Annotated in this window: 54 protein-coding genes, 1 tRNA gene and 1 riboswitch (1 of these 56 running past the window's edge); of the genes, 25 read left to right on the top strand and 30 right to left on the bottom strand. The window is 67.9% G+C overall.

The genetic code is table 11. The features are described from left to right. On the bottom strand, nt 1-591 hold the beginning of the coding sequence (locus MFF07_RS00270; protein WP_147817360.1) for a homoserine dehydrogenase. Its footprint begins 780 nt before the window's first position; only the first 591 of its 1371 coding nucleotides appear in the window; the start codon lies at nt 589-591; the stop codon falls past the left edge of the window. A 306-nt stretch (nt 592-897) separates the two neighbouring features. Here MFF07_RS00270 and MFF07_RS00265 point away from each other — a divergent pair, with 306 nt between their 5' ends. Next, nucleotides 898-3528, top strand: coding sequence for an FtsK/SpoIIIE family DNA translocase (locus MFF07_RS00265; protein ID WP_147817334.1), 2631 nt, complete (start codon nt 898-900; stop codon nt 3526-3528). A 335-nt stretch (nt 3529-3863) separates the two neighbouring features. Next, nucleotides 3864-4163: a hypothetical protein gene (locus tag MFF07_RS00260; RefSeq protein WP_147817335.1), complete on the top strand. Its 300-nt coding sequence runs from the start codon at nt 3864-3866 to the stop codon at nt 4161-4163. A gap of 105 nt (nt 4164-4268) precedes the next feature. Here MFF07_RS00260 and MFF07_RS00255 read toward each other — a convergent pair whose 3' ends face one another. From MFF07_RS00255 to MFF07_RS00240, 4 genes are all read right to left on the bottom strand, one after another. After that, on the bottom strand, nt 4269-4601 hold the full coding sequence (locus MFF07_RS00255) for a hypothetical protein (RefSeq protein WP_147817336.1): 333 nt from the start codon (nt 4599-4601) through the stop codon (nt 4269-4271). Further along, nucleotides 4598-6907: an FdhF/YdeP family oxidoreductase gene (locus tag MFF07_RS00250; RefSeq protein WP_238230306.1), complete on the bottom strand. Its 2310-nt coding sequence runs from the start codon at nt 6905-6907 to the stop codon at nt 4598-4600. The genes MFF07_RS00255 and MFF07_RS00250 overlap by 4 nt, the downstream gene beginning before the upstream one ends. A 286-nt stretch (nt 6908-7193) precedes the next feature. Further along, nucleotides 7194-8273 carry a quinone-dependent dihydroorotate dehydrogenase gene (locus tag MFF07_RS00245; RefSeq protein ID WP_147817338.1) on the bottom strand — a complete coding sequence of 360 codons (1080 nt, stop codon included), beginning with the start codon at nt 8271-8273 and terminating at the stop codon, nt 7194-7196. Next, on the bottom strand, nt 8270-8626 hold the full coding sequence (locus MFF07_RS00240) for a DUF952 domain-containing protein (RefSeq protein ID WP_147817361.1): 357 nt from the start codon (nt 8624-8626) through the stop codon (nt 8270-8272). Before MFF07_RS00240 ends, MFF07_RS00245 begins: the two co-directional genes overlap by 4 nt. 220 nt (nt 8627-8846) lie before the next feature. Between MFF07_RS00240 and MFF07_RS00235 the strand changes: the two genes are divergently transcribed. The 5 genes from MFF07_RS00235 to MFF07_RS00215 all read left to right on the top strand — a co-directional run bounded on the left by MFF07_RS00235 (nt 8847) and on the right by MFF07_RS00215 (nt 13818). Beyond that, a complete protein-coding gene (locus MFF07_RS00235) occupies nt 8847-9479 on the top strand; it encodes a S24 family peptidase (RefSeq protein WP_147817339.1) in 633 nt (210 codons plus the stop codon). 122 nt (nt 9480-9601) lie between these two features. After that, nucleotides 9602-10729 carry an ATP-binding protein gene (locus tag MFF07_RS00230; protein ID WP_238230304.1) on the top strand — a complete coding sequence of 376 codons (1128 nt, stop codon included), beginning with the start codon at nt 9602-9604 and terminating at the stop codon, nt 10727-10729. A gap of 82 nt (nt 10730-10811) precedes the next feature. Further along, entirely contained in the window at nt 10812-11792 is a 981-nt protein-coding gene (locus MFF07_RS00225) for a TIM44-like domain-containing protein (RefSeq protein ID WP_147817341.1), read from the top strand. 281 nt (nt 11793-12073) lie between these two features. After that, nucleotides 12074-12784, top strand: coding sequence for an iron-containing redox enzyme family protein (locus tag MFF07_RS00220; protein WP_147817342.1), 711 nt, complete (start codon nt 12074-12076; stop codon nt 12782-12784). A gap of 206 nt (nt 12785-12990) precedes the next feature. After that, nucleotides 12991-13818, top strand: a complete 828-nt coding sequence (locus MFF07_RS00215; RefSeq protein ID WP_238230302.1) for a GNAT family N-acyltransferase — start codon at nt 12991-12993, stop codon at nt 13816-13818. 81 nt (nt 13819-13899) lie between these two features. Here the strand turns inward: MFF07_RS00215 and MFF07_RS00210 are convergent, their stop codons facing one another. The 5 genes from MFF07_RS00210 to xth form a co-directional block, all read right to left on the bottom strand. Beyond that, nucleotides 13900-14106: a Trm112 family protein gene (locus MFF07_RS00210; protein WP_147817344.1), complete on the bottom strand. Its 207-nt coding sequence runs from the start codon at nt 14104-14106 to the stop codon at nt 13900-13902. A 203-nt stretch (nt 14107-14309) separates the two neighbouring features. After that, nucleotides 14310-14975, bottom strand: coding sequence for an LON peptidase substrate-binding domain-containing protein (locus MFF07_RS00205; RefSeq protein ID WP_147817345.1), 666 nt, complete (start codon nt 14973-14975; stop codon nt 14310-14312). Between the two features lie 46 nt (nt 14976-15021). Then, the gene (locus MFF07_RS00200; protein ID WP_147817346.1) at nt 15022-15939 is read right to left on the bottom strand and encodes a thioredoxin family protein; all 918 of its coding nucleotides are present in this window, start codon (nt 15937-15939) and stop codon (nt 15022-15024) included. A 164-nt stretch (nt 15940-16103) separates the two neighbouring features. Continuing rightward, nucleotides 16104-16577, bottom strand: a complete 474-nt coding sequence (locus MFF07_RS00195) for a hypothetical protein (RefSeq protein ID WP_147817347.1) — start codon at nt 16575-16577, stop codon at nt 16104-16106. Nucleotides 16578-16638: 61 nt separating this feature from the next. Continuing rightward, complete coding sequence (gene xth, locus MFF07_RS00190) at nt 16639-17436, bottom strand: exodeoxyribonuclease III (protein ID WP_238230300.1); 798 nt, start codon at nt 17434-17436, stop codon at nt 16639-16641. Nucleotides 17437-17527: 91 nt separating this feature from the next. Between xth and MFF07_RS00185 the strand changes: the two genes are divergently transcribed. Further along, nucleotides 17528-18223, top strand: coding sequence for a ceramidase domain-containing protein (locus tag MFF07_RS00185; RefSeq protein WP_147817349.1), 696 nt, complete (start codon nt 17528-17530; stop codon nt 18221-18223). A gap of 1 nt (nt 18224) precedes the next feature. Here MFF07_RS00185 and MFF07_RS00180 read toward each other — a convergent pair whose 3' ends face one another. Beyond that, nucleotides 18225-19049: an alpha/beta hydrolase gene (locus MFF07_RS00180; protein ID WP_147817350.1), complete on the bottom strand. Its 825-nt coding sequence runs from the start codon at nt 19047-19049 to the stop codon at nt 18225-18227. Nucleotides 19050-19117: 68 nt separating this feature from the next. Here MFF07_RS00180 and MFF07_RS00175 point away from each other — a divergent pair, with 68 nt between their 5' ends. The 5 genes from MFF07_RS00175 (at nt 19118) to MFF07_RS00155 (ending at nt 23428) form a co-directional block, all read left to right on the top strand. Further along, nucleotides 19118-19972, top strand: coding sequence for a site-2 protease family protein (locus MFF07_RS00175; RefSeq protein ID WP_238230298.1), 855 nt, complete (start codon nt 19118-19120; stop codon nt 19970-19972). Nucleotides 19973-20051: 79 nt separating this feature from the next. Next, the gene (locus MFF07_RS00170) at nt 20052-20261 is read left to right on the top strand and encodes a hypothetical protein (RefSeq protein ID WP_147817351.1); all 210 of its coding nucleotides are present in this window, start codon (nt 20052-20054) and stop codon (nt 20259-20261) included. 98 nt (nt 20262-20359) lie between these two features. After that, nucleotides 20360-20704 (top strand): hypothetical protein, encoded by a 345-nt coding sequence (locus tag MFF07_RS00165; RefSeq protein ID WP_238230296.1) that lies wholly within the window; start codon nt 20360-20362, stop codon nt 20702-20704. 116 nt (nt 20705-20820) lie between these two features. Continuing rightward, nucleotides 20821-20926, top strand: a riboswitch (TPP riboswitch). A 77-nt stretch (nt 20927-21003) separates the two neighbouring features. After that, on the top strand, nt 21004-22896 hold the full coding sequence (gene thiC, locus MFF07_RS00160; protein ID WP_147817352.1) for a phosphomethylpyrimidine synthase ThiC: 1893 nt from the start codon (nt 21004-21006) through the stop codon (nt 22894-22896). Between the two features lie 187 nt (nt 22897-23083). Beyond that, a complete protein-coding gene (locus MFF07_RS00155; protein ID WP_147817353.1) occupies nt 23084-23428 on the top strand; it encodes a flagellar protein FlaG in 345 nt (114 codons plus the stop codon). Nucleotides 23429-23568: 140 nt separating this feature from the next. On the opposite strand, the gene flaF is transcribed toward MFF07_RS00155, so the two are convergent. Further along, nucleotides 23569-23946 (bottom strand): flagellar biosynthesis regulator FlaF, encoded by a 378-nt coding sequence (flaF, locus tag MFF07_RS00150; RefSeq protein ID WP_238230520.1) that lies wholly within the window; start codon nt 23944-23946, stop codon nt 23569-23571. A gap of 173 nt (nt 23947-24119) precedes the next feature. On the opposite strand from flaF, the gene MFF07_RS00145 reads away from it, so the two are divergent. Continuing rightward, on the top strand, nt 24120-24371 hold the full coding sequence (locus MFF07_RS00145; protein WP_147817355.1) for a hypothetical protein: 252 nt from the start codon (nt 24120-24122) through the stop codon (nt 24369-24371). 110 nt (nt 24372-24481) lie between these two features. On the opposite strand, the gene MFF07_RS22455 is transcribed toward MFF07_RS00145, so the two are convergent. The 8 genes from MFF07_RS22455 to MFF07_RS00110 all read right to left on the bottom strand — a co-directional run bounded on the left by MFF07_RS22455 (nt 24482) and on the right by MFF07_RS00110 (nt 29534). Next, complete coding sequence (locus MFF07_RS22455; protein ID WP_281407164.1) at nt 24482-24604, bottom strand: hypothetical protein; 123 nt, start codon at nt 24602-24604, stop codon at nt 24482-24484. A 125-nt stretch (nt 24605-24729) separates the two neighbouring features. Then, on the bottom strand, nt 24730-25044 hold the full coding sequence (locus tag MFF07_RS00140; protein WP_147817356.1) for a hypothetical protein: 315 nt from the start codon (nt 25042-25044) through the stop codon (nt 24730-24732). Between the two features lie 101 nt (nt 25045-25145). After that, nucleotides 25146-25682 (bottom strand): metallophosphoesterase family protein, encoded by a 537-nt coding sequence (locus tag MFF07_RS00135; RefSeq protein ID WP_238230294.1) that lies wholly within the window; start codon nt 25680-25682, stop codon nt 25146-25148. Between the two features lie 55 nt (nt 25683-25737). After that, the gene (locus MFF07_RS00130; protein ID WP_238230292.1) at nt 25738-26829 is read right to left on the bottom strand and encodes an energy transducer TonB family protein; all 1092 of its coding nucleotides are present in this window, start codon (nt 26827-26829) and stop codon (nt 25738-25740) included. A 4-nt stretch (nt 26830-26833) separates the two neighbouring features. Then, nucleotides 26834-27334, bottom strand: coding sequence for a protein TolR (tolR, locus tag MFF07_RS00125; protein WP_238230290.1), 501 nt, complete (start codon nt 27332-27334; stop codon nt 26834-26836). 138 nt (nt 27335-27472) lie between these two features. Then, nucleotides 27473-28165 carry a MotA/TolQ/ExbB proton channel family protein gene (locus MFF07_RS00120; RefSeq protein WP_147818024.1) on the bottom strand — a complete coding sequence of 231 codons (693 nt, stop codon included), beginning with the start codon at nt 28163-28165 and terminating at the stop codon, nt 27473-27475. Between the two features lie 106 nt (nt 28166-28271). After that, nucleotides 28272-28760, bottom strand: a complete 489-nt coding sequence (locus MFF07_RS00115; protein ID WP_373322206.1) for a Tat pathway signal protein — start codon at nt 28758-28760, stop codon at nt 28272-28274. A 697-nt stretch (nt 28761-29457) separates the two neighbouring features. Next, nucleotides 29458-29534: transfer RNA gene (locus MFF07_RS00110), tRNA-Pro, on the bottom strand. A 149-nt stretch (nt 29535-29683) separates the two neighbouring features. Between MFF07_RS00110 and MFF07_RS00105 the strand changes: the two genes are divergently transcribed. From MFF07_RS00105 to MFF07_RS00090, 4 genes are all read left to right on the top strand, one after another. Then, nucleotides 29684-30961 carry a glycosyltransferase family 4 protein gene (locus MFF07_RS00105; protein WP_238230288.1) on the top strand — a complete coding sequence of 426 codons (1278 nt, stop codon included), beginning with the start codon at nt 29684-29686 and terminating at the stop codon, nt 30959-30961. A 118-nt stretch (nt 30962-31079) separates the two neighbouring features. Then, the gene (locus MFF07_RS00100; protein WP_147818026.1) at nt 31080-31403 is read left to right on the top strand and encodes a rhodanese-like domain-containing protein; all 324 of its coding nucleotides are present in this window, start codon (nt 31080-31082) and stop codon (nt 31401-31403) included. 139 nt (nt 31404-31542) lie between these two features. Then, nucleotides 31543-32682, top strand: coding sequence for an efflux RND transporter periplasmic adaptor subunit (locus MFF07_RS00095; protein ID WP_147818027.1), 1140 nt, complete (start codon nt 31543-31545; stop codon nt 32680-32682). Between the two features lie 128 nt (nt 32683-32810). Beyond that, nucleotides 32811-36005, top strand: a complete 3195-nt coding sequence (locus MFF07_RS00090) for an efflux RND transporter permease subunit (RefSeq protein ID WP_147818028.1) — start codon at nt 32811-32813, stop codon at nt 36003-36005. A gap of 96 nt (nt 36006-36101) precedes the next feature. Here MFF07_RS00090 and MFF07_RS00085 read toward each other — a convergent pair whose 3' ends face one another. Then, nucleotides 36102-36407 carry a GCG_CRPN prefix-to-repeats domain-containing protein gene (locus MFF07_RS00085; protein ID WP_238230286.1) on the bottom strand — a complete coding sequence of 102 codons (306 nt, stop codon included), beginning with the start codon at nt 36405-36407 and terminating at the stop codon, nt 36102-36104. Between the two features lie 409 nt (nt 36408-36816). Here MFF07_RS00085 and MFF07_RS00080 point away from each other — a divergent pair, with 409 nt between their 5' ends. Both MFF07_RS00080 and nudC read left to right on the top strand, forming a co-directional pair. Beyond that, a complete protein-coding gene (locus tag MFF07_RS00080) occupies nt 36817-37233 on the top strand; it encodes an HIT domain-containing protein (RefSeq protein WP_147818030.1) in 417 nt (138 codons plus the stop codon). 2 nt (nt 37234-37235) lie between these two features. Continuing rightward, the gene (nudC, locus tag MFF07_RS00075) at nt 37236-38150 is read left to right on the top strand and encodes an NAD(+) diphosphatase (protein WP_147818031.1); all 915 of its coding nucleotides are present in this window, start codon (nt 37236-37238) and stop codon (nt 38148-38150) included. Nucleotides 38151-38170: 20 nt separating this feature from the next. Here the strand turns inward: nudC and modC are convergent, their stop codons facing one another. Next, on the bottom strand, nt 38171-39283 hold the full coding sequence (gene modC, locus MFF07_RS00070) for a molybdenum ABC transporter ATP-binding protein (RefSeq protein WP_147818032.1): 1113 nt from the start codon (nt 39281-39283) through the stop codon (nt 38171-38173). A gap of 53 nt (nt 39284-39336) precedes the next feature. Between modC and MFF07_RS00065 the strand changes: the two genes are divergently transcribed. Next, nucleotides 39337-39993, top strand: a complete 657-nt coding sequence (locus MFF07_RS00065) for a glutathione S-transferase family protein (RefSeq protein ID WP_238230284.1) — start codon at nt 39337-39339, stop codon at nt 39991-39993. A 5-nt stretch (nt 39994-39998) separates the two neighbouring features. Here the strand turns inward: MFF07_RS00065 and modB are convergent, their stop codons facing one another. Together modB and MFF07_RS00055 are read right to left on the bottom strand one after the other, a co-directional pair. Next, nucleotides 39999-40694: a molybdate ABC transporter permease subunit gene (gene modB / locus MFF07_RS00060; protein ID WP_238230282.1), complete on the bottom strand. Its 696-nt coding sequence runs from the start codon at nt 40692-40694 to the stop codon at nt 39999-40001. Between the two features lie 52 nt (nt 40695-40746). After that, a complete protein-coding gene (locus MFF07_RS00055) occupies nt 40747-42126 on the bottom strand; it encodes a TAXI family TRAP transporter solute-binding subunit (RefSeq protein WP_238230281.1) in 1380 nt (459 codons plus the stop codon). A gap of 182 nt (nt 42127-42308) precedes the next feature. Between MFF07_RS00055 and MFF07_RS00050 the strand changes: the two genes are divergently transcribed. Beyond that, complete coding sequence (locus tag MFF07_RS00050; protein ID WP_238230280.1) at nt 42309-42542, top strand: hypothetical protein; 234 nt, start codon at nt 42309-42311, stop codon at nt 42540-42542. Here MFF07_RS00050 and modA read toward each other — a convergent pair. Then, nucleotides 42539-43354: a molybdate ABC transporter substrate-binding protein gene (modA, locus tag MFF07_RS00045; RefSeq protein WP_373322204.1), complete on the bottom strand. Its 816-nt coding sequence runs from the start codon at nt 43352-43354 to the stop codon at nt 42539-42541. The genes MFF07_RS00050 and modA overlap by 4 nt on opposite strands. Nucleotides 43355-43538: 184 nt before the next feature. Next, nucleotides 43539-43697 (bottom strand): hypothetical protein, encoded by a 159-nt coding sequence (locus tag MFF07_RS00040; RefSeq protein ID WP_238230279.1) that lies wholly within the window; start codon nt 43695-43697, stop codon nt 43539-43541. Between the two features lie 218 nt (nt 43698-43915). On the opposite strand from MFF07_RS00040, the gene MFF07_RS00035 reads away from it, so the two are divergent. After that, a complete protein-coding gene (locus tag MFF07_RS00035; RefSeq protein ID WP_147818038.1) occupies nt 43916-44854 on the top strand; it encodes a 50S ribosomal protein L11 methyltransferase in 939 nt (312 codons plus the stop codon). A 10-nt stretch (nt 44855-44864) separates the two neighbouring features. Further along, nucleotides 44865-46691: an aminopeptidase P family protein gene (locus MFF07_RS00030; RefSeq protein WP_147818045.1), complete on the top strand. Its 1827-nt coding sequence runs from the start codon at nt 44865-44867 to the stop codon at nt 46689-46691. A 48-nt stretch (nt 46692-46739) separates the two neighbouring features. Here MFF07_RS00030 and MFF07_RS00025 read toward each other — a convergent pair whose 3' ends face one another. The 4 genes from MFF07_RS00025 to MFF07_RS00010 are packed head-to-tail and all read right to left on the bottom strand — an operon-like array spanning nt 46740 to nt 52390. Next, the gene (locus MFF07_RS00025) at nt 46740-47321 is read right to left on the bottom strand and encodes a DUF2147 domain-containing protein (protein ID WP_147818039.1); all 582 of its coding nucleotides are present in this window, start codon (nt 47319-47321) and stop codon (nt 46740-46742) included. A gap of 46 nt (nt 47322-47367) precedes the next feature. After that, complete coding sequence (locus MFF07_RS00020; RefSeq protein ID WP_238230278.1) at nt 47368-50475, bottom strand: efflux RND transporter permease subunit; 3108 nt, start codon at nt 50473-50475, stop codon at nt 47368-47370. A gap of 41 nt (nt 50476-50516) precedes the next feature. Further along, entirely contained in the window at nt 50517-51755 is a 1239-nt protein-coding gene (locus MFF07_RS00015) for an efflux RND transporter periplasmic adaptor subunit (protein ID WP_147818041.1), read from the bottom strand. Beyond that, nucleotides 51755-52390: a TetR/AcrR family transcriptional regulator gene (locus MFF07_RS00010; RefSeq protein WP_238230514.1), complete on the bottom strand. Its 636-nt coding sequence runs from the start codon at nt 52388-52390 to the stop codon at nt 51755-51757. Before MFF07_RS00010 ends, MFF07_RS00015 begins: the two co-directional genes overlap by 1 nt. Before the next feature lie 603 nt (nt 52391-52993). Between MFF07_RS00010 and MFF07_RS00005 the strand changes: the two genes are divergently transcribed. Then, nucleotides 52994-55309 (top strand): Tex family protein, encoded by a 2316-nt coding sequence (locus MFF07_RS00005; protein ID WP_147818042.1) that lies wholly within the window; start codon nt 52994-52996, stop codon nt 55307-55309. Nucleotides 55310-55712 lie beyond the last annotated feature (403 nt).

The raw sequence follows: 55712 nt of genomic DNA, 5'->3' as shown, positions 1-55712 counted from the left end.
ACAGGCTTCGAAGGTCAGGCCCTCGGCCTCCATCCGGCTGAGGATGTAATTGCAGGTGCCGTTCATGATCCCGTAGACGCGGCTCACGGCGTTGCCGGCGAGCCCCTCGCGGATCGCCTTGATCACCGGGATGCCGCCAGCCACCGACGCCTCGTAGGCCAGCGTCACGCCGCGCGTCTCGGCCATCTTGGCGAGCGCGTTGCCGTGATGGGCGAGCAGGGCCTTGTTGGCGGTGACGACGTGCTTGCCGGCGGCGAGCGCCGCCTCGACGATCTCCTTGGCCGCGCCCTCGGAACCGCCGACGAGTTCGACCACGCAATCAACCTCGGCGGAACGCGCGAGCGCCACCGGATCATCGAACCAGGTAAACCCGGACAGATCGATGCCGCGGTCGCGCTTGGCATCGCGGGCCGACACGGCGGTGACGCGGATGGTGGCGCCCGTCGCGGCCGACAGCGCCTCGGCGCGCCGCTCGATCATCCGCACGACGGAGGCGCCGACGGTACCGAGCCCGGCAATGCCGAGGCGAAGGGTCCGCGCACCGTCGCGCGAGGATCCGCGCGGCGAAAGGATGCGGTCGAGCAGGCTCATCATCAGGTTCCGAGTCGGGCGGATATCGCACGGTCGAGGGGATCACGCGCTGTAACGCGACCGGGACCGGTATGGAAAGCGGGCGACAGGCTAAGGCGCGTATAGAGCGCCCGACCGCAACGCTCTTGATCGGCTTCGTCACAGGACGTCCGCGGCACCGGCCCGTTTCGTATGATCATCGTCAACACCGATGCCTCGGCGTTTAACGCCTTGAAATCGCAGCGGGCGGGCCGGCGCGAGGCTTAAACGGCCGTTAACTGGGCCGGGCTAGCCTTAGCGAAACGTTTCTCTCTCCGTCGGTCTCGCATGCGCTCGCTCCGCCGTTCCGCATCGCCGTACGACACCTTCGTCGACAGCTTCCGCCCGTTCATGGCGAAGCGTCTGACGGAGTGCGGCGGCTTCATTCTGTTCGCCGGCGCCGTGGCCACGATCGTGGCGCTGGCGACGTGGTCGATCGACGACCCGAGCCTGAACCACGCCACCGAACGGGCCGCCCACAACGTGCTCGGTCGGCCGGGCGCCGTCGTCTCCGATCTCGCCATGCAGCTGCTCGGCCTTGGCGCACTGGCCTTCGCCCTGCCGCCGGTGCTGTGGGGCGTGCGGCTGATGCGGGAGCACGACCTGCCGCGCGGCGGGCTCCGGCTCGCGCTCTGGGTCATCGGATTCCTCGCCGCCAGCGCCGTGGCGAGCGCCCTGCCGCCGACGGCGAGCTGGCCGCTTCCCACGGGGCTCGGTGGCGTCGCCGGCGATGCACTCCTGTCGGTGGCGCGGCTCGTCGTCGGCGCGGTGGCCGGCCCGGCCGCCGCCCTCGTCGGATTTCTCTACGCGGCCGTCGCCATCCTCAGCCTGACCGGAGCCTGCCGCGCTGGAGCCGGGGACGACGAGGCCGAATACGACGAGCCGGTTCACGGCAACGAGCGCGGGCAGCGCCACGATGCCGACGAGCCCAGCCTCGGCATCCTGTCGCTCGGCGCCCTGGCGCAGGGCGTCATGAATGGACGCCGGGCCCTGCGCGCCCGTCTCGCCGGCTGGGCGGCCCGCCAGCAGCCCGACGACTTCGCCTATGCCGGTTCATCGCCCGGAGCGTTGGCGGCCCAGCGCGCCTTCGCCGACGATGCGCCCTGGGCGCCTCAGGCCCAGGAGCGTCTTGCCCGCGGATCGGATACGCGGCGCGAGCCGGTCTTCGAAGATGGCAGCGAAGATGCCGGAGACGACCACGCCGATCATCAGCTTGCGCCCGTCCAGCCGGACGCCGTCGCCCGCCGGACACCAGCGGCCGCGCCGATACCGGACGCCGACGACGTCGAGGCCATGCCGGCCCAGCGTGCCCGCGTGTCCGCCCCGCTGCCGCCCGCCACACCCGCGAGCCAGCGGCCGATGCCGCGCGGCGAGGCGAGCGAGTATCATCATCCCGCCCTCGAACTCCTGACGCAGCCGCGTCCTCCGGCCCCCGGCTCGGAGGTTTCCAGCGACGCCCTGGAGCAGAACGCCACCCTGCTCGAAGCCACGCTCTCGGATTTCGGCGTGCGCGGCGACATCCTGGCCGTTCGCCCCGGTCCGGTGGTGACGCTCTACGAGCTCGAACCGGCCCCCGGCACCAAGTCGAGCCGCGTGATCTCGCTGGCCGACGACATCGCCCGCTCGATGTCGGCAATCTCGGCCCGCGTTGCGGTCGTTCCCGGCCGCAACGCCATCGGCATCGAACTGCCGAACGTGAAGCGCGAGACCGTCTTCCTTCGGGAGCTGCTGGCCTCGAGCGACTTCGTCGAGACCAAGCACCGCCTCGCGCTGTGCCTCGGCAAGAACATCGGCGGCGAGCCGATCATCGCCGACCTCGCCCGCATGCCGCACCTGCTCGTCGCCGGCACCACCGGCTCGGGCAAGTCGGTCGCCATCAACACGATGATCCTGTCGCTGCTCTACCGGCTGAAGCCGGAGGAGTGCCGCTTGATCATGGTGGACCCCAAGATGCTGGAACTCTCCGTCTACGACGGCATCCCGCACCTGCTCTCGCCCGTCGTCACCGATCCCAAGAAGGCGGTGATCGCCCTCAAATGGGCCGTGCGCGAGATGGAGGAGCGCTACAAGAAGATGTCCAAGGTCGGTGTGCGCAACATCGACGGCTTCAACGCCCGCCTCACCGAGGCGCGCGACCGCGGCGAGACCATGACCCGAACCGTGCAGACGGGCTTCGACCGGCAGACCGGCGAGGCCGTCTACGAGGACGAGGTCATGGACCTCAACCCGTTGCCGTACATCGTGATCGTGGTCGACGAGATGGCCGACCTGATGATGGTCGCCGGAAAGGACATCGAAGGTGCGATCCAGCGTCTCGCCCAGATGGCGCGTGCCGCCGGCATCCACCTGATCATGGCGACGCAGCGCCCGTCCGTCGACGTCATCACCGGCACGATCAAGGCGAACTTCCCCACCCGGATGTCCTTCCAGGTGACCAGCAAGATCGATTCGCGCACGATTCTCGGCGAGATGGGCGCCGAGCAGCTGCTCGGTCAGGGCGACATGCTGTTCATGGCCGGCGGCGGCCGCACCACCCGCGTGCACGGCCCGTTCTGCTCGGATTCGGAAGTCGAGAGCGTGGTCGCGCATCTCAAGCGCCAGGGTCGCCCGTCCTACCTCGAAGCCGTCACGGCGGATGAAACCGAGATTCCTGCCGGCGCACCGGGTGCGGCGGAGGATGCCCCCGTGTTCGACGCCGGCCAGTTCGGGGCCGAGGGCGGCGACCTTTACGATCAGGCCGTGGCGGTGGTGCTGCGCGACAAGAAGGCGTCGACCTCCTACATCCAGCGCCGCCTGCAGATCGGCTACAACCGCGCCGCCTCGCTGATGGAGCGCATGGAGACCGAAGGCCTCGTCGGCCAGGCGAACCATGCCGGCAAGCGCGAAATCCTGGCGGAAGCCGAGCCGCAGGACTTCTGAGGGCCGGCCCGAACCGGGCCGCCCCGTCGCGCCATCGAAAGCCCAACCTGTTCGGACCATTTCGCCGCGTCGGCGTGACGGGTTCGGACGATGGCTGCCCCTACCGAGGCAACGCCGGCAAAACCGGCCAAAAGCGCGTTATGGCACCCGCCGTTTCGCGCTCGGGATTGAATACTGGTTTCGTGCGTCACGTTTCGCGCACACCGGAAATCCTACGTAAACAGATGATATATTTCACTAAAATTGGCGTTTAACGCCGAAACTGCATGCCATCCATGAAGCTTTTGTGACAGTCTGCGACACAGTGTTCGTCGGATGTCAGGAGCCATGCAAAAATGCGGATCATCCTTCCTTTCGCAGCCAGCGTCGTGTTCGGAGCCGTCATCGCAACGGCAGCGCACGCCGCGCCTGCCTTGCCGCAGCCGGATCTCATCCGTGGCGACACCGTCACGGTGGTGGACTGGTCTCCCAGCACGAGCCACTGGGACCATCACTTCCATTCGCATCAGGATCCGATGCGGTACCGTGAGCAGACCGAAGCCGAACGCCGGATGCAGCGGGGCGAGACGCAGGTTCGCAATCCGAACTGGACCGGCTATCGGCCATACGGCGGCAAACGGGTCGGTCGGTACTGAGGAAGCCTGAACAGTAAGCGACTGCGGGCGGCCTCGACCGGACACGTCTTGACGACCCGGCCGGAACTGAGCTCCAGCGCTCCCGATAACGTCGAGAACGAGGCTTCAGGAGTTGCGGCTGTGCTCGCGCGCGGCTTCGCTGCGGAGGGCGCGGAGCAGCATCTGCCCCTCCTCGGTCGCCTCGTAGTGGCAGCGCTGCGTGCGCGCGTTGCGCGCCGTCGTCGCGAGCAGGCCGAGATCGACGAGGATTTCGAGCGCTCGCAGCACCAGGGCATGCTCGAGGGCGAAGACACGCGCGAAGCTGCGCGTGTCCGCCGCGAGCTTTAGCGACAGGCCGGCGAGCAGGCCGGCCTCCAGCGGCGACAGGTCGGAGCGCAGGGCCGCGATCGTGTCCGTTGCGGCCAGAAACGTTTCCGCGTCGGCGGGGGGCTCGCTCATGCGGCCTTGGCGGCAGTTGTGCGAGCGCGGATCTTGACCAGAACCGACTTCGAAGTGGGGGTGTCCGAGAGTTCGCCGAAGCTCGACAGCGGCACCAGCACATTCAGCTCGGGATAGTAGCCGGCCAGACTCCCGCGGGGCATGTCGAACGGCACCAGGCGGAAATCCTCGGCGACGCTCTCTTCAGCACCGTCGCCAGCGCGGATAATGTCGACGCGATCGCCTGCCCGGGCCCGCAGCGCCGCGCAGTCGTCGGGATGCGCGAACACCACCCGGCGCTCGCCGTAGACGCCGCGATAACGGTCGTCGAGGCCGTAGATCGTCGTGTTGTACTGGTCGTGACTCCGAAAAGTCTGGAGCACGAAGGTGTCCGCGGTGCCGGCTGCCCTCTGGTGCTCGGTGGCCACTGGAAGTGGCCCCGACGAGAAACCTGCCTTGCCGCTGGCGGTCTCGAAGACGCGCTCGGCGGCGAGGTTGCGCAGCATGAAGCCGCGCGGGCGGCGGACCCGCAGGTTGAAGCCGGTGAAGCCGGGAATCGTCTTCTCGATGAGGTCGCGGATGCCGTCGTAGTCGTCGGCGAGCGCAGCCCAATCGACATGGGCGGAGCCGACGGTGGCCGCGGCCATGCCGGCGATGATGCCGATCTCGGAGCGTAGTTCGGGTGAGGCCGGCTTGTTGATACCGCCCGAGCCGTGGACCATGCTCATCGAATCCTCGACGGTCACGATCTGGACCTTGCCCTTCGTGTTCCGGTCGATCTCGGTGCGGCCGAGGCAGGGCAGCAGATAGGACACGCGGCCCGGCAGCAGGTGCGAGTGGTTGAGCTTCGTCGCGATGTGGACGGTGAGTTCGCAGGAGGCGAGCGCCTTGGCCACCAGCGCCGTGTCCGGCGTTGCGCGGGCGAAGTTTCCGCCGAGCCCGATGAAGGCTTTCGAGGACCCGTCGAGCATCGCGCCGATGGCGGCGAGCACGTTGTGACCGTGGCGGCGGGGCGACTTGAATCCGAACTCGCGGTCGAGCGCGTCGAGGAAGGCGGCCGGCGGCTTCTCGTTGATGCCGACCGTGCGGTCGCCCTGCACGTTCGAATGGCCGCGCACGGGGCAGAGGCCGGTGCCCGGCTTTCCGATCTGGCCGCGCAGGAACATCACGTTGGCGATCTCGCGGACCGTCGCGACGGAGTGACGGTGCTGGGTCACGCCCATGGCCCAGGTGGTGATGACCTTCTCTGCACCGAGATAGACGTCGGCGGCGGTCTCGATCTGCTCGCGGGTCAGGCCGGACTGGTCGAGGATAGCCTCCCAAGTGGTCGCGTCGACGGCGGCGCGGTAGGCCTCGTAGTCCGAGGTCTGGCGGCGCAGAAAGGCGCGGTCGAGGAGAGAGGGCCGGCCAGAGGCCAGCTCGACATCATCCCGCTCGAACACGACCTTCGCGATCCCGCGAAACGCCGCCATGTCGCCGCCGAGGCGCGGCTGGAAGTAGTGGCTCGCGATCGGCCGGCTCGCGCCGCGCAGCATCTCGACGCTGTTCTGCGGATCGGCGAAGCGCTCGAGCCCACGCTCGCGCACCGGGTTGAAGGCCACAACCCGCGCGCCGCGCTCGGCGGCGCGGCGCAGATCGGCCAGCATGCGCGGATGGTTGGTGCCGGGGTTCTGGCCGACGACGAAGATCGCATCCGCCTTCTCGAAATCCTCGAGCAGCACCGTGCCCTTGCCGACGCCGATGGCGTCGACGAGCCCGATGCCGCTGGCCTCGTGGCACATGTTGGAACAGTCGGGAAAATTGTTGGTGCCGTAGTGGCGCGCAAAGAGCTGATAGAGATAGGCGGCCTCGTTGGAGGCGCGGCCGGAGGTGTAGAACTCGGCCCGGTCGGGATGGTCGAGGCCGCGCAAAGTCGCGCCGATCTCGGCGAACGCCTCGTCCCAGGTGACGGCGACGTAGCGGTCGCTCGCCGCGTCGTAACGCATCGGATGCGTCAGCCGGCCCTCGCCTTCGAGGGCGTAATCCGTCCATTCCCGAAGTTGGGTGACGGTGTGTTTCGCAAAAAACTTCGGAGGCGTGCGCTTGTCGGTCGCCTCCCAGGAGACCGCCTTCACGCCGTTCTCGCAGAACTCGAACGACGAGCCGTGGGCCGGGTCACCCCAGGCGCAGCCGGGACAGTCGAAGCCGTCCGGTTGGTTCGCCCCGAGCAGCGCGCGGGCCCCGGAGAGCGGCGCGCGGCTCTTCAGCAGGTGCTTGCCGCAGCTCTTCAGTGCGCCCCATCCGCCGGCTGCGGACGAACGCTTGGGGCTCGTTTCGGTGCGGTCCATGGAGGTCCGATCGCGGATGTCGGAGAAACGTCTCGCCCGCCGGGCCGTCGCGCGACGGTCGCGCGGAAGAGCCTGGGAACACGACCGGATTTAACAGTTCGCATTTGCAAAATGATTGCCGTCCAACCATGGGACGCCCATGCCGAAAACGCATGGATCGGACATTATTCTGCTGGAGGTGCCTGTTTTTGGAATAATTCGACGGCGATCGGCCACCGCGGTCGCAGCGCGTTGGGCGTAGACTCGCGATGCCGAGGTCGAACTGTTCCGATCGGGCTGAGCAGGCCTAACCTGCGCCCTCGGCAAGCGATGCTGCGTCGCGCCCGACGACCTTGTCGAGTGCCGGCAGCCTCTCCGCACTCAGTCTTGCCGCCAGTCCGGCCTTGATCGACTCGACAAGCCCAGGCCCCTCGTACACCAGCGCAGAATAGAGCTGGATGAGGCGCGCCCCAGCTTGGATCTTGATCCAGGCAGCTTCTGCCGAATCGATGCCGCCGACGCCGATCAACGGAATCTGATTGCCGACCCGCAAAAAGGTCTGGGCCAGAAGCCGCGTCGAGGGCGCGAAGAGCGGCCGACCGGAGAGGCCGCCAGTCTCGGCCGCAGCGCCTCGCTCGGTAAGCGTCACCGGCCGGGCGATGGTAGTGTTGGAAACGACAAGCGCCTCGACGCCACGCCGGAGAGCCGTCGCCGCCATCGCGTCGAGGGCATCGAGGGTGATGTCGGGGGCAATCTTCACCAGAACCGCCGTACCGGCCGAGACCTCGTCGCGGGCGGCGATGACACGGGCCAGGAGCTCGTCGAGGAAGGCCTCGCCCTGAAGGTCGCGGAGGCCCGGCGTGTTGGGAGAGGAGATGTTGACCGTGATAAAATCGACGAGCGGTGCCAGAGCCCGCGTGCACGACACGTAGTCGGCGAGCCGGTCGGCCGCATCCTTGTTGGCGCCGATATTGACGCCGACGATCCCTCCCCGCCCCCGTCGCGCACGCAGCCGGTCGGCGACGACATCGACGCCCTCGCTGTTGAGGCCGAACCGGTTGATGACGGCGCGGTCGCCAGCGAGGCGAAACACCCGGGGCTTTGGGTTGCCCGGCTGGGCCTTCGGCACCACGCCGCCGACTTCCACGAAGCCGAAGCCGAGGCCGAGCAAGGCGTCGGGTACCCGCGCGCCCTTGTCGAAGCCCGCCGCGAGGCCGACCGGATTCGGGAAGGTCTTGCCGAACAGCTGCACAGCCAGAAGCGGGTCGGAAGCGGGCGGAGTGCGCGGCGGCAACAGCGACAGGGCACGGAGCGTCAAATCGTGTGCGGTCTCGGCGTCGAGCCCGTGCAGGATCGGCTTGGCGAGGGGAAACAGCGCGCCGATCATGCGCCCAGCCCGTCCGTGACCATCACCGGAAAGGCATGGGAGCCGTCGGACCCGAGACGCAGGTCGTGGACTGCGCGCACGGCGCTCAATGGAAGTTCGCCGTAGAGGTGTGGAAACAGGTCGCCGCCGCGTGAGGGCTCGAAGCGAAGGGCCTGTCCCAGCGCCTCGACGTCCACAGCGACGAGCAGGAGATCGTCGATCCCCGCGAAGTGGCGCGCGGCCGTCTCGACCGCCTGGGCGGCGGTGGAGAAATGGATGAAGCCGTCCGCCTGGTCGATCGGCGCCCCGCTGAAGCAACCGGCGGCTTCAGCCTGGAGCCACAGAACACGCGGGCAGATCTTGTAGATGAGCATTCGGGACCTCTCTCGCGGGCGGCGCAAGCGATTAAGCCCGGTGGCCGGCACTCGCAACCGATGAAGATCAATCAACCGAAAGACCATCTTTTTCCGCACGACGTCACGTGCGAGGATCGCGGCCGTTTCGTAGGCTCCCCGCATTGCATTCGGCTCGCCTTAGTTCTACTTTCCTAGTTCTAGGCCGGCGTTCTTAGCCGGCCCGACCTGACGAGTCCCTATGCTCTCGCACGACCAGATCTGGATGGCGATCGACCGTCTGGCCGAGCGCTACGGCTACTCGGCATCCGGGCTCGCGCGACGAGCCGGACTCGATGCCACCAGCTTCAACCGCTCGAAGCGGATAGGACCGGACGGTCGCAAGCGTTGGCCCTCGACCGAATCCGTCTCGAAGGTGCTCGCCGCGACCGGTGCCAGCCTCGATGATTTCCTCCGCCTGATCGTTTCTCGCGACGGCCCGCTGCGCAGCATGGTGCCGCTGATCGGCATGACGCAGGCCGGCGCCGGGCGTCTCTTCAACGATGAGGGCATGCCCGCGGGTGGGCCGGGCTGGGAGGAGATCGAGTTTCCCGATCTCGGCGGTGACCGCGCTTTCGCGCTGGAGGTGCAAGGCGATTCGATGGCACCGCTTTACCGCGACGGGGACGTGCTGATCGTCTCGCCGACCGCGAGCGTGCGGAAGGGCGACCGCGTCGTGGTACGCCTTTCCTCGGGCGAGGTGCTGGCGAAAGAGCTGCGCCGCCGCACCGCCCGAACGGTGGAGCTGGCCTCCCTCAATCCCGAACACGAGGACCGTGCCGTGCCGGTGGCGGAGATCGCCTGGATGGTGCGGGTCATGTGGGTGCGCCAGTAAAGCTGCCGGCCACTGCCTTGTGCCGCGCCTTGGGCATTGCAGCGAATGCGGGTATCGATCGCGACGACGCGAACTCGTCCGAGCCGTGCAGGCGTGACGAGATACAATCAGGAAGCGCGGCCATGCCATTGCCTGACGCCATGCCATCGCCTGACGTGGACGGCACTTTTGAGGTGGGGGATGCCGGCCTGGCAGCTCATGCGCTCGCGCTTCTGACGGCGTCGCCGGTTCCAGCCTTCGTCGTCGCCGACGGCGTGATTACGGCGGTCAATCCGGCGCTCGCGACGCTCAGCGGCCATGCGGCGGAAGAACTCGTCGGCGGCGGCATCGAGGTGTTGCAGACCAGGCAGGGCGACCATGCCGCCTGGGCGGTCCTACGGGAAGCGGTCGCGGCCGGCCGGACCGCTGGCGCCGACCTGCTCTGCCTGCGCAAGAACGGCTCCTCGTTCTGGGCCGCGATCCAGGTGGCGCCCCTCGGTACCCCCCCCGTACTGATCGGACAAGTCGTTGATATCACACGACGTGTCGACGCCGAGGGCGCGCTGGTCCTGTCGCAGCAGCGCGAGGCGCTGGGGCTGCTGACGAACAGCGTGGCGCACGAATTCAACAATTTTCTGCAGATCCTGATCGGCTATGTCGACGGGCTGAAGCGCCGGCTCGCCGACCGGCAGGAGCCCTTCATCCAGCGGGCCGTGACCCGCTCGACGGAGGCCGCCGAGCGCGCGGCGATCCTGACCCGCCATCTCCTCACCCATTCGCGCCGGATCGCACCGGACGTACGGGCGGTCGACCTCGACGCTTTCATCGATTCGATCGCCGAATCGCTGCGCGCGGCACTGCCGCCACGGATAGACCTGGTGTTCGCCACGACGCATGACATGGTGCCGGCCCTGTGTAATCCGACTCAGGTCGAACTCGCGCTCCGGCACATCCTGGCGAATTCCGCCGAGGCGACCGCCGGTTCCGGCGCCATCACCGTCGCGACCTTCGCCGTCGCGCCGGGCGACCGTACGTTGCAGCGGCCCTCGGACGGCGCCGTCGGCATCGCCGTCTCGGATCGCGGGCACGGCATGTCGCCGGAGATGCTGACCCGGGCGCTTGCGCCGTTCGCCACCAGCCGCGAGGCCGGCCGCGGCGTCGGGCTCGCCATCGTGCACGGCCTGATGAAGCGGCAGAACGGCACGGTTTCACTGGAAAGCCGGCCCGGCGAGGGAACGACGGTGCGGCTGATCTTCCCGGCCGCACCTTGAAACGGGACTAAAACTTAAATCGGCACGTCCCCATATAAGAACGGGCGATTTCCGCCCGGCTCGGATTTTTCAGAGGATGTCCATGGCAACCCCAACCACCGGTCGCAGGCGCATGGCGACCATGCTCGCCCTTGCCGCAGCGCTGGCGGTCACCGCCGCTCCGGTCGTCGAGGCCCGTCCCGGCGGCGGTGGCGGCGGCTTCGGCTCGCGGGGATCGCGCACCTTCAGCCCGCCGGCGGGCACCAGCACCTCTCCCGGCGCCACCGCGCCGATCCAGCGCTCGCAGACGTCGCCGAGCCCCGGCATGGGCAATCCGGGCATGCAGGCCGCTCCGGGGCGCCGCTTCGGCGGAGGCTTCTTCGCCGGACTTCTCGGCGCGGGCCTTCTCGGTGCGCTCGTCGGCGGCGGCTTCTTCGGGGGCCTCGGCGGGATCGCGTCGTTCCTCGGCCTGCTCCTGCAGGTCGGCCTGCTCGTCGGCCTCGTGATGCTGGCGGTCCGGTTCTTCCGTCGCCGCCAGGGTGGACAGCAAGCCGGCCAGCCGGCCATGGCCGGGAACGCGCCCTACGCCCGCTCGAACCTCGACGGTGCGGGTGCAGGCATCGGTGGAGCCGGCATGGGCGGCGCGGCACCCTACGGCGGTGGCAGTGCCGCCCCGCGGGCGCAGCCGGTGAACGTCGAGCCGGCCGATTTCGAGGCCTTCGAGCGCACGCTCGGGGAGGTGCAGACCGCCTATGGCCGCGAGGATCTCGGCACCCTGCGCCGGGTCGCGACTCCGGAGATGGTCGGCTACTTCGAGGAGGAGCTTCGGGGCAACGCCCAGCGCGGCGTCGTCAACCGCATCTCCGACGTGAAGCTCCTTCAGGGCGACCTGTCGGAAGCCTGGCGCGAGGGCAACGTCGAATACGCCACCGTCGCCATGCGCTTCGCGCTGACGGACGTCACCATCGAGCGCAACTCGCAGCGCGTCGTCGAGAATGGCCCGTCCGAAGCCAAGGAGTTCTGGACCTTCGCCCGCGAGCGCGGCGGTTCCTGGCTGCTCTCCGCGATCCAGCAGGGCCGCTGAGCGCAGACCGTCGCAACGACCGTATCGATACAGGGCGCCGGAGCAATCCGGCGCCCTTTTTCGTGGCCGTCGATCCACAGCAGAGATTCAATCTATGAACGAACATATAACCTAGAGTGACTTATTGCACAACCAAAGATAGATAATGCAGATCACAGGTAGATTTTTTTGGACGCGACCGCCTAGGGTGGCCTAGCCTCCAGGTCGTTCGGAGGCACCGGCAACGGCGGGGACGGCCCTGCCCCGGTAGCGGTATCCGACGCGAGAACCAGGAGAGTGGAATGGGTGAAGCTGCCGTCGATCTGTCACCGCGCGGCGTCGTCGCGGATCTGCGCAACGAACTCGACCGGCTCGTCGCGGGCCTGGACCAGGAGCCGGCGATCAAAGCTTTCAAGGACGGTTCGGCCGAGAAGGACCTCTACGTCGCCTTCCTCGTGCAGACCCGTCACTACGTCGCGCTGACGGCGCCCTGCCTCGAAGCCGCCGGCCGCCGGCTCAAGGAGCTCGGCGAACATCCCGAACTCGCCGACCTGTTCTTCCAGAAGGCCGACGAGGAGGCCGGCCACGACATCCTCGTCGACGACGACCTGCGCACGCTGGGCCTCGATCCCGAGGCGACGCTGGCGGCACATCCGCCCGGCGAATGGATCACCGCCTACAACAGCTGGATCACGGCGGCGACGAACGGGCGCCATCCGGCGGCCTTCCTCGGCAGCGCCTACATCCTCGAAGGGCTGGCCGTCGAGCGCGCCGGCAAGGTGGCGAAGGCGCTGGTGGCGTCGAGCAACATCCCGAAGATCGCCGACGCCGTCACCTTCCTCGACCTCCACGCCGAGGCCGATATCGGCCATGTCGACGATCTCGAACGCATCCTCGCCAACCTCGAAGATCCCACCGAGCGCGACGCCATCGTCATGACCGCGGCGGCCACGCGGGGCGCCTATCTCGGAATGCTCGACGAGGTCGCGCGGACACGGGCGACGGCGCACTGAGTCTCGGGACACACGACGAGCGACACCACACGATCGTCATTCCAGGGCTCGCCGAAGGCGAGAACCCGGAATCCGCCGAAGACGCCGAGGCCTGAGACGACGCATCCCACCGTAGATTCCGGGTTCCGCTATGCGGACCCGGAATGACGGTCGGCGCGCCCCGATCACGGGCCGGGCTCGGCAAGGCCGCAGATTGCAACCGGGCAATGTCGACGAGCGATTCCACCACCGGCTACCGCGTCGCCAAGGCCTGCACGGTGGCCGAACTCGACGACGCCGCACGTGTCCGTTGGCAGGTGTTTTCCGACGCGATGCAACTCGCGCCGGGCCTGCTACCGGCTCTTCGGGAAATCAACGGCTTCGACGTCCTCGACACGACCGACAACTTCGTCTGCTACAGGGGCGAAGAGGCGATCGGCACGATCCGGCTGCTGCGGCCGAACCCGGCCGTGGCCCGCGTCCAGAAACTGCCCCTCGGCCTGCCGCTCGAACTGCAATGCCGAATCGACGACATGCCGCCCCGCGCGCATGTGGCGGAACTCGGCCGGGCGGCGATCCTGCGCGAACACCGGGGCTCGCCGGCCATCGGCAGGCTCTACAGGGCGGCCTACGAGGCCTCCCGCCGCGACGGCATCACCCACTGGATCGGTTTCAGCCTCACCGAGACCGACCTGCGTGCCGACACCAACATCGTCCTGGCGATCCTGGGTGAAAAGGGCCGCACCGCCTCGCGACCCTGCCTGCGCTCGACGCTTCCCGAACCGGACCACGTCCCGTGCCGGCCGTTCTATACCGAGGAGCAGCGCCGCCTCGCGGCGGAGGGCTCGTTCGACACACTGCCGCTGCCGGCCATCGTCCGCTTCCTGCTCGGCCTCGGCCTGAGCTTCGTCGGTCCGCCGATCTTCGAGCCGACCTTCAAGGAATACGGCCTGCCGATCATACTGCCGCTCGACGACTTCGCCCGGTCGATCTTCGGGCGGCGGTGTATCGGGCGGGCGGCGCCGGCCGAGCCGGACCGGAATGCGGCGGCTTGACGTAAAAATTCCCAGCGGCGCAGAGCACGCCCCCTCTCCGCAAGCGGGGCGAGGGGGATGCGCGCGCAAGCTGCGAAAATCTCAATCCGCCAGCGACCGCGCCTCTTCCGGCAGCATGATCGGGATGCCGTCGCGGATCGGGTAGGCGAGCTTGGCGGAACGGCTGATGAGCTCCTGGCGCGTGGCGTCGTAGTCCAGCGATTCCTTGGTCAGCGGGCAGACCAGGAGTTCGAGGAGCTTGGGATCGACGCGGGTCGCCTCGACCGGCTGGGTGGTGTCGTCAGTCATGGTGGCAGGTTCCGATGGAAACGGAGCGGCTATAGCGCGGGCGACGGGCAGGCGCGCGGGAAAAGACGAAGACGGTCCCGCCATCTGTCATTTTAGAGTGGCGAAGCGGGGCCCGGAATCTACCCGAGCCGCCGCTTCCGGTCATGGATTCCGGGTTCTCGCCTCTGGCGAGCCCCGGAATGCCCCACGCGTCGCCATAAGAATCACTGCAGGGTCGGTTCCGAGCCGTCGCCGCGCACCAGTTCCATCTCGGTGACCGCGACCAGCACCTCGGCGCGGGTCTTGAGATCGGGCGCTTCCAGCATGGCCTGCTTCTCGCGCACGCCGAACGGACTCATCATGCAGAGCGCGTTGACGAGAGCCTCGTTCGGGGCTTCCTCGATGCCGGCCCAATCGACCTTGAGGTCGTTGGCCTCCACGAACTCGCGCAGGGCCTTGAGCACCGCCTGCCGGTCAACGGCCTCCTCGCCGGCCCGCGGCTCGAAATCCGAGGCAAAACCGTCATAGGAGACCTGGCAGCGGCGGTAGCCGGTGGCGGCGATCTCGCTCTCGACGCGGAAGCGGGCGACGCCCGTCAGAGAGATCAGACAGCGGCCGTCGCCGGTCTCGGCATATTGCGTGATGCGGCCGGCACAGCCGACGCGGTAGAGCCGCGGCGCCATCGGCGGGCCGCCGCCGTCGGCTTCGGGCTGGATCATGCCGATGATCCGATCTGTGCGCAGCGCGTCGTCGACCATGGCGAGATAGCGCGGCTCAAAGATGTTGAGCGGCATCTGTCCACGCGGCAGCAACAGCGCACCCGGCAACGGAAACACCGGGATGATGGCCGGGCAATCCCCCGGCGACTTGTAGCCCGAATGCAGGCTCATCGATTCGCATCCCCGAGGCGACGGTTGGACGTGCGCCCGCCAGCGCTCACGAAAAGATCAGGGTCGAAAGCTGGCGCCGCCCGCGAATCGCCGCGGGATCCATCAAACCCCAGGCCTCGAAGAACTGCAGCAGCTGTTTGCGCGCAGCTTCCTCGTTCCAGGTACGGTCGCGTCGGGCGATGGCGACGAGCTGGTCGACGGCCTCGTCGCGCCGTCCGTTGGCGTTGAGGCCGAGCGCCAGATCGAACCGCGCCTGATAGTCGTCGCCGTTCGCCTCGACCTTCTGCTCGAGAGCCGTGAGATCGCCGAGGCTTTCGGCCTGCTCGGCGAGTTCGAGGGCGGCCCGCACGCCGGCGAGCGCCGGGTCGGCGGCCTTCTCCGGCGGCACCATCTCGAGCACCTGCCGAGCGTTGGCCGGCTGGCCCAGATCGAGCTGGCCCTTGGCGAGACCGGCATAGGCGCGGACGTTGTCGGGCTCTTCGCGGATGACGTGGGTAAAGATTTCGGAGGCCTGGGCGTGGTCGCCCGCGCCGGCGAGCCGGTCGGCCTCTTCGAGCAGCTGGTCGATCTCCGAGGGACCGATCAGGCGCATCACGAAGGCCTTGACGTCGGCCTCCGGCACCGCGCCGCTGAACATGTCGACCGGGCGGCCGCGATCGAGGGCGATCACCGCAGGAACGCCTTCGAGGCCGAGCTGCTGGCCGATCTGGCTGAACACGGCCGGGTGCTCGTCGACATTGAGCCGGACGAGCTTCACCTTGCCGCCGGTTGCCGCGACGATCCGTTCGAGAACCGCCGAGAGGGCCTTGCAGGCAGGCGAGCGCGGCGACCAGAAATCGACGAGGACGGGCTGATTCATCGACTCGGTGATGGCGTCCTGCCGGAAGCCCGCCGTCGTCGTATCCTTGACCACCCCGCCTGGAGCGCCCGGCCGGGCACCGGTCGCGGGTATGTCAGTGAGCATGGAACCCTCGGGTCAAATTGCGTGTTTCGGCGTTCGAGCGCTTAGATGGTGTAGCGGCCGGCCCCTGACCAGCCTGCACAGTCGCGCATCCCCGATGCGGAGCCTCAGGGCTTGGGCGCATCCTTGGACTTCGCAGGCGCATCGTTGGACTTCGCAGGCGCAGTTCAGGGCTTCGCAGGCGCCTCTTTAGGCTTCGCGTCGGTAACGAAGGTGCCGGCGTAGGTCTTGCCCTGCGAGGTCGCCTCGCAGGTGATCGCCGACTTGCCGGGCGCAGGCGTCGAGAAGCGGCAGGCACCGACGGCCGGCGCCGGGGAGCGGGCGATTCCCTCCTTGCTCGACTGGCCGGGCGTAACAAGGTTGATCGGCTGCAATTGCTCGGTCAGCTCGGTCGCCTCCTGCACGGCGCCGCTGCCGGCAAAACTCAGGGTCTGCCCGTCCCAGGCCGCGAAATCGAAGCTGGTGCGGTTGCCCACGACCGAATTGGTCAGGCTTTCCTTGCAGTTCTGCGTGATGTCGAGGCCGGCGATGACCAGCTTCTCGCAGCGCCCCTCCATCTTGACGGCGGTCTGGGCCTGGGCGGTGCCGGCGGAGGCCGCGAGGGCGGCACAAATGAGGGCGGTGTGAAACATCGTCGTCATGGCGTGAAAATCCGTTCCTCCGGAATCGTTGCGCTGAGTTCTGGTGTCGGCGGCCCGGCTTTCAAGCCGCGGCACTGAGCGCCACCGTCACAGGCACGTGGTCAGAGGGCTTTTCGAGGCCGCGCAGGTGCTTCTGCACCGAGGCCGAGACCAGCCGGTCGGCGGCCTGCGGCGAGAGCAGCAGGTGGTCGATGCGGATTCCGGCGTTCCGCTGCCAGCAGCCGGCCTGATAGTCCCAGAACGTGTAGAGTTCCGTTCGCGGGTCGCAGGCGCGGACCGCCTCCGTGAACCCCTCCGCGAGCAGTGCGCGGAAGGCGCGGCGGGTTTCGGGCAGAAAGAGCGCGTCCTCCGTCCAGGCCTCGGGGTTGGCGGCGTCCTCCGGCATCGGGATGACGTTGTAGTCGCCGGCCAGCACCAGCGCCTCCTCGGTCTCCATCAGCCGGCGCGCATGCAGCCGCAGCCGCTCCAGGAAGGCGAGCTTGTAGGTGTATTTCGGACCGGGAGCCGGGTTGCCGTTCGGCAGGTAGATCGAGGCGACGCGCACCGGCAGCGTGTCCTCCCCTACCACCAGCGCCTCGAGATAGCGCGCCTGCTCGTCCTCCGGGTCGCCGGGGAGCCCGCGCAGCACTTGGGTCATCGCGAGCGGCCGGCGCACCAGCAGCGCGACGCCGTTATAGGCCTTCTGCCCGAGGGTCTCGACGGCGTAGCCTGCCGCCTCGATCTCGTCGCGCGGGAAGCCGGTATCCTGGCATTTCAGCTCCTGCAGGCAGACCACGTCGGGCTGCGCCTCGTCCAGGAAGGCGAGGAGGTGGCCGAGCCGTTGCCTGATCGAGTTGACGTTCCAAGTGGTGATCCACATCGGGTCCGGTACCAGCCGCTTCGGGTGAGGCGACCGTCATCGGGCCTTCGCGCCGCGCTGGCAAGGCGCGGAGCGCGGAGGGCTCTGGACGATGGATGCTTCCTGGTTCGCGCCGGTGATGGCCTATTGCGAACGCCTCGACGGTGGTTTCTGGGCCGAGCCGCTGAACGCCGTCTCGAACGGCGCCTTCCTCGCGGCGGCCGGCGTCGCGGTGCTGCGCGAGCGCAGATGTGAGCATCGCGATCCGGCGGCACTGGTGCTGGCCGCCCTGGTGGCTTTGGTCGGGATCGGCTCGTTCCTGTTCCACACCCTGGCCAACCGCTGGTCGATGCTGGCCGACGTGATCCCGATCGGCCTGTTCATCTACGCCTACCTGCTCCTGGCCCTGCGCCGCCTCCTCGGCCTGCCGAGCCTGTTGGCGGCCGCGATCACGCTGGTCTTCGCCGCGGTCAATCTCGGCTTCGGCGCCATCGCGGATTCCGTGCTCGGGCAATCGAGTGCGGCGCTGACCAACGGCTCGATCGACTACGTGCCGGCGGTGCTGGCCCTGCTCGGCGTCGGCGGCATCCTGGCGGCGTCTGGAATATCCGCGCGCCGGAGCGCGGGGCTGTCGCTGCTCGGCGTCGCGGCGCTGTTCCTGCTCTCGCTGACCTTCCGCACGATCGACCGGAGCGTTTGCGCCGCGCATCCTGGGGGAACGCACTTCCTCTGGCACCTCTTGAACGCGCTCGTGCTGTACCTGCTGATCGCCACGGCACTCCGCTTCGGCGAAGCCGAATCCGGATGAACTATCGGCCAGCCCCGCAAGGCACCGGGATCGTCCCCCGAAACAGCGCCTCGGCCTCGCCGTCGCGGCTGCCGAGGATCGACACGTGGTCGCCCGGGATCAGCTCGATCCGCGCCCGCGGCCCGGCGGCCGAGGCCAGCTCGCGGGCAAGCGCATCCGGCACGATGTTGTCGTCGTCGCCCTGGACGATCAGCACCGGCGCGCTGCCGTGCGCGATGCGCAGATCGGAGCGGTAGGTGTCGAGCAGAAACAGGCCCGAGGGCACGTAGGGGAAATGCACCCGCACCACGTGGCTCATCGAATCGAACGGCGCTTCGAGATAGAGGCCGAGATGCGGCCGGCTCTCGGCCACGGCCACCGCGACGGCGGCCCCCAGCGAGTGGCCGTGGAGCAGCACCGGCGCGCCGGGCGCCTTCTCGGAGACGAAGCGGTAAGCCGAGAACCCGTCCTCGATCAGCCCGGTCTCACTGGGCGATCCGGTGGAGCCGGGATAGCCGCGATAGGCGATCGAGAGCACGCCCCAGCCCGCCTCCCGCCAGGGCGAGCCGGCGAAGCGCGCCGCATGCGGCCCGGGAAACGAGGCGTTGCCATGAAAGCTGAGCACGACGCCACAGCCGGGTCTGGGCGCCGACCACAACCCGTGCAGCCGCTCGCCGTCGGCAGTCGTCAGCGTGACCGCCTCGGTCCCAGCCGGCACGGCGTCGTCATGCGGAAACGCCATGAAGGCGCCCGGATAGATCAACCGGCGCTGGTAGAACGCCAGCACGCCGGCCGCCGCCCCGTAGAGGCAGAGGATGGCGACGAGCAGGTATCCGAGGATGCGCATGGCCCCGCCAAGCTCACGAACCACGGCGTGCTTACACCGCCTCGCACCCCTTCCCAAAGAGAGGGCGGATGCCCAAAGACAGGCCGGACCACCAAAGACATGGCGGATCGGGCACATTCTCGCCCACCGCCGACGCCGGAAGCCGGGTGACCATGGTGCAGATGCCGCGATCGGGTGAGGCGGGCGACGCCGCCATCCCGAGCTTCAACTTCCTGATGATCCTGCTGACCTTCGCGGGCACGGGGTTGGCGATCCAGTTCGGCCTCGGCGGCCAGAAGGGCCTCGCCTTCGTCTTCGTGCTGGCCGGCTGGGTTCTCTCGCTCTGCCTGCACGAGTTCGGCCACGCCTTCGTCGCCTGGAAGGGCGGCGACCACGCGATCGCCGGCACCGGCTACCTGACGCTCGATCCGCGCCTCTACATCGATCCGCTGACCTCGATCGTCCTGCCGGTACTGTTCACGATCCTCGGCGGCATCGGCTTTCCCGGCGGCGCGGTGTTCGTGAACCGCGATCTGCTGCGGTCGCCCATGTGGCAGTCGGCGGTCTCGCTGGCCGGCCCGGCCATGAATCTCGCCTTCCTGGTGTTCCTGGTGCTGCTCTACGGTCTCGCGAGCGAGGATGCCGACACGATCCGCGCGGTGCTCGCCGTCTCGGCGCTCTATCAGGCCACCGCGATCGTCCTGAACCTGCTGCCGATCCCCGGCCTCGACGGCTACGGCATCATCCGGCCGTGGATCCCCGACGGCGCGCGCGAGGCCGGCGACCAGATCGGCCGCTATAGCGGCCTCGTCATCACCGGGCTGTTTCTGCTCTCCGGTGCCTTCACCCGCGCGATCTTCGGAGCCGGCCTCACCATCACCGCCAGTTTCGGCTTCTCGCCGCAAGACGTGGTGACGGGTTACCGGTTGATGCGGCTGTGGTAGGAGATCTCGACAGCAGAGTGGAGACGAGAGGATGCTCTATTCTGTAAGTCTATAATAAGAATTCTTAGGGACGATGACGATGGGCGAACATCACAAGGACGCATCCGCCGGGGTCGCGCAGGCGCTGTTCGACGGCATGAGTCCGGCAGAGCAAGCCGAAGTTCAGGCCGAGGCGGATAGCAAAGGCGTGAGCGCGGTAGAGATCGTGCGCCTGTCGCTCGACATCCTGATCGCCGAATCCAACCCGTCAGCCCCCAAAGGCCGGATCGTCAAGACGTCGGGCAAATGAGGTTCGAGAGACTTACGCCGATGTGTCCTCGAATCGATCGCCATAGAACTGCGACGGCTTTGGCGGTTTCGCTTCATGTCCTGGCGCTTTCTGCGTTGGTGACGCCCCTCGCGTCCCATGCACAGGTCGTGGAAGACGGCTCGGATACGGCCATCGGCAAGGCGAACGCGCGCATCGTCCTCGACCTGATCGGGCAGCGGTTCGAAGAGCTCGCTCCGAAGGTGACGTCCCTGCGCAAAGCCGAGGGCTCGTGGATCTGCGGATCGGTCAACGTGAAGAATCGGGACGGCCTCTATTCGGGCGAGCGGGGTTTCGTGGTCGATCTGTCCAACGCGTTCTTCGGCCGGGTTCCGGACGGGCCGGAGCTTCTGAACCCGCGCGCCGAGGGGTTTCAGGCCATGGAAGAGATCCGGCAGATCTACTTCAAGATGTGCATGGACTGAGGGGCCGTCCCGGCATCGTCATCTCGAGGCCGGGGGAAATGCCGTTTAGCCGGACGACCTCGACATCCAGCTCTCACCGTCCGCATTGACAAAACGCGCCCGGACTCCGACTCTGGAACCGTTCCGAGGGGAGCCCCGATGGGGGCTGAGATTGGGCGCGTCGCCCTGACCCTTGAACCTGATCCGGCTCGTACCGGCGGAGGGACGGGAACAGACGGCCGGCGCTCGACAGCGCGCCGCCCTTCTTGCCGTATCGTCGCCGCCGCGCGGGTCGTCTCCAACGCCAGGAGCGACACACGATGAACGCACCCGTCCGTCCCAAGGACCTTCCGAACGGTACGCCCGCCAGCGTCACCACCGGCCCCATCCAGGGCTCGCGCAAGGTCTACGCCACCGTTCCCGGCCGCGACGACATCACGGTGCCGTTCCGCGAGATCGTGCTGAGCGATCCGAACGAGCCCTCGGTCCGGGTCTACGATCCGTCCGGCCCCTATACCGAGACCGACATCCGCATCGATCTCGAAGCCGGCCTGCCGCCGGTGCGCGAGGCCTGGATCGCTAAGCGCGGCTACGCCACCGTCACGCCGCGCGCGGTGAAGCCCGAAGACAACGGCTTCGCCTCCGAGGACAAGCTCGTCGCCCCCTGCCCCGCCGAGCGGGTGATCCGCCGGGCCGAGCCCGGCCAGCGCGTGACGCAATACGAGTTCGCCCGCGCCGGCATCGTCACCGAGGAGATGATCTACGTCGCGCATCGCGAAAACGCCTGCCGCGATCAGATGCTGGAGCGCGCCCACGAGGCGCTCGCCGACGGCGAGAGCTTCGGCGCCTCGGTCCCGCCCTTCATCACGCCCGAATTCGTCCGCGAAGAGATCGCCCGCGGCCGCGCGATCATTCCGGCCAACATCAACCACCTCGAACTCGAGCCGATGGCGATCGGCCGCAACTTCCTGGTGAAGATCAACGCCAACATCGGCAACTCGGCCGTCACGTCGTCGGCCGCCGACGAAGTCGAGAAACTGGTCTGGGCGACCCGCTGGGGCGCAGACACGGTCATGGACCTTTCGACCGGCCGCAACATCCACAACATCCGGTCGTGGATCGTGCGCAACTCGCCGGTCCCGATCGGCACCGTGCCGATCTACCAGGCGCTGGAGAAGGTCGGCGGCGATCCGCTCAAGCTCGACTGGGAGGTCTTCAAGGACACGCTGATCGAGCAGGCCGAGCAGGGCATCGACTACTTCACGATCCATGCCGGCGTCCGGTTGGCGCACGTGCCGCTGACGGCGCGGCGCACCACCGGGATCGTCTCGCGCGGCGGCTCGATCATGGCGCGCTGGTGCCTCGCCGGGCACCGCGAATCGTTCCTCTACGAGCGCTTCGACGAGATCTGCGACATCATGCGGGCCTACGACGTGTCGTTCTCGCTCGGCGACGGCCTGCGCCCCGGCTCGATCGCCGACGCCAACGATGCGGCGCAGTTCGCAGAGCTGGAGACGCTGGGCGAGCTCACCAAGATCGCCTGGGACAAGGGCTGCCAGGTCATGATCGAGGGTCCCGGCCATGTGCCGATGCACAAGGTCAAGATCAACATGGAGAAGCAGCTCACCGAATGCGGCGAGGCGCCGTTCTACACCCTCGGCCCGCTGACCACCGACATCGCACCGGGCTACGACCACATCACATCCGGCATCGGCGCGGCGATGATCGGCTGGTTCGGTTGCGCCATGCTCTGCTACGTCACGCCGAAAGAGCATCTCGGCCTGCCGAACCGCGACGACGTGAAGACCGGAGTCATCACCTACAAGATTGCCGCCCACGCCGCCGACCTCGCCAAGGGCCACCCGGCCGCGCAGCTGCGTGACGACGCCCTCTCGAAGGCCCGGTTCGACTTCCGCTGGGAGGACCAGTTCAATCTCGGCCTCGATCCGGATACCGCCCGCGCCTACCACGACGAGACCCTGCCGAAGGACGCCCACAAGGTCGCCCATTTCTGCTCGATGTGCGGCCCCAAATTCTGCTCGATGAAGATCACGCAGGACCTGCGCGCCGACGTCCTCGCCATGGAAGAAGCCGGCATCGTGATCGGGCAGGCTCAGCCGATGAGCGACGCCGAGCGCAAGGCGGGCATGGCGGCGAAGTCGCAGGAATTTCTGGCCGAAGGCGGCAAGCTCTACGTCGAGGCTGCCGAGTAGCCCCGATCACCGGATCGGCGTGTCCGGCAGGGCGCGCCGATCCGATTTCCGTAGAAATGTCCGGACGCCGTTAACGCAATGGAAGCACTGCTCTGGGTCGCCGGGGGATAAGCGGGCTGCGTTAAGAGTCGGATGACTCCGGACGATGAATCCTTCGACGTAGCCCCTCGCAATCCGGGAGCATGTCATGGATCCGATCCGTCCCGTCACCTCTCCGCCGCCGATCGCAGCCGTCGATCCGCCCACCCGCGCGGCCGATACCGGCGACGCGCGTGGCAGCGGGGATCGCACCCTCGATCCAGCCGTCTCGGTCGATATCAGCCCGGATGCCGGGAAGGCCAGGAAGGCCGACACCGAACGTCGCGGCTTCGAGCGTGACGGCGACAGCCGATCCCTCGTCTACCGCGTGACCGATACGATCAGCGGCGACGTGATCGTGCAGATCCCGAACGAGATCATCATCAAGGCGCGGGTCTACGGACGCGATCCGAATCCGCCCGTCACCGGCGCAAGAGTCGAGAAGCGCGCCTAGAGCAGGCTGCGAAAAAGTGGCGACGGTTTTTCGCGCGAAGCCTGCTCCGAACTTTTGCGTCGATCACGTTTTCTGCGTTTCGGTCGATCCGATCGAAACGCCGCGTGATCTCAGCGGCGCGCTTCCGAGGCCATCGCGGATCAGGTGGCCGACGGCACCGGGCTGCCCTGCAGGCCGGCCGCGAGGTGGTGATTGAGAGAGATGAGCGCATCGAGCTTACGGGCCGACGGCTCGATCATCGCATCGATGATGGTGCGGAACACGAATACCGCGATGTTGGTGACGTTCTGACGGATCTCGTCGGGCAGCGGATTGGCCGGATCGGCGACGGCGCCGGCCAGGATCGCCCAAACCTTCTGATTGAACATCAGCGCTTCATTCAGGCCGGCCGAGCTCGACAGATCCTGTCCGGAGAAGGCCTGAAGTCGCCCCGCGGCCTTCAACAGCACCGCAGCCTCGGCCTCTCTCGGCGTCAAGGCGCTGCGTGCAACCCTTGCGTAAGCGTTGGCCCCTTGCATCATCGCCCCGACGTCTCCCCGACCGCACGGTTGGCCCGTCCGGTGTATTCGGATCTGACATGCCGGATGTTAAAATTTCGGCATCATCGCGCCGCCTGCCGCAATGGTGCCGGCTTGGTGCGCCATAGCCCGGGCGAGAGCGTGCGGCTCGATCGAGCCTGGACCCGGCTTGCATGACAAATTTTCTGCTCGGTCTCTTGGCCGGCAGCCTCATCGCCTGCGTCGCGACGATTTCCGCGACCCGCCATCCCGAGATCCAGGCCCGCCTCGGGCTGGTCCCGCCCGCGCAGGCCGCCCTGGTGGAGCCGCCGACCCGCAAAGAGGTCCGTTGCGTGGTTCCGGCGAAGACCGACCCGTTGCAGGCGACGGCTGCGCAGGCCGATGCGCTCTTTTCCCGGCGCCGGTTCTGGTACGTCGCACCCTGACGGTGATCGCTAGGCGTCGCGCCCGACCCGGACGTATCGGCCGGGTATCGAACCTCTGTTCTGAAACGATTTCTTATCGCCCGGCCGATGCTCGCGCGGCCGGAAGCCGCTCAGAAGCTGCGGACGAGGAACATCAGCATCGTGGTCGCGGCCGTCGTGCTGAGGAATCCGCATAGGGCTGCGGCGAAGGACGGGGCGGTCGGGAGCGTGTCGGCGGTGCTGGCGGTGTTCATCGTGATGCTCTTGAGGTCGGTGCGGTGAGCGGATCGGGGCAGGTAAGGTCGTGACGATGGCGCAATCCCGGCCGCTCGGGCGTGTGGGGACGCACCCGACCCTGACGGCAGGGCTGAAGCCGGGCTCAATCGCAACGATTTACGCGCTTGGCCAAGCGAAGGTTTCGCAGCTCGCTGCGGATATCGATGGACGTGACGGCGCTGCCGCAATCCTCGAACGCGCCCTGCGCGTCGTGATAGCGGTCGCCGACCTCGTCGAGGGTTTCGCAGACGCGGTCGTGGTTGCCGAGGCGCGCCTCCTGGCGGGCCTGATAGCGCAGCGCGCTGGCCTCCTCGATCTTGCGCTGACCGTCCACGCAAGACGGGAAAGCGAAGGCGGGGGCGGCGATCGTCGCGAGAAGGGTCGCGGCGAGGCCGGCGGAGAGGATCGTGTGACGCATGATCGGACACTCGAGGCGGTGACTGCGGGATCGGTCCGACGCCGTCACCGACGGCGAGACCAATTGTTGCGGTTCCGAAGCGATGAACGGTCAAGCTGCTGTTAGGTTCCGCGTTTTTCGGGTGCCGTCTTCGCAGTGCGGGGGCGGCGCGAGGTCAGCACCGAATCGAGTGTCACCGGCCGGAACCCCATCGGATCGACGCCGACATCGTATTGGCGCGGAATCGGCGTGAGCCGGCCGTGTGAATGGCCGTGCAGGTTGAGCGCGCCGCGTCCCATGCCGTTCCAAGTGCGGAACGCATAATGGCACAGCACCAGCCGCCGCCCCTCGACCTCGATCTCGGCATAATGCCCGACCGAGGACCAGCCCGGCGCCGCGACGGTCGCCGGCCCGTCGTTGTTGCCGATGATCAGGTGTTTTCGGCCGGCCAGCGCAGAGAGCAGCGCATGGATCCGCTCCGGCGGCGGCCCGAGGACAAAGTCGCCGAGATGCCAGACCTCGTCGTCGGGCCCGACGACCGCATTCCAGGCCTCGACCAGCGCGGCATCGTGCGCGGCGAGATCGGGAAAGGGCCGGCGGTCAATGCGCAGGCCCCTGGGATCACCGAAATGCGTGTCGCTGGTGAAATGGACGGCCACGGCCACGCTCCAGCCCGATCGACGGTAACGTGGCCGCGGCCGCTCTGCTCCGCGGTCAGCCGCCGGGGCTGAAGCGAAGCGGCACGGTCACGGAGAGGCTCGACCCGCCGAAGCCGGCGGGGGCCGCGGGCAGCGAGCCACGGACGGCGGCGAGCGCCGCGCTGTCGATCGCGCCGACTCCGCTGCTGCCGGCGAGCCCGGCCCCGCTGACGGCGCCCGATCGGCTCACGGTGAACCGCACCGTGGCGACCCCACCGGAGGTCCCGGCCGCGGCGTTGCGGTTCATGCGGCCGCGGATCGAGGCCGCGATCGCCGCCTTCCAGGCCGCCATGGCGTTCGGATCGTTGCCGCTGGCGCCCGTGCGGCCTCCGCTCGAAGCCGACGAGGATTGCGAGGAATTCTGCCGGCCGGTGGCGGCGGTCGCGGCCGCCGCGCGGCGGGCCGCATCCTGCTTCGAGCGAGCCTCCGCCGCAGCGGCCCTGCGGACCTCCCGGGCGGCTTCGCGCGCTGCGTTGCGCTTGGCTTCCGCGGCGGCCTCGCGCCGCTCCTCGATCACCTCTCGGCGCTTCGCCTCGAGGATCGCCTTGCGCTTGGCCTCCTGCTGGGCCGCGATCTTGGCGAGATCGGGCTTCGGCGGCTCGACGGGCTTCGGCGGCTCGGGAGCCTGCGCGATCACCGGCGGAGGCGGAGGCGCGAGCGGCTCGGCCTCGGGCGCCTCGGAGGTGATGATGGAGTCCTCCGGCGGCGGCGGCACCACGTCGGGCGGCGTCTCGGTCTGGACCTCGGCGACGTCCGGCGGCTTGACCTCGTCGGGAGGAAGCTGCGCGGTCTCTTCCGGCTTCGCCTCGGTCGGCGTTTCCGCGACTTCGGGCGCCGTCGCGTCGGGCGGATCGCCGACGGGCTTGGCCTCCTCCGGCGCCTCCTCGGAGGCGGCCTGCTCGGACGGCGCCTGCGTCTCCGTCGCCATCATCTCCGGCGAGAGATCGATGGAAATCTGCTGCTCGCCAGGCGGCGACGGCGGGTTGAGATGCAGGAACATCAGGCCGACGAGCGCAGCGGCGTGGAATACCAGCGCCACGGCGAGAGCCGCGAGCAATCCGCCCTGGCCACCACGAGCGGGATCGGCTGTTGAAACGGACGTGGTCATGATGTCAGCGCACCGCCCCGCCGGCCGGTGCGGCTGCTGCCGGCGCCGCGGGGGCGGCCGCAGGCGCGGCGGCTCCCGGCGACTGCGCGATCAGCGAAACCTTGGTGAAGCCGGCCTGCCCGACCAGACCCATCACTTCCATGATCTTGCCGTAGGGGACTTCCTTGTCGCCACGCACCAGCACCACCTGCTCGGGGTTCTGGGCCTTGAGTTCGCGCAGGCGCGGCATCAGCGTCTCGGCAGTGAAGCCGTCCTTGGCGATGAAGGGGTGACCCTCCTTGTCGATCGAGACTTCGAGTGGCTTCTGAGCCTGCGCGACCTTGGCGGCCGTGGTCTTCGGCAACTGCACCGGCACGCCGGTCGTCATCAGCGGCGCGGCGACCATGAAGATGATCAGCAGCACCAGCATCACGTCGACCATCGGCGTGACGTTGATCTCCGACATCGGGGTCGCGTCGAGGCCGTCCTCGTCGTCTCCGCCACTGCGGATCGAACCCATCGCCATGCTGTCTACCCTCCTGGGCGTCGGCGGCGCCGCATCGGCAGCCGCAACAGATATCCGAAGGCGACCTCGACCCCGAATCGGATCGATCGGTCGCCGGTGCTCGCGCGTCCCGCCGGGGGCCGGCCCGGCGAAGGGGCGCTACTCGGCGGCGGCGCGGCTCGCCCCGCGCTCGCGGGCGAGGCGGTTGCCGAGGATGCCGATTCCGGAGACGAACGAGGACTGGATGCGAGCGACGTCCCCGCTGAGCTTGTTGTAGGCCATCACCGCCGGGATCGCGACGACGAGGCCGATCGCGGTGGCGAACAAGGCCTCTGCGATGCCGGGCGCCACCACCGCGAGACTGGTATCCTGGCTCTTCGCGATGGACGAGAACGAATTCATGATGCCCCAGACCGTGCCGAACAGGCCGATGAAGGGTGCGGTCGACCCCGACGTCGCCAGGAGCGGCAAGCCGCTCTGCAGGCGCTTTACCTCCAGCGTGAGGGCACCGCGCATGGCGCGTTCGATGCGGTCGCGGCGCTCGGCCCGGCTCTCGGTCTGGTCGTGATCGCGCCAGGCTTCGAGCGCGGCCTGGACGACATGGCCTGCGATGCCCTTGGCGTTGCCGTCGAGCGCGCCGCCGGTCTGGACCAGCGTATTGAACGACTTGGCCTGGCTGCGGGCACGCGCGAGCCGCACGATCTTCTCGAACACCACCGTCCAGCACGCGATCGAGGCGATGATCAGCACGACCATCACGCCCTTCACGATCGGATCGGCCTGGAGGAACAGGCCGATGAACGAGAAATCGTGCGGGACCGACTCGATCGGCGGGAGGGGAGTGGGATCCATGGTCGGGCTCCTCAATGACGGATCACGGGCGACGTGGGCCGTCTCCGGTCCACGTCAACGGTTCCGCGCCGGACCGGTCGTCGGCCGGGCGGATGCTTGGGGTGCGCTAGCGAGCGAACTCGGCGCTGGTCTTCGTCGCCGTCTCGATGCGTTCGAGGCAGCTCTCGCGGTTGGCGTCGCCGCCCTCGCAGGCGAGGACGTCGTTGAGCAGGACGCGGCCGATCTTCGGGCAGGCGATGGCCGGGAAATCGAACAGGCGCACCACGGTCTTCTTCTCCTGGACAGGGCCGAGTTCGACCGCGAGGCGCTTCTGCGCCACACCCTCGGTGTCGAAGGCGAACAGGTCGACCTTGAGCGACTTCAGTGCCGTCCCCTTGCCGTTGTCGACGAGCAGATAGGTGCGGCAATTGTCGCCGGCGGGTTCGAGCCGGTTCAGTTCGAGCTTCAACGACGGCCCGGTCGCAGCGGCCGGCTTGGCGTCCTGTGCGAAGGCGGGCGCCGTCAGCGCACCGGCGAGCAGGCATCCTGCGGCGGCGGCACGCCCGGCACGACGAAAAAGCTGTCCGTTCCTGGCCACTTCGAATCCCTGAACCACGATGGCTGTCCTCCTCTCAACGGCGGCCCTTGAGCGAGCCTGCCTTGTCGAACCTGTCCTCCCGCCGGACGTCCGCCCCTGGGGCGGGAACGCGGCGGATCGGTACGGCAGCAGTCCAGCGGACCGGATCGCCTTCGCCCGAACCGATCCCCAGCCCCCTGAGCCGGCGGGTATGTCGCGCGGGTCCTCGGCACCGTATGCAGCGGAAGCCGGAAACGGCCTCCCGAGGAGCGATGGATCGAATGAGCAGGACTATCCGGCGCTGCCGAGGGCGGCGTCGGTGTCTGGCCGTTGCACTAACCGAGAAGAGGGAAAGCAATCAAGAGCGGCCGCGAATGTCAGAGTGATTCCAAACTGTTATTGAATAGCTGCGTCGCAGCACCGGAACGGCATTGCCTAAAGATCCCGAGTCTTGCGGCCCGATAACCCTGAGTGCACTGCGCTGCGTCGGCACAGGCGGGCGGGCCTGATCGGCAATGCCGAAGGCTCTCGCCTGATTCGATACGGGAGACCAAGTCGGCCTCCATCGTCTCGAAGCGGCTGCCCGCATGGCAACCGCATGCGTGATTTGCGCCACCGGAATGGAGACCGTGCGAACGCAACGGGATGACGCAGACATGGAAAAGGCCGGGGCTTTCGCACCCGGCCTTCCATCGGAACGAAACCATCGGTTCATCGCCGATGGTCTGCGTCTTATTGGTCGGAGTAGCAGGACTTGAACCTGCGACCCCCTGTCCCCCAGACAGGTGCGCTACCGGGCTGCGCTATACTCCGTCACATCCGTTCCGATGCCCCGAGGGGCTCGGCGCTCTTAGCTTTCGACCGGGGCCGGCGCAAGCCCGAAAGGCGTCCAGGCACGGTCGCGGCCGATGGCGGGGCGGTTTAAGGAGCGTCGGCGTCCTGCCCCACCCCGACGGAGACCCATGCCCCCGCGCGCCATCGCCTTCGACCTCACCCGGCTGATCACACGGCTGCGGCATGCCAGCCCGACGGGAATCGACCGGGTCGATCTCGCCTATGCGCGCCACGTGCTCGGAGGCGAAGGACCGCGCTTCGGTCTGGTGACGAGTGCTTTCGGGCCGCGGGTGATCGATCGGGAACAGGCGCGCGCGATCGTCGACGCCGTCGCGGCGGGATGGGTCGAGGACGTGCGCGCAGAGGACGATCCCGTTTATCGCGGCCTCGTCGACGGAAGTCGCGTGCGCTCGTCCGCCGCCAAGGCCCGCCGCAGCGCGCTTCGCCGCCGGCAGATCCAACTGGGGACAGCATTGCGCACGCTGCGCGGCCGCGGCATCGCTGCCCTGCCGCCGGACACGGTCTACCTGCACAGTTCGCATCTGCGGCTCGACCGGCCGGCGCGGTTCGACTGGCTCTACGAGCGCCGCGACATCCGGCCGGTGTTCTTCGTGCACGACCTGATCCCGATCTCGCATCCCGAATACGGACGGCCGGGCGAATCGGACCGTCACAGGCAGCGCATGGAGACCATTGCCCGGCATGCCGCCGCAGTGATCGTGAACTCCGCCGACGTCGGCGGGCGCTTCTCGGCGCATCTCGCCGCGCAGGGTTTTGCGCCGAAACCGATCACCGTGGCGCCGCTCGGCGTCGAGCCGGTCTTTTCGGCACGCGACGGCGAGGCCCCGCGTTTCCTGCGGCCGACCTTCCTCGTCTGCGGGACCATCGAATCCCGCAAGAACCACCTGCTCCTGCTCCAGGTCTGGCGCGATCTCGCGGAACGGAACGGCGCCGACACCCCGCATCTCGTCATCGTCGGGCGGCGCGGCTGGGAGGTCGAGAACGTCGTGGACCTGCTCGATCGCTGCCGCGCGATCGCCCCGTATGTCACCGAGGTCACGGGACTCTCGACACCCGGCCTCGCCCGGCTGATGCGCGGTGCGACCGCCCTGCTGATGCCGTCCTTCATCGAGGGCTACGGCCTGCCGGTGGTCGAGGCGGCGGCGAGCGGATTGCCAGTCATCGCGTCCGACATTCCCGTGCATCGCGAGATCGGCCACGGCTTCTCGCAGTTCCTGGATCCCCTCGACGGCCCCGGCTGGCGCACGGCGATCGAGGCGTTGAGCGAGCGATCCTCTTCGCTTCGATCGTCGCTCGCGGCGCGATTCACGGGATACCGGGTTCCGGGCTGGCCAGCCCATCTCGACAAGCTCGATGCCGCGATCGAAGCTCTCGACCTGCCGTGATCGCGTCGGGTCGCAAACTTGCCTCCCACCGCGCTGACGAATATGGAAAACCGTCAGTCTTCGTGGCAGCCGACCGGCGGCCGTGGGGATCTGCCGCGAAGAACGGGGCTCGCACGCGATGACGATCGTCGATGTCGACCGGGATGCCGTGAAGCAGGGGCTGGCCGACGGCTCGATCCTGCTGATCGACGTGCGCGAGGAGCACGAGTTCGCAGGCGGGCACATCCCCGGCTCGGTCTCCTATCCGCTCTCCGATTTCGATCCGGACACGCTCAAGGCGCTGATCGCGACGGACGGGCGCCGGCCGGTCTTCTCCTGCGCCTCGGGCGTCCGCTCGGTCCACGCCATCGCCGCCGCCCGGCAGGCCGGGCTCGACGTGAGCGAGCATTACGAGGGCGCCTTCAAGGATTGGTACGGCTCGGGAGAGCCGATCGAACGCTGATCGCAGACAGCCGTCGAGGTTCAGCCCGGTGCCCCGGCTCCATTCCCCGTTCCAGTCCGCCCGCTGCGGCGGTTGTGTGCGGCACCGCACAACACGACCCGTCCCGAGCCTCTAGCGCGGGATGAAGGGAACCCAAAGAATGCGCAACGCCCGGCTTTACAGCCTCGTCACGATCGGTCTGGCCGCAGCGTCCGCGGCGTCGCCCGCGTTCGCGCAGGCGCCCGGTGCGCCGCCGCCCGGCGTCACCGTCTCGAAGCCGGTGGTCCGCGAGATCGTCGAGCAGGATCAGTATACCGGCCGCTTCGATCCGATCGAGTTCGTCGAGATGCGCGCCCGCGTCACCGGCTATCTCGACAAGATCATGTTCCAGGACGGAGCCACGGTGAAGAAGGGCGAAGTGCTCTTCCTGATCGACCGCCGGCCCTACAAGGCCGCGCTCGAACAGTCCCAGGCGACGCTGACCTCGGCCAAGGCACGGTTGTCCTTCACCCAGACCGACCTCGAACGCGCACAGGTGCTCTCGAAGGGCGGCAACATCTCCGAGCAGGTCACCGACCAGCGCCGGCAGGCCTCGCAAACCGCGCAGGCCGACGTCGACAGCGCCGAGGCGGCGCTCCGCAACGCCCAGCTGAACTACGACTTCACCGAAGTGAAGTCGCCGATCAACGGCCGCATCAGCCAGCGCGCAGTCACCGAGGGCAACATCGTCATCACCGACCAGACGCTGCTGACGACGATCGTTTCCCTCGATCCGATCTATTTCGGCTTCACCGTCGACGAGAAGTCGTTCCTGAAATACCAAACCGCGCTCGGCATCGGCATGGGCGTGACCCAGCGCGGCAAGGGCGCGCCGATCATGATCGCGCTCACCGGCGAGGAGAAGCCGACCCACAAGGGCACGCTCGACTTCGTCGACAACCGCGTCGACGGCCAGACCGGTACGATCCTGCTGCGCGCCACGGTTCCGAACGCGGACGGCTTCATCAAGCCGGGCCTGTTCGGCATCGTCTCGATGCCGGCGACGAAGCCGTACGAGGCGATCATGATCCCGGACGAGGCGATCTCGGCCAACCAGGACAAGCGCATCGTCTACGTGCTCGGCGCCGAGGACAAGGTCGAGGCCAAGCCCGTGAAGATCGGCCCGATCGTCGACGGCTACCGCGTCATCCGCGACGGTCTGAAGCCTGACGACGTCGTCGTGATCAACGGCGTCGCCAAGGTCCGTCCCGGCGCCAAGGTCAAGCCCGAGACGAAGCAGCTGCCCCCGACCAAGAGCTGACGACCGCGCCGTATCCAGCGCGCACCATTCGCCGCGCCAAAAAATCCACTGCGTCCCCGGCGGGGCCGCAGACGAAGACATGAGCCGACGATCCGGATCACCCGGCGCGGCGGCGGAAGGTTGAGCCGATGCGTTTTGCCCATTTCTTCGTCGACCGGCCGATCTTCGCCTCGGTCACGTCGATCATCTTCCTGATCCTCGGCATCGTCGCCTACGAGAAGCTGCCGGTCTCGCAATATCCCGAGATCGTGCCGCCGACGGTGACCGTGCGCGCCTCCTTCCCGGGCGCCAACGCCGAGACCGTGGCCGCCACCATCGCGACGCCGCTGGAACAGGAGATCAACGGCGTCGACAACATGCTCTACATGACGTCGCTGTCGACGAACGACGGCGCCATGCTGCTCACCGTCACCTTCAAGGTCGGCACCAACCTCGATATCGCGAACGTCCTCGTCCAGAACCGGCTCTCGGTGGCCCAGCCCCGCCTGCCGCCGGACGTGCGCAACCTCGGCGTCATCGTCCGCAAGGCATCGCCCGACCTGATGCTGGTCGTGCACCTGCTCTCGCCGAACAGGACCTACGACCAGAACTACCTCGCCAACTACATCTACCTGAACATCCGCGACGAGATGCTGCGTCTGGATGGTGTCGGCGACATCACGATCTTCGGCGGCAACGAATACGCCGAACGCGTCTGGCTCGATCCGAACAAGCTCGCCGCCTACGGCCTGACCACCACCGACATCACCACCGCCCTGCAGGAGCAGAACGTGCAAGTCGCGGCGGGCCAGCTCAACGGCCCGCCGGCCGACCCGAGCGCGGCCTTCCAGCTCGTCGTGCAGTCGCAGGGGCGCTTCAAGACGCCGGAAGAGTTCGCCGAGGTCATCGTCAAGGCGCGCGACGGGCGGCTCGTGCGCATCAAGGACGTCGCCCGCGTCGAGATGGGCCAGAAGGACTACACGACAAACTCGTTCCTCAACGCGACGCCCGCCGTCGGCATCGGCGCGTTCCAGCGGCCGGGCACCAACGCGCTAGAGGCGGCGGCGTCCGTCAAGGCGACGATGGAAAGCCTGAAGAAGAACTTCCCGCCCGACGTCGAGTACCGGATCGCCTACAACCCGACCGAGTTCATCGAGGAATCGATCCACGAGGTCTACAAGACGCTGTTCGAGGCGGTCGGCCTCGTCGTGATCGTGATCCTGGTCTTCCTGCAGAGCTGGCGCACGGCGCTGATCCCGGTAATCGCGATTCCCGTGTCGCTGATCGGCACCTTCGCGGCGATGGCGGCCTTCGGCTTCTCGCTCAACAACCTGACCCTGTTCGGGCTGGTGCTCGCCATCGGCATCGTCGTCGACGACGCGATCGTCGTGGTGGAGAACGTCGAGCGCAACATGGCCGAGGGGCTCTCGCCGGGCGAGGCCGCGCACAAGACCATGGACGAGGTCGGCAGCGCCGTCCTCGCCATCGCACTTGTGCTGGCGGCGGTGTTCATCCCGACCGCCTTCATCCCCGGCATCTCGGGCCAGTTCTACAAGCAGTTCGCGCTCACCATCGCGGCCTCGACCATCATCTCGGCCTTCAATTCGCTGACGCTCTCGCCGGCGCTCTGCAAGATCCTGCTCAAGCCGCATCACGAGCACGCCAAGCCGAAGTTCTTCCTCACCCGTTTCGTGAACTGGCTGGCACACCTGTTCAACCGCGCCTTCGATGCGCTGTCGAACGCCTATGCCGGCACCATCCGCGTGCTGACGACCTCGATCGTCGGCCTGCTCGCGATGCTCGTCGTCTACGCGGCGGTGATCGCCGGGACGATCCACCTCGTCCAGACGACGCCGACCGGCTTCATCCCGGACCAGGACCAGGGCTACCTGATCGGCGTGGTGCAGCTTCCCTCGGGTGCCTCGCTCGACCGCACCACGGCGGTGGTCAACCATGCCGCCGAGATCGCGCGCGGGGTCGACGGCGTCACCAACACGGTCATCATCGCCGGCTTCGACGGTGCGACCTTCACCAACACCACCAACGCGGCGGTGATGTTCCTCACGCTCAAGGGCGCGAAGGAACGGGCCGCCGTCGGCCGCAGCGCCGCCGTCATCACCGGTGACGTGCTCAAGGCGACTGCCGGCATCCAGGAAGCACGCGTCATCGTGATTCCGCCGCCACCGGTCCGCGGCCTCGGCCAGGGCGGCGGCTTCAAGATGCAGATCGAGAGCCGGCAATCGTCGGAGATCGGCCCGCTTCTGGCGGCGGTGAACGAGGTGCTGGGACAGGCCAACCAGAGCAACGACGTGCAGCGGGTCTTCACGACCTTCGCCAACGACACGCCGCAGCTCTATCTGGACATCGACCGCACCGTCGCGCGCATGTTGAACGTGCCGCTCACCAACGTCTTCAGCACGGTGCAGGCGGCGCTCGGCGGCACCTACGTCAACGACTTCAACACGCTAGGCCGCATCTATCAGGTCCGTGTGCAGGGCGACGCCCCGTTCCGCATGTCGCAGCGCGACATCGAACAGCTCAAGGTGCGCTCCTCAACCGGCGCACTGGTGCCGATGGGGACGCTCGCGACCATCCGCGAGATCACCGGCCCGCAGATCGTGCAGCGGTTCAACCTGTACTACTCGGTGCCCGTCCAGGGCGTGGCCAAGCCCGGTATCTCGACGGGTCAGGCGCTCGACGCCATGGAGCAGATCGCCACCAAGGCGCTGCCCGACGGCTACGCCTACGATTGGACCGAAATCGCCTACCAGCAGAAGGCGGTGGGAAACACGGCGATCTACGTGTTCGCGCTGGGCGTGCTCCTCGTCTTCCTGGTGCTCGCCGCGCAGTACGAATCCTGGGCCCTCCCGCTGGCGATCCTGCTTGTGGTGCCGACCGGTGTGCTGGCCGCCCTGCTCGGCGTGCAGTTCCGGGGGCAGGACAACAACATCCTGACCCAGATCGGACTGATCGTGCTGATCGGCCTCGCCGCCAAGAACGCCATCCTGATCGTGGAGTTCGCCCACGACATCGAGGAATCGGAGCACAAGGGCCCGGTCGACGCCGCCGTCCACGCCTGCCGCTTGCGCCTGCGTCCGATCCTGATGACGGCCTTCGCCTTCATTCTCGGCACCGTACCGCTCGTCATCGCCACCGGCCCCGGCGCCGAGATGCGGCAGGCCCTCGGTACCGCGGTATGCTTCGGGATGATCGGCGCGACCTTCTTCGGCCTGTTCCTGACGCCGGTCTTCTACGTGGTGATCCGCCGCTTCGTGATCTGGATCGACAGAAAGCGCGGCAAGCGCAACGACGAAGCGCCAGGCGCGCACCCGGCCCACGGATAGAGACGCGGGACCCGGCACGAAAAAAGCCGGCGGGCAATGCCCCGCCGGCTTTTCCATATCGCAGTCGCGGACCCGCGAAGCTTGCCGAAGTGCGAACTAGAAGAACGGACGCGGACCGTAGAAGCCGTAGGGCCGGTAGACGGGACGCGGGCGATAATACGCGTAGGGACCGCCGTAACCGGGCCCGCCATAGAAGCGCCGCGGGCCGTAGAAGTTGGGACGGCATTCACCCCAGGGGTTCGGGTGGAAACCGGGGCCGCAGCCGCCGGCCACGCGCTCCACTTGGGCTCCATCCACCGCGCCGAGCAACGCGGGGCTGAGCGGGGCGGCGCTCGCCGCCGACGCGAGACCAATGCCACCCGCGAGCGTCGCCGCGGTCACAAAAAGCTTCAGGTTCGTCATTCTGGGACCTCCTCGACCATTCGGCGCGAAGCGACCGCGACCGGAGATGGGATGAAACACATTTTTCCCTGAACGCTCGCTGAGCCGATCGTGGCAACATCGTGTCGACCGTCGTCCCCAACGTAGGACCCGCCAGGAAGGCTACCGTGAGCATCCAAGTGTATCCAATACTCATAACACCGCGAACTCTCTTTGCCGATCGGGACCGGCGCACAGCCGAACCTGCGATCGCGTCGTTTCTGGCAGAACTCGATTGCGCAGAGATATGATCGACGGCCTATGAGGCGTCAGCGGTGCATCCACACACGTCAGGCCAGGCCCGCCGCATGGTCTTCCGCGGTACTGCGCATGGCAGAAGACGCACGAAACCGGCTCCCACTCGACGCACAGCGTCCTACATCGCAGGATCATGAGCACCGTCTTCACCCTCGACCCCCGCCTTCAGGGCGACACCGCTGCGATCGGCGACCTCGCCCTGTGCTCCGTCCTGCTGATGGACGATTCCCGGTTTCCCTGGCTCATCCTGGTGCCGCGCCGGGAGGGCTTGAGCGAGCTGACCGACCTCACGCCCGAAGACTCGGCCACGCTGATGGAGGAGATCCGCCTCGCGACGGGCGTGATGCAGGCGCTGTCGAAGCCCGACAAGGTCAACGTCGCCGCGCTCGGAAACGTGGTGGCTCAGTTGCACGTCCACGTGATCGGGCGTTTCCGCTCGGATCCGGCTTGGCCGAGCCCGATCTGGGGTGTCGGCACGGCCAAGCCCTACCCAGCCCATGCCCGCGCCCAGCTCATCGAGCGCGCCGGCGCCCTGTTCGCTTCGGCCTGACCATGGCGGACGCCTTCGACCGCCTGGGCTTCGTGCGCAGCCGGCTGGTTCGCCACGGCGCTGAGCGCGAGCACGTCCCGGTCCCTCCGATCGAGGCACCGGGCACGGGCAATCTCGTTTTCGTCGGCGACCGCGTGGTTCTACGATCGGGCGAACCGCCAACGGCTCTGCTCGCCCCCGACGATATGGCGCAAAGGGCAGTTGACCCGCTGACGATCTTTCTCGGCCGCGCAGAGGGACGCCCGGTCTTTGCCACCGGGCTACCGGAAGACGCAGGCGAGGCTTTTCCCGAGCCGGCGTTTCGCATCTCGGACCTGCGCGGCATCGCGGCCCAGGGGGCGGTGGCCGCGGACGAACTCGGCTTGCTCGCTACCGCGAAATCCGTCCTCGCCTGGCACGGCCGCAACGGCTTCTGTTCCAACTGCGGCGCGGCCACCGAGGTCAAGGCGAACGGCTTCCGGCGCGAATGCCCGGCCTGCGCGATGCATCATTTCCCACGCACCGACCCGGTGGTGATCATGCTGGTCCACCGGGGCGATGCCTGCCTGATCGGCCGCGGCCCGCACTTTCCCGGCACGATGTATTCCTGCCTCGCCGGATTTGTGGAACCCGGCGAGACGGTGGAAGACGCGGTGCGCCGCGAGACGATGGAGGAAACGGGCATCGCCATCGGCGAGGTCAGCTACCGTGCATCGCAGCCCTGGCCATTTCCGTCCTCTTTGATGATCGGTTGCGTCGCCGAAGCGACCAGCGAGACCATCACCCTGGACCCGCTCGAACTCGCCGACGCCCGCTGGGTTACCCGGGACGACCTGCGCGCGATGTTCGAGGAGAGCCATCCCGAGGGCATCACCGCGCCGCAGCCGCTCGCCATCGCGCATCTGCTGCTACGGGACTTTCTCGAGGGAAACGTCTGATCCGTCACAGGATGACAGGATCAGATCTCGACCGGAGCGCCCTGCCCCACCCCGACGCCCTGCGGATCGAAGGCCACGCTCTTTACGATCGCATAGACCGGCCGCCCCAGCACCAGATCGAGGTCGCGCACCGACGCTCTCGTCAGCCGCGCCGCGAGGATCGCCCCGTTGCAGTCGATCTCGACCATCACCGAGGCGCCCGTCTCGGTGAGCATTTTGACCTGTCCCGACAACACGTTGCGTGCACTCAGGCCTCGTGGCAACTCGGTCGCCACGAGCACGTCGCGGGCCGGAACGCGCAAGCGGACGGCGCTTCCTGGCACCGCAGCGAGGCGGGGAACGGAGAGCAGCCCGGCGCGGCCACTCAACCGCGTCAACCCGGTCGCCTCGTCATGCGCGGCGACCGTCATCGCCAGAACCGCCCCGGCCTCGGCCGCATCGGGGATCAGGTCCGGCCTGCGTAGCACCGTATCCGCCGATCCGCTCGCTGCGACGCGCCCCGCTTCCAGAACAACAACCGTCGAGGCCAGCCGCGAGACCTCCGCCACCGAGTGGCTGACATAGACGATCGGCACGCCGGATTCGTCGCGAAGCCGCTCGATATGGGGAAGAATTTCGCCCTTGCGGGCCTCGTCGAGGGCCGAGAGCGGCTCGTCCATCAACAGCAGGCGCGGCCGCGACAGCAGCGCTCTGCCGATCGCGACGCGCTGGCGCTCGCCGCCGGAGAGGCCAGCTGGGCGCCGGTCGAGCAGCGGCCCGATGCCGAGCAGCCCGACCACGTTCGAGACCTCGGACTCCGTCGTCTCGACTCCGTGCCGGCGGGCGAACCAGCGGCCGAAGCCGAGATTCTGGCGTACACTGAGATGCGGCATCAGCCGCGCCTCCTGAAACACGCAGCCGATCCGCCGCCGATGCACCGGCACCCGGACGCGGCCCGCCGTATCGAGCAGTACCGTCCCGTCGACACTGATGCGGCCGCGATCGGGCTGCGTCAGACCGGCGATGAGGTCGATGACCGTGGTCTTACCCGAGCCGGAACGCCCAAACAGGGCCGTGAGCCCTGCCCCGGCGCTGAAGGCGACGTCGAGCGCAAAACTCCCGCGGCGGAGGGCGAGGTCGATCTCGATCGTCATGAACCGACTGCCCCGCTCGACGCGTTGTCGGCTGGAAAGCGCAGGAGCCCTGAATGGTCACCGTCCACCATCTGGAAAACAGCCGCTCTCAACGGGTGCTGTGGCTGCTGGAGGAACTCGGGCTCGCCTACGACGTGAAGCGCTACGCCCGCGACCCGAAGACGATGCTGGCGCCGCCCGAACTGCGGGCCGTGCATCCCCTGGGCAAGTCGCCCGTGCTCGACGACGACGGCACCATCGTCGCGGAATCGGGCGCGATCGTCGAATACCTGACGGCCCGGCAGGGGGGCGCCCTCGCGCCGGCGCCCGGCACGCCCGAGCACCGGCGCTACACCTATTTCCTGCACTACGCCGAGGGCTCCGCGATGCCGCCGCTGCTGCTGAAGCTCGTGTTTTCGCGGTTGGCGCCAGGCAGCCCGGCGCTGCTGCGCCCGCTGGTCCGAGCCATCGCGGCCAAGGTCACGACCGGCTTCGTCGATCCGGACCTGCGCCGTCATGCCGGCTATTGGGAGAGCGAACTCGCCGAGCGGTCCTGGTTCGCCGGTGATGCGTTTACAGCGGCCGACATCCAGATGAGCTTTCCGCTCGAAGCCTTCGCCTCCCGCGGGACGGGGGCGGGACCGAAGGTGCGGGACTGGCTCATCCGTATCCACGCGCGGCCAGCCTACCAGCGGGCGCTGGAGCGCGGTGGGCCGTACGCCTACGCTTGACGCTCTCACGCCCCCAGCCTCTGCCCGAGTCGTCGAGCGAACAGTTCCGACAGCAGCAGTGCCGTCATCGAGAGCGCGATCGAGATCAGCGTGAGGCGGAGCGCCGCCGCCTCGCCGCCAGGCACCTGGGTCAGCGTGTAGATCGCCGAGGGAAGCGTCTGCGTCTCGCCGGGGATGTTGGACACGAAGGTGATCGTCGCACCGAACTCGCCCATCGCCTTGGCGAAGGCGAGGACCGCGCCGGCGAGAATGCCCGGCAGGCTCAGCGGCAGCGTGACGACGAGGAATACCGCAAAGGGCGGCGCACCGAGGGTCGCGGCGGCCTGTTCCAGCTTGGCGTCCACCGCCTCGATCGAGAGGCGCATCGCCCGCACCATCAGCGGAAAACCCATGATCGCGCAGGCGAGCGCGGCGCCGGTCCAGCGGAACGAGAAGACGATACCGATCTCGGAGAGCCAGGAGCCGACGAGCCCCTTTCGCCCGAAGGTCAGCAGCAGCAGGTAACCGGTCACGACCGGTGGCAGGATCAGCGGCAGGTGGACCAGCCCGTCGAGCAGGGCGTGGCCGGGAAAACGCTTCCGCGCGAGGAGCCACGCCACGGCGAGGCCGGGGATCAGGCTGGCGATCGTCGCCACCGCCGCGACCCGCAGGCTGAGGGCGACGGCGATCCATTCGTCGGGGGTCAGTCCGAGGCGGTCCAAGGCGTCCGGTGGTCTCCCTGCGTAGCCGTTGTATCAGCCCGTGCAGAACCCTTCAGTCAACGGCGTTCGCTCTGGGAGTCGGCGATTGCCGCGAATCGAGAAGGGCGGCGTTGCGCATCACCGTCGAGCGCGCCGCCTCGATGGCGATCTTGGCGGCATTCATCGTGCGGGCCTCGGCATGCCGATGGAGGGCGAAGCGGGCGATGTCGGAGGCGAGCCCGTCGACCTCGTCGGCCAGTTCGGCGAGACGCGCCGCCTCGGTGGTCGTCCGGGCCTGATCGCGGATGTCGAGCAGCCGTTCGGTCGCGACCTCGAGCCGCTCGCGGCGCAATCGCGAAAAACGCTGGCGGAGCCATGCCAGGATCGAGCCGACGCCGCCGCCGAAGAAGGCGACGAGGTAGATCCAGGTCTCGTAGCGCTCGATGAAGCTCTCCTGCTCGCGCTCGAAATAGTCGATCGCACCGGGGTGGATCGGCAGCTTCGCACTGGTCGCGTCGGCGGTGGTTTCGTAGCGCGGTGCGCGGATGGCGTTCGCGGCCGGGTTCGTTTCGGCCAGCCCCGCGCGCATCTCGAACAGGTGCTGCGTGACCGAGGCCGCCACGCTTCGCGGCAGGTTTGCGCGCGCCATCAGCCGATAGGACGCGCCGACGGTGGTGACGTCCTCGGCTGGCATTTTCGGATTTCCGCCGAAGAGACCAGCCGGAATGGTGACGGTGGCGAGCTTCGGGTTCCGCTGGTTCAGCGCCACGGCATCCTGCACGCCGATCAGCCGGGCATCGTGATCGGGGCTCGCCTGCGCAACGAGGCCGACGATGCGCCTCGCCGCCGGCGTCGTCGGCGTGGTGACGACGACGACCGCGTCGATGCGTTTCTCGGCGAAGGCCGCCGCGAGGCTCTTCTCCTCAAGTCCGACCAACCCGACGGTGTCGTCCGGTACGGCCGCGCCGGATTCAGGATCGACGAGACTCAGGCCGTCATGCTCCAGAAGGCCGGTGATCAGAGCCTTGTCGGCGACTCGCTGGGCGATGAAGCCGAGACGTCTGCCGGCGAGCGCGGGCATCGTCTTGATGCCGGACGCTTCCGGCGTGATCACGAGCACCGCCTGCTCGCGCAGGACCGCCAGCGTTAGGCCGTTCCCCGGCAGGGCGACGTCGGGCCTAACAACGGCAAGGTCGGCCTTGCGGGTCTTCAAGGCCTCGGCGCTCTCGCGCACGCCGTCGAAGGACAGGATCTTGAGACGGATGTCCTTGTTGCCGGCCTTGAGTGCGTCGGCATAGGCCTGGAACAGCGCTAGCTCGGTCCCACCCTGCGGTGCGACCGCGAGGGTCAGCGTCGTCGCCCGCGAAAAATAGTAGGCGGCCGCTCCCGCGACGGCCACCGAAGCCGCCACGACGAGAACGATCGCCTCTCGCCTGATTACCCGCCGCGCCATCGGCTTCCCTATCGCCAGTGAAGCGCCGTGATAAGGCAAGCGGTCTGCCGGCGTGAGAGTGCCGCCCTCATCTTTGGGCAACCCTCGTGCGGCGGCCGGCCGCGGCGGCTCGCAACGCGACCGGCCAGCGCCCAGCTTAACGGCGCGGTCCACAGTCGGATCGCGTGGACCCCGAAACAGCGATGTCCGTATTCCAAAGCGTCGCCGAGCCGATTCGAGAACCGGCCGGCATCCCTCTGTCGAGCTTCGTCGTCGGCCAGGATCCGTCCGGCCGCTGGGTGGCCGTCGAGACACATGGCCTCGGCGGCGGCCTTTCCCGCAGCCGCCAGGATGCCGTGCACTACGCGCTGGCCGAGACTCCGGGCCGGCCGGACGCGATCCTGATCGCGACCGGGCCGGTGGAGCTTAGGATCTAGGACTTCTTCTCGGAGCCGACGACCGAAAATCCCTGCTTCTCGAAGAACGGCTTGGCCGCCGGGCTGCGCAGCCAGACCAGCAGCCTGGCGGCGTCCTCGTTGGCGGAATCCTTCGTGCGGGCGATCGGGTAGACGATCGGGGGGTGGCTGTCGGCCGGGAAGGTCGCGACCACCTTCACGCTCGCATCCGAGACGGCATCCGAAGCGTAGACGATGCCGAGGGGGGCCTCGCCGCGGGCGACGAGTAGCAGGGCCGCGCGGACGTTCTCGGCCTGCGCGACCTTGTCCTTCACGGCCTCCCAGGCGCCGAGGTTCGTGAGCGCGGCCTTGCCGTACTTGCCGGCCGGCACCGCATCGACGTTGCCCATGGCGAGACGGCCGTCACCGAGCTCCTTGGCGAGGTCGACGCCGGGTTTGAGATCCAGTGCCGCGGTCGAATCCTTCGGCGCGATCAGGACGATGGCGTTGCGCAACAGGTCGACGCGAGTGTCGGGCCTGATGCTGCCGGCCTTCTGCGCATAATCCATCCAGGCGAGGTCGGCGGAGAAGAACAGGTCGGCCGGCGCACCGGACTCGAGCTGCTTCGCCAGGGCGTTCGAGCCGGCATAGGAGATTTTTACGGTCTTCCCCGTCTCCTTGCCCCAAGCGGCCGTCGCCTCGTCGAGGGCGTTCTTCAGGCTCGCCGCTGCAAACACGACGACGGGCGCGTCCGCAGCATCGGCTGGACCGGTGGCGGGAAACGAACCGAAAGCCAGTGCTAGTCCGAAGAGGCCCGCGAGCCAGGAGCGGCGGGTCGATATTGCATGAGCCAAGATGATCGCGCCTCGGTCGGAGCGCAGCCCTGGCACTGGTCAACCGTGCCCCGGCCACGCATCGGAGATATCGAAGAGGCTACCTGCATGGCAGGCCCCATTCCCCAACGGCGCTATATCCCGGCGGGAACGGCGCGACCATAGCGGCGAGCGATCCGTGCGCCAAGCCGAACGGCCGGAGCGATCAGCCGGCCTGATCGTCGGACGGCGTCTTACGTTCCGAGCGCATCAAGCGGCTCAGCAGCACGAGCAACGAGCCGGGCACGGGCGCGTCGAGCGCTTCGGACCCCAGCACCTCGTCGCGCGAAGAGCGGAGACGGCGACGGGCACGATCGCCCGTCACGACGACGGGACCACGATTCGGAGCTTTTCTTGCTTTCATGACGCAAACGGTTGTTTCGGCGCCGGGTCGATCTGGGGATGCTGGCCGGCGATGCCAAGCGGAACCCCGCGTCGCATGTACCGCTTACATATTAAACAATTTGCCTCGCGGTTAAGCGTTCCCACACCGTTTTGGAAAAGCCGTGGAGAGCGAGGCAAGTCGGTGCTACTCCGCGCGCCATGCTCGAAGGCCTTCCTCCCCATCGCCCGACCCACGTCCTGCGCCTGTCGACGGATGAATCATCCGCACGCGCCATGACCGACGTGCTCGGCGAGATGTTCGAGCCAACCGAGACGGCCGTCGCCGCCTTCGAGGTCGAGGGCACGACCACGTGGCAGCTCGAAGCCTATTTCTCCGAGGAGCCCGACGCGGATTTCATCCGCGAACTGATCCGGCCCATCATCGGTGACCGGGCGGACGAGGCCGTGTTCGACACGATCGAACGGCAGGATTGGGTGAAGGCTTCGCTCGAAGGACTGAAGCCGGTGCGGGCCGGGCGCTTTTTGATCCACGGTTCACACGACCGGGAGCACATTCGCTCCAACGACCTCGCCATCGAGATCGAGGCGGCTCTCGCCTTCGGTACCGGCCACCACGGCACCACGCTCGGCTGCCTGCGGGCGCTGGCCGACGTGCTGAAGCGCGGGCGCCCGCGCCACGTCCTCGACGTCGGCACCGGCACCGGCATCCTGGCCTTCGCGGCGGCCAAGGCCCTGCGCTCCACGGTGATCGCCGGGGATCTCGACCCGGAGGCCGTCTGGACCGCCAAGGGCAACGCCCGCCTCAACGGCATCGGTGGAAACCTTCGCCTCTACGAAGGTCCCGGCGTGCGCCACGCACTCGCCGACCGGCCGCGCCGCTTCGACGTCGTCTTCGCCAACATCCTGGCCCGGCCGCTCAAGCGTCTCGCCCCGACGCTCACGGCAGTGGTGGCGGATCACGGCGTGCTGGTCCTGTCCGGGCTGATCGAGCGGGACGTTCCCGGGGTCCTCTCGACTTACCGCCACCGTGGCTTCCATCTCGCCCGCCTGGGCGTGATCGAGGGATGGGCGACGCTGGTGCTGCGACGTGGCGGAGCGTCCCCTCGGGTTGTTGCGGGTCGCCGAACCGCCGCGTAACCCTTACGGCATGACGAGCCCGCGCCGCCGCTTCCAGACCTTCGACGATCCGAGCCACCGCAAGGGCCCAGAGCGGATCGCCGCACTCCGGGCCGCCATGCGCGAGGCCGGAGTCGATGGCTTCGTGGTGCCGCGCGCCGACGAGCACCAGTCGGAATACGTGCCCGCGAACGCCGAGCGTCTGGCATGGCTTACCGGATTCACGGGCTCGGCCGGCGCAGCCGTCGTCCTGACGGACAAGGCAGCGCTTGTCGTCGACGGGCGCTACACCCTGCAGGCGCCCGAACAGGTCGATGCCGGGATCGTCACGATCGTGCCCCTGGCAGAGAAGAGCCTCGATACCTGGATCGGCGAGAATCTCGGCGTCGGCGAGGTGCTCGGCTACGATCCCTGGCTGCACACGGCCGACGGCGTCGCACGGCTGGAGCGGGCCGCAACCAAAGCCGGCGGCTCGTCGAAGGCGGTCGCGAACCTCGTCGATGCCGTCTGGGCCGGTCGGCCGCCACAGCCGGCAGGCCGCGTCGTGCTCCAGCCGATCGAGCATGCCGGCGAGACGGCCCAGGCGAAGCTCGCCCGCATCCGCGAAAAGCTCACGGCGGCGAAGGCCGATGCGCTGGTGATCTCGGACCCACACAACCTCGCCTGGGCGTTCAACCTGCGTGGATCGGACGTGACCCACACGCCGCTCGCGCTCGGCTACGCCATCGTGCCGAGGGAAGACCGGCCGAGCCTGTTCCTGAGTTCGAGGGATCTCGCGCCGGAAGCGCAAGCCGACCTCGGTACGCTCGCCGACCTCGCCCCGCGCAGGGCGTTCGAGGATGCTCTCACCGCCCTTGCCGGCAAACCCTCCAAGATACGGCTCGATATCGCGACCGCTGGGGCAGCGCTCAAGGAAACGATCACGTCGGCCGGCGGCACCGCCGACATGGGGCCGGATCCGATCACCGGCATGAAGGCGATCAAGAACGCCGCGGAAATCGACGGCTCACGCGCTGCGCACCGGCGGGATGGCCTTGCCGTGACGCGCTTCCTGGCGTGGCTGCAGCGCAAGGCTCACGGCGGCGTCGGCGAAATCCAGGCCGTCGAGGCCCTGGAGGATTTCCGGGCGGAAGGCGGCCTGTTGCGCGAGGTGTCGTTCCCGACGATCTCGGGCTCGGGTCCGAACGGCGCGATCGTGCATTACCGCGTCACCACGGCGACCGACCGACGGGTCGAGCCGGGCGAACTCTTCCTGATCGATTCCGGGGCGCAATACGCCGACGGCACCACGGACATTACCCGTACCGTGGCGGTGGGTACGCCGACGGAGGAGATGCGCGACCGCTTCACGCGCGTGCTGCAGGGACACATCGCCATCGCACGCGCGGTGTTTCCGAAAGGCACGACAGGGGCACAGATCGATGCCTTCGCCCGGCGGCCGCTCTGGGAGGCAGGACTCGAGTTCGATCACGGCACCGGCCACGGCGTCGGCGCCTTCCTGTCGGTTCACGAAGGACCGCAGCGCATCGCAAAGACGGGAACGACGGCGCTGGAGTCCGGCATGATCCTGTCGAACGAGCCCGGCTACTATCGCGCGGGCACCTACGGCATTCGCATCGAGAACCTGATCCTGGTCGAGGAGCGCGCCATCGCGGGCGGCGAAAGACAGATGCTCGGGTTCGAGACTCTGACGCTCGCGCCGCTCGACCGCCACCTGATCGTCGCCGACCTGCTGTCTCCTGCCGAGACGGAATGGATCGACGCTTATCACGCCCGAGTGCGCGAGACGCTCGGCCCCGATCTCGACCCGGACACGCGCGCCTGGCTGGAAGCCGCGACCCAGCCGATCGGATCATAGAGGCGATCTCGTCACCCTGAGTCGTCGTGCGGTGATCCGGTAATCGTCCTATCTGGGTCCGGGCGTGGCCGTTCCCGCCGGGCGGCCCTTCGCTGCGGGCTTGGCAGCCCATTCTGGATCGGATCGCGGACCGCCTGCCGTGTCGGTCGCCCCCTGAAGCTGACCGGGCGCTACGTCCTCGACGCGCTTCCAGGCCTGCGAGGCGCAGAACACCAGCATGCAGCCCTTGACGGTCAGGACCGAAGGCTGGTCGCTCCATACCGTCACGTCGTAGGATTTGCCGTTGTCGGCATTGTAGATCTTGCCTTCGTAGTGCCCCTCGCCATTCGGCTGCAGCCCGGGCAACATTTGATGGCCGAGTTGCAGGCGTGTCTGCTTGCTCGGGTCCGGGTTGTACTTGTCGACTTTTGCCTTGCCGTTATCGTCCTGCGGCTTGCTCCCCCAGACGACGTAGCCGCAAAGGCGCGTGCTCTCCGATTTGCAGCGCTCCGTCCGAACGCGCGCGCGACCGTCTTCGGTGAGCCACGTACCGAAGGGTTCGGAGGCACGTGCCGAGCTCGAATCGACGCAGCTGAAAGCGGCGACGGCAAAGAGTGTCGCCGTAGCGGCGCGGACGACGATGGGTGTCATCGATACCTCTTGCTCGCGTGAAGAAGCGGGAGTGATGCGATCGGCCCTATCGCGACACGGCCGCAGGGGAATGGATCTGTGAGGATTCCTCGGAAGGTTCGTCGCGTTGACCGACGAAGCGTCCGAACACGCGCCCGAGGACGTTGCCGAGGCTGTCCATCAGCAGGAACACGGCGGGCACGAAGACCAGCGACAGCAGGGTCGAGACGATCAGGCCGGAGATGACGGCCACCGCCATCGGCGCGCGGAATTCGCCGCCGACGCCGAGCGCCATGGCAGAGGGCACCATGCCGGCGGCCATGGCGATGGTGGTCATCACGATCGGCCGGGCGCGCTTGCGGCCGGCATCGACGATGGCGGTGACACGGTCGACACCGGTGCGCATCTCCTCGACCGCGAAGTCGACGAGCATGATCGCGTTCTTCGTCACCAGCCCCATCAGCATCAGGATGCCGATCACGACGGGCATCGAGATCGGCATGTTGAGGATGAGGAGGCCGAGGATCGCGCCGCCGATGGAGAGCGGCAGCGAGAACAGGATGGTCAGCGGCTGCAGGAAGTTGCCGAACAGCAGCACCAGCACGGCGTAGACCATCATGATCCCGGCGCCCATCGCCATGAGGAAGCCCGAAAACACCTCGCCCATGATCTCGGCGTCGCCCGTCTGGCGGATGGTCACCCCCGGCGGCAGGTTTTTCGCGGTGGGCGTCTGCAGCGCCTGCTGGATCAGCGAGCCCAGCGCGTCCGAGCCCTCCATATTGGCCTCCACCGCGACGCGGATCACGCGGTCGTAGCGGTCGATCGCGCCGGGGCCCTGGTCGAGTTCGATGTCGGCGACGGCGGCTAGCGGCACGGCGGTGCCGTTCTTGGCCGGCACCTTGAGGTTCTCGAGCCGCGAGACCGCGCCGCGGGCGCTGTCCGGGAGTTGGACACGGATCGGGATCTGGCGATCCTTGGCGTTGAACTTGGCGAGGTTCAGGCCGATGTCGCCGATCGTCCCGACCCGCACGGTTTCGGCGATGGCGTCGGTGGAGACGCCGAGATCGGCGGCCGAGCCCTCCTTGGGGCGGATGCGGACCTCGGTGCGGTTGAGCGGCGCCGTCGACATCACTGCGATGAGGTGCGGGATCGCGGCCATGTCGCGCTGGAGCCGGGCGGCGACCTCCGCGACCACGTCGGCATCGGGTCCGCCGACCACCAGCGCGAGGTCACGCTGCCCGCTATCGCGAAGAGTCCAGGAGCGGATGTCCGGCTCCTCGGCGATGAGGGCGGCGATCTCGCTCTCGATGGTCCATTGCTTCTTCGTACGCCGGTTCTTCGGGGTCAGGTTGACGGTCAGCGTCGCCAGCCGCGTCTCCTTCTTGCCGCCGGCCTGACGGCCGCCATCGACGAAAACGGAAACCACTTCGGGCAGGGTGCGGATGCGGGCGACCACCCGGTCGGACACGGCGATGGTGTCGGCGAGCTTCGCACCGGGCGCCAGCTCGACCATGACGAGGGTGCGGGCATTGTCCTGCTTCGGCACGAAGCCGGAGGGCAGCAGGCCGGTGGACGCGAGCGAAGCAGCGAAGAGACCGAGACCGACGATCAGCGTGATCACCCGGTGGCGTACCGACCAGCTGACGAGCCGGCCATAGGCACGCATGACCGGGCCCTCGCGCTCCTCGACGTGAGCATGGTCGCGCAAGAAGTAGGCGGCGAGCATCGGCGTGATTAGCCGCGCCACGAGCAGCGACATGAACACCGAGACCGCGATGGTCAGCCCGAACTGAATGAAGTAGCGCCCGGCGATGCCGGGCATGAACGAGACCGGCGCGAACACCGCGATCAGCGTCGCGGTGATGGCGATGACGGCCAGCCCGATCTCGTCGGCACCCTCGATCGCCGCGCGGTAGGCGGATTTGCCGAGTCGCATGTGGCGAACGATGTTCTCGATCTCGACGATGGCATCGTCGACGAGGATGCCGGTGACGAGCGTGATCGCGAGCAGGCTGATGCCGTTCAGCGTGAAGCCGAGCATGTCCATCGCCCAGAAGGTCGGGAAGACCGAAAGCGGAAGGGCGATCGCCGCGATCAGCGTCGCGCGCCAGTCGCGCAGGAACAGGAACACCACCAGCACGGCGAGCGCGGCACCCTCGATCAGGGTGTGCATCGCGGAATCGTAGCTGCCGATGGTCGAGGAAACTGAGGAATCGATCTTTTCGAAGAGGATGTCGGGATAGGAAGCTTGGAACTCGGCGACCCTCTTCTCGACGCCCGCCGCGACGTCCGCATCGCTGGCACCCGAGCCGCGCGAGACCGTGAAGGCCACCACCGGCTCACCGTCGAAGCGGGCGAAGGTGCGCGGCTCCTCGATGGCGTCCTGCACCGAGGCGAGGTCGTCGAGCCGCACCTTGCGGCCGGCGGGCAGGACGATGGAGGTCGCCTTGAGGTCGCGGATGGTGCGCGAGGCCGCAAGCGTGCGGATCGACTGCTCGCGGCCGCCGACCTCGCCGCGCCCGCCCGCCATGTCGGCCGAGGTCAGGCGGAGCTGCCGGTTCACATCGGCCGCGGTGATGCCGAGCGCCAGAAGCCGGTCGGGCTGGAGCACGATGCGCATCTCGCGGGCGACGCCGCCGACGCGCTCGACCCCGCCGACGCCCTTCACGCCCTGGAGGGTGCGCGCGACCTTGTCCTCGACGAACCAGGACAGCTCGGCCGGGTTCATCGCCGGGGCCTTCACGCCGTAGACGAGGATCGGCAGGCCGGCGATCTCGACACGACTGATCACCGGCTCCTCGATGGTGCGCGGCAGGTTGATGCGGATCTTCGAGACCGCGTCCTTCACGTCGTTGACGGCGCGGTCGGTGTTCACCTCCAGCCGAAACTCGACGGTGGTGACCGACGAACCCTCGGTGATCGCCGAGGTGATGTGCTTGACCCCACGCACGCCCGCGATCGAATCCTCGACCCATTTCGTGACCTGGGTCTGCAGTTCGGAGGGGGCCGCGCCGGACTGCGTGATCGCCACCGAGACGATCGGTACGTCGATGTTCGGCATCTTCGTCACCGCCAGGCCGCGGAAGCTCACGAGGCCGAGGACGATCAGCACGAGGAACAGGACCAGCGGCCCGATCGGGTTGCGGATTGCCCAGGCGGAAATGTTCAAGCGCATCGGAGCAACCCGCTTTTTGCAACTAGCTGGACGGCGTCGGCTCAGGGAGTGCCGGCTTCGGCGCTGGCCTGGGGCGACGGCGCCTCGGCCACGGCCGGCACCGCCGTCGCGACGGGGATCGGCCTAACTTTGTCGCCGTCCCGCAAGAAACTGCCGGCGAGGGCGACGACGCGCTCGCCCTCCGCGAGGCCGGTGCGGATCTCGATGTCGTCGTCGTCGGAGAGGCCGGTGCGGACCTCGCGGGCCTCGACCCGGTCGCCGGCCGCCACCAGCACGCTGCTGCCTTTGGCTCCGCCATAGAGCACGGAGGCCTGCGGCACGGTCACGCCGCGGGTGCGGGCGAGTTCGACGGCGCCGCGGGCGAAGGTGCCGATGCGCAGGCGCGGGTCGGCATCGAGCCGGACGCGGACCTTGCCCAGCCGACTCGCCTTGTCGACCTCCGGATAGACGGCGCGGACGCTGCCGCGCACGCGCTCGCCGCTGCCGAGTTCGATCCAGGCCGGGCGGCCCTCGTGCAGGAGCGGCAGCTTGGTCTCGATGACCTCGCCCTCCAGCTCGATCTCGCCGCGAGCGATGAGCCGGAACAGCGGCTCGGCGGACGACGAGGCGGTGATGCCGACCCGGGCCGTGCGGCGGCTGACGATGCCGGCTTCCGGCGCGCGGATCTCGGTGCGGGCGAGACGGAGTTCGAGCTCGTCGTGAACGGCCTTGGCCTGGGCGAGCTCGGCCTTGGCGATGAGCAGTCCGTTGCGCGCGAAGGCGAGCTTGCCCTCGGCCTGGCGAAGCGCCGCCGTGCGGCTCTCCATCACCACCGCCGTGGCGTTGCCGGTCTGCATGAGCTGCCGGGCGCGGTCATAGCCGAGACGCGCCTCGGTCTCGGCCGCCTCGGCCTGCTCGATGCTGCTCTGGGCCTGCGGCACCGCAGCGGTCGCCTTGTCGACGAGGGCGCTCTGCTGGGCGAGCTGCCGGTCGATCAGGTCGTGCGAGAGGCGGGCGAGGACCTGACCGCGCTGGACGCGCATGCCCTCTTCCACCAACACCTCGGTGACGCGATAGCCGTCGATCTCGGGCGTCACCAGGATCTCGTCGCGGGGCACCAGCGTACCGGTGACGATGACGCTTTCGACGATCTCGCGGCGGGTGGCCTCAACCACGCTCACGGCCGGGATCAGGTTCGCTTTGGCGGTCGCCAGCGTGCCCTCGGCCTGTGCGGACGACGCAGTCAGGGCGAAGCCGAGCGACAGCAAGGCCGTGCCGGCCCATATGCGGATGGCAGTCATCACGACGGTGTCCCAGTTGTATCGGACGAGGTCGGCAGGCGTCCGCCGAGCCCGGCTTCGAGCAACCGCAGCATTTGCGCGACGGCGGCTGCCGGGTCGAAGTCGGGCGTCAGGGCCCGATCGACGATGACGCCCTTCAGCAGGTGGCTCACCAAGGCATAGAGCGCCGGCGGATCACAGTCCGGCGAGGTGGCGAGCGCCTCGAACATGTCGATGAACCAGGCGCGGGTTTCCGCCTCGGAACTCTCGGTCATCGCTGCGATGGCCGGGTTGCGCGTCGCCTCGGACCAAATGTCGAGCCGCAGCACCGCGGCCTCGGGCGTAAGATCCAGGAAGATCCGGGTGAGGATACCGAAGAACGCCGCGCGCCGGTCGCCGCTCTTTTCCAGTTCGCCCAGCATGGCGATGCCGCGCTCGCGCTTGCGCTCCGCCAAGCCGAGCACGATGGCCTCCTTCGATGAGAAGTACCGATAGAAATTCCCGGCGCTCATCGCCGCGGCCTTTGCCAGATCCAGCATCGTGGTCCGGTGAAAGCCGTTGCGGATGAAGCAGGTTTCCGCGGCATCGAGTATGTGCTCGCGCCGCGCCGCATGACCGCGTCCGACGTCGATGACGGTGCTGACGCCTGCGCTCACCGGACGAACCCTGTCGTCATCGTATGCGGGACGAGACGGTCCTGGTTCTTCGACAGCCGGGCCGCGTTGCAGGCTGTGCGCCCAAGGTCGAGGTCCGCGCACGATCGTGCCTGCCAACCGTCCGGTCCGACACCGGTCCAAGACACGAGCGCCAGCCATCCCGCAATCACGGCGAGTGCGAGCAACAGGTTCGATGGGGTCGATGCCACCCGGATCGTCGCGAAGATTCGCGACATGCTCGACTGGACGTCCCCTGACCGATCCGCGTCGCGGCTCGACCAACCATCACGACATATCGTGTTCATCGCCATCTCCCGGCTGCCCATTCTCTATAATGAACGTTCATTCTCATGTCAATGAACGTTCGTTCTCATTCTCGTTTCGCTGATCGGTGTGGGTCGGGATCAGATCGAAGCGCCGGCACGACCAAGCGGATACGGCCGTAACTCTCCGTTCGCTGCTGCTGTAGCCGTATCGAGAGATCCGCCGTGGTCGCCTGCTCGAGGCGACGTCGCCGTGGGTCCGGCCCCTTCGACGTCCCCTCACCCTTCGCGTTCTCGCTAGGATAGGCTAACCGCTGCGCTGCCCCATCCCGGAGTTCTCATGACGTCCGTGAACCTGCTGATCGCCGAAGAACTCGGTGTGCGGGAAGCCCAGGTCACCGCTGCGGTGGACTTGCTCGACGGCGGATCGACCGTGCCGTTCATCGCCCGCTATCGCAAGGAAGCGACGGGTCTCCTCGACGACGCACAATTGCGAACCTTGGAAGAGCGCCTCGGCTATCTGCGCGATCTGCAGAAGCGCCGCGAGGCCGTGCTCGAGAGCATCCGCGCACAGGGTAAGCTGACGCCCGAACTCGCGACCGCTCTGGCCCGTGCGGATACGAAAGCCCGGCTCGAAGACATTTACCTGCCCTACAAGCCGAGGCGCCGCAGCAAGGCGCAGACGGCCCGTGAGGCCGGTCTCGGTCCGCTGTCCGAGATCCTGCTCGCCAAACCCGAAACCGATCCGCGCAAGGTTGCGCAAGCCTATGTATCGAGCGCCAAGGGCATCGACACGGTGGAAGCCGCCTTGGAAGGTGCCAAGGCCATCCTGACCGAGCGCTTTGCCGAAGACGCCGATCTCGTCGGCCGCCTGCGCGAGGATTTCTGGAAGTCCGGCGCGGCCGTTTCGCGGGTCAAGAAGGGCAAGGCGATCGAAGGCGCGAAGTTTTCGGACTATTTCGACTGGAGCGAGCGGCTGGAACGCATGCCGTCACACCGCATCCTCGCGCTGTTTCGTGGCGAGACGGAAGGCTTTCTCGACCTCGACCTTGCAGCAGAGGGCGAAGATTCGGCTCCCGGCACACCGGGCCCCTATGAGCTCGCGATCTGCCGTCGGCACGGCATCTCTGCGAGAGGCCGCCCGGGCGATGGCTGGCTCATGGAGGTGGTGAGGTCGTCCTGGCGCACCAGGATCCGCACCGGCATCAAGGCCGACCTGCGCACGCGCCTTTTTGAAAAGGCCGAGGCCGAGGCCGTGAAGGTATTTGCCGGCAATCTCAAGGACCTGCTGCTCGCAGCGCCCGCAGGCGGCCGCACCACGATGGGGCTCGATCCCGGTTACCGTAACGGTGTCAAGATCGCCGTGGTCGACGCCACCGGCAAGGTCGTCGCCGTCGAGACAACGTATCCGCACGAGCCGCAGCGGCGCTGGAACGACACCGTGGCGACGCTCGGACAACTCTGCCGGCAGCACAAGGTCGAGATGCTGGCGATCGGTAACGGCACAGCCTCACGCGAGACCGACAAGCTCGCCGCCGAGATCGTTGCCGCCAACCCCGGCCTGAAGATGGCCAAGGTCATGGTGTCGGAAGCCGGGGCCTCGGTGTACTCGGCTTCCGAGATCGCCTCGCGCGAGCTGCCTGGGCTCGACGTGTCGCATCGTGGTGCGGTCTCGATCGCGCGGCGTCTGCAGGATCCGCTGGCCGAGCTCGTGAAGATCGATCCGAAGTCGATCGGCGTCGGACAGTACCAGCACGATATCAGCGAGCAGAAGCTCTCGCGCTCGCTCTCAGCGGTCGTCGAGGATGCGGTGAACGCGGTGGGCGTCGACGTGAACACGGCCTCGCCGTCGCTGCTCTCGCAGGTCTCGGGGCTGGGTGCGTCGGTCGCGGCCAACATCGTGGCCCACCGCGACGCCAACGGCCCGTTCCGCACCCGAACGGCCATCAAGGCCGTGGCCGGCCTAGGCCCGAAAGCCTTCGAGTTGTCGGCCGGGTTCTTGCGGATTCAGGACGGCAAAGATCCCCTCGACAGCTCAGGGGTCCACCCGGAGGCCTATCCGGTGGTGCGCCGCATCCTGGAGGCCACGAAGAGCGACATCCGCGCGCTGATCGGCAACGCCGCCATGCTGAAGAGCCTGCAGCCCGCGGCTTTCGCCGATGCGCGCTTCGGCATCCCGACAATACGCGACATCATCAGCGAGCTGGAAAAGCCCGGACGGGATCCCCGCCCAGCCTTCAAGACGGCGAGCTTCCAAGAAGGCGTCGAGAAGATCACCGACCTGAAGCCCGGCATGCAGCTAGAGGGCGTCGTCACCAACGTTGCCGCATTCGGTGCCTTCGTCGATATCGGCGTCCATCAGGACGGTCTCGTGCACATCTCGGCGATGTCGACGAAGCGGATCGCGGCGCCGTCGGAGGTCGTGAAGGCCGGTGACGTCGTACGCGTTCTGGTCCTGTCGGTCGATGTCCCGCGCAACCGGATCGGCCTCTCGATGCGCCTCGACGATTCCATCGACCGCGCCGCGCCGAAACCCGGCAGTTCAGGACCCGATCCTCGGCATATGCAGTCGAAACCGGCGACCGAGGACGATCGAGGCGGAGCTCTTGCCGACGCATTGCGCCGCGCAGCCTCGCAACAGGACCGACGCGGCTGAACTGTCTCGGTTTTCCGATCGATCCTTGCTGGCGCTCTGCGTCGGCGACGGTTTGGCGATCTTTATCGGTTGGGTGTGTGGAGGCTGTCGCGAGGGGATGCTCGCCAGCTGCGGCGCTGATCGTCGGGGACTCGGCCCGTCCTGCCGATCGCGAGGGGGCGTGAGCGCAGGCGCCGTGCGGGTTCGTCCGGGCCGCTGGGGTTGGACTGACGGCACATTCGGCTCGCCGCGTTTCGCATCTTGCGTGAGCGCGGGCCTCGGCCCTGCCGTGGCCTTGGGGCCCTCCCCTCTCGGGGTCCCGGTGGCCTTGGTCGTGCGGTTAGCCGTGTGTGGCCCTGAACGCGTTTATGCCCGTGGGCGTGCGCCTGCGGGCTTGTGGTGTTGCGCTGGTATGTGAGGGAGG

The sequence above is a fragment of the Methylobacterium thuringiense genome, assembly GCF_022179645.1.
GTDB lineage: Bacteria > Pseudomonadota > Alphaproteobacteria > Rhizobiales > Beijerinckiaceae > Methylobacterium > Methylobacterium thuringiense.
Note: the sequence above shows the minus strand (reverse complement) of the source record. Positions and strands in the feature narration are given on the sequence as shown.

Coding starts and splice junctions, on each gene's coding strand:
- MFF07_RS00265 (WP_147817334.1), top strand. CDS start 898: ATGCGCTCGCTCCGCCGTTCCGCATCGCCGTACGACACCTTCGTCGAC.
- MFF07_RS00260 (WP_147817335.1), top strand. CDS start 3,864: ATGCGGATCATCCTTCCTTTCGCAGCCAGCGTCGTGTTCGGAGCCGTC.
- MFF07_RS00255 (WP_147817336.1), bottom strand. CDS start 4,601: ATGAGCGAGCCCCCCGCCGACGCGGAAACGTTTCTGGCCGCAACGGAC.
- MFF07_RS00250 (WP_238230306.1), bottom strand. CDS start 6,907: ATGGACCGCACCGAAACGAGCCCCAAGCGTTCGTCCGCAGCCGGCGGA.
- MFF07_RS00245 (WP_147817338.1), bottom strand. CDS start 8,273: ATGATCGGCGCGCTGTTTCCCCTCGCCAAGCCGATCCTGCACGGGCTC.
- MFF07_RS00240 (WP_147817361.1), bottom strand. CDS start 8,626: ATGCTCATCTACAAGATCTGCCCGCGTGTTCTGTGGCTCCAGGCTGAA.
- MFF07_RS00235 (WP_147817339.1), top strand. CDS start 8,847: ATGCTCTCGCACGACCAGATCTGGATGGCGATCGACCGTCTGGCCGAG.
- MFF07_RS00230 (WP_238230304.1), top strand. CDS start 9,602: ATGCCATTGCCTGACGCCATGCCATCGCCTGACGTGGACGGCACTTTT.
- MFF07_RS00225 (WP_147817341.1), top strand. CDS start 10,812: ATGGCAACCCCAACCACCGGTCGCAGGCGCATGGCGACCATGCTCGCC.
- MFF07_RS00220 (WP_147817342.1), top strand. CDS start 12,074: ATGGGTGAAGCTGCCGTCGATCTGTCACCGCGCGGCGTCGTCGCGGAT.
- MFF07_RS00215 (WP_238230302.1), top strand. CDS start 12,991: ATGTCGACGAGCGATTCCACCACCGGCTACCGCGTCGCCAAGGCCTGC.
- MFF07_RS00210 (WP_147817344.1), bottom strand. CDS start 14,106: ATGACTGACGACACCACCCAGCCGGTCGAGGCGACCCGCGTCGATCCC.
- MFF07_RS00205 (WP_147817345.1), bottom strand. CDS start 14,975: ATGAGCCTGCATTCGGGCTACAAGTCGCCGGGGGATTGCCCGGCCATC.
- MFF07_RS00200 (WP_147817346.1), bottom strand. CDS start 15,939: ATGCTCACTGACATACCCGCGACCGGTGCCCGGCCGGGCGCTCCAGGC.
- MFF07_RS00195 (WP_147817347.1), bottom strand. CDS start 16,577: ATGACGACGATGTTTCACACCGCCCTCATTTGTGCCGCCCTCGCGGCC.
- xth (WP_238230300.1), bottom strand. CDS start 17,436: ATGTGGATCACCACTTGGAACGTCAACTCGATCAGGCAACGGCTCGGC.
- MFF07_RS00185 (WP_147817349.1), top strand. CDS start 17,528: ATGGATGCTTCCTGGTTCGCGCCGGTGATGGCCTATTGCGAACGCCTC.
- MFF07_RS00180 (WP_147817350.1), bottom strand. CDS start 19,049: ATGCGCATCCTCGGATACCTGCTCGTCGCCATCCTCTGCCTCTACGGG.
- MFF07_RS00175 (WP_238230298.1), top strand. CDS start 19,118: ATGCCCAAAGACAGGCCGGACCACCAAAGACATGGCGGATCGGGCACA.
- MFF07_RS00170 (WP_147817351.1), top strand. CDS start 20,052: ATGGGCGAACATCACAAGGACGCATCCGCCGGGGTCGCGCAGGCGCTG.
- thiC (WP_147817352.1), top strand. CDS start 21,004: ATGAACGCACCCGTCCGTCCCAAGGACCTTCCGAACGGTACGCCCGCC.
- MFF07_RS00155 (WP_147817353.1), top strand. CDS start 23,084: ATGGATCCGATCCGTCCCGTCACCTCTCCGCCGCCGATCGCAGCCGTC.
- flaF (WP_238230520.1), bottom strand. CDS start 23,946: ATGCAAGGGGCCAACGCTTACGCAAGGGTTGCACGCAGCGCCTTGACG.
- MFF07_RS00145 (WP_147817355.1), top strand. CDS start 24,120: ATGACAAATTTTCTGCTCGGTCTCTTGGCCGGCAGCCTCATCGCCTGC.
- MFF07_RS22455 (WP_281407164.1), bottom strand. CDS start 24,604: ATGAACACCGCCAGCACCGCCGACACGCTCCCGACCGCCCCGTCCTTC.
- MFF07_RS00140 (WP_147817356.1), bottom strand. CDS start 25,044: ATGCGTCACACGATCCTCTCCGCCGGCCTCGCCGCGACCCTTCTCGCG.
- MFF07_RS00130 (WP_238230292.1), bottom strand. CDS start 26,829: ATGACCACGTCCGTTTCAACAGCCGATCCCGCTCGTGGTGGCCAGGGC.
- tolR (WP_238230290.1), bottom strand. CDS start 27,334: ATGGCGATGGGTTCGATCCGCAGTGGCGGAGACGACGAGGACGGCCTC.
- MFF07_RS00120 (WP_147818024.1), bottom strand. CDS start 28,165: ATGGATCCCACTCCCCTCCCGCCGATCGAGTCGGTCCCGCACGATTTC.
- MFF07_RS00105 (WP_238230288.1), top strand. CDS start 29,684: ATGCCCCCGCGCGCCATCGCCTTCGACCTCACCCGGCTGATCACACGG.
- MFF07_RS00100 (WP_147818026.1), top strand. CDS start 31,080: ATGACGATCGTCGATGTCGACCGGGATGCCGTGAAGCAGGGGCTGGCC.
- MFF07_RS00095 (WP_147818027.1), top strand. CDS start 31,543: ATGCGCAACGCCCGGCTTTACAGCCTCGTCACGATCGGTCTGGCCGCA.
- MFF07_RS00090 (WP_147818028.1), top strand. CDS start 32,811: ATGCGTTTTGCCCATTTCTTCGTCGACCGGCCGATCTTCGCCTCGGTC.
- MFF07_RS00085 (WP_238230286.1), bottom strand. CDS start 36,407: ATGACGAACCTGAAGCTTTTTGTGACCGCGGCGACGCTCGCGGGTGGC.
- MFF07_RS00080 (WP_147818030.1), top strand. CDS start 36,817: ATGAGCACCGTCTTCACCCTCGACCCCCGCCTTCAGGGCGACACCGCT.
- nudC (WP_147818031.1), top strand. CDS start 37,236: ATGGCGGACGCCTTCGACCGCCTGGGCTTCGTGCGCAGCCGGCTGGTT.
- modC (WP_147818032.1), bottom strand. CDS start 39,283: ATGACGATCGAGATCGACCTCGCCCTCCGCCGCGGGAGTTTTGCGCTC.
- MFF07_RS00065 (WP_238230284.1), top strand. CDS start 39,337: ATGGTCACCGTCCACCATCTGGAAAACAGCCGCTCTCAACGGGTGCTG.
- MFF07_RS00055 (WP_238230281.1), bottom strand. CDS start 42,126: ATGGCGCGGCGGGTAATCAGGCGAGAGGCGATCGTTCTCGTCGTGGCG.
- MFF07_RS00050 (WP_238230280.1), top strand. CDS start 42,309: ATGTCCGTATTCCAAAGCGTCGCCGAGCCGATTCGAGAACCGGCCGGC.
- MFF07_RS00035 (WP_147818038.1), top strand. CDS start 43,916: ATGCTCGAAGGCCTTCCTCCCCATCGCCCGACCCACGTCCTGCGCCTG.
- MFF07_RS00030 (WP_147818045.1), top strand. CDS start 44,865: ATGACGAGCCCGCGCCGCCGCTTCCAGACCTTCGACGATCCGAGCCAC.
- MFF07_RS00025 (WP_147818039.1), bottom strand. CDS start 47,321: ATGACACCCATCGTCGTCCGCGCCGCTACGGCGACACTCTTTGCCGTC.
- MFF07_RS00020 (WP_238230278.1), bottom strand. CDS start 50,475: ATGCGCTTGAACATTTCCGCCTGGGCAATCCGCAACCCGATCGGGCCG.
- MFF07_RS00015 (WP_147818041.1), bottom strand. CDS start 51,755: ATGACTGCCATCCGCATATGGGCCGGCACGGCCTTGCTGTCGCTCGGC.
- MFF07_RS00005 (WP_147818042.1), top strand. CDS start 52,994: ATGACGTCCGTGAACCTGCTGATCGCCGAAGAACTCGGTGTGCGGGAA.